The 57465-nt window shown below is 70.1% G+C and carries 47 protein-coding genes, 2 pseudogenes and 1 riboswitch (1 of these 50 only partly in view); of the genes and pseudogenes, 21 read left to right on the plus strand and 28 right to left on the minus strand.

Annotation, left to right across the window (positions count from 1 at the left end; genetic code table 11):
• On the plus strand, window positions 1-64 hold the end of the coding sequence (locus tag OOK38_RS29535; RefSeq protein ID WP_266755589.1) for a GNAT family N-acetyltransferase. 650 nt of this gene lie to the left of the window's left edge; the window shows 64 of its 714 coding nt (coding positions 651-714); its start codon lies beyond the left edge, outside the window; it ends in the stop codon at window positions 62-64.
• 59 nt (window positions 65-123) lie between these two features.
• On the opposite strand, the gene OOK38_RS29540 is transcribed toward OOK38_RS29535, so the two are convergent.
• Window positions 124-624, minus strand: a complete 501-nt coding sequence (locus OOK38_RS29540) for a MarR family winged helix-turn-helix transcriptional regulator (RefSeq protein ID WP_266755587.1) — start codon at window positions 622-624, stop codon at window positions 124-126.
• 384 nt (window positions 625-1008) lie between these two features.
• On the opposite strand from OOK38_RS29540, the gene OOK38_RS29545 reads away from it, so the two are divergent.
• From OOK38_RS29545 to OOK38_RS29560, 4 genes are all read left to right on the plus strand, one after another.
• Window positions 1009-1803, plus strand: coding sequence for a putative protein N(5)-glutamine methyltransferase (locus OOK38_RS29545; protein WP_266755585.1), 795 nt, complete (start codon window positions 1009-1011; stop codon window positions 1801-1803).
• A gap of 114 nt (window positions 1804-1917) precedes the next feature.
• On the plus strand, window positions 1918-2721 hold the full coding sequence (locus OOK38_RS29550) for an alpha/beta fold hydrolase (RefSeq protein ID WP_266755584.1): 804 nt from the start codon (window positions 1918-1920) through the stop codon (window positions 2719-2721).
• A 107-nt stretch (window positions 2722-2828) separates the two neighbouring features.
• On the plus strand, window positions 2829-4844 hold the full coding sequence (locus tag OOK38_RS29555) for an NADPH-dependent 2,4-dienoyl-CoA reductase (RefSeq protein WP_266755583.1): 2016 nt from the start codon (window positions 2829-2831) through the stop codon (window positions 4842-4844).
• A gap of 97 nt (window positions 4845-4941) precedes the next feature.
• Complete coding sequence (locus OOK38_RS29560; RefSeq protein WP_266755581.1) at window positions 4942-5487, plus strand: PadR family transcriptional regulator; 546 nt, start codon at window positions 4942-4944, stop codon at window positions 5485-5487.
• 57 nt (window positions 5488-5544) lie between these two features.
• On the opposite strand, the gene OOK38_RS29565 is transcribed toward OOK38_RS29560, so the two are convergent.
• The 3 genes from OOK38_RS29565 to OOK38_RS29575 all read right to left on the minus strand — a co-directional run bounded on the left by OOK38_RS29565 (window position 5545) and on the right by OOK38_RS29575 (window position 8461).
• Window positions 5545-6123: a hypothetical protein gene (locus OOK38_RS29565; protein WP_266755579.1), complete on the minus strand. Its 579-nt coding sequence runs from the start codon at window positions 6121-6123 to the stop codon at window positions 5545-5547.
• Window positions 6124-6450: 327 nt separating this feature from the next.
• On the minus strand, window positions 6451-7380 hold the full coding sequence (locus OOK38_RS29570) for a LysR family transcriptional regulator (protein WP_266755578.1): 930 nt from the start codon (window positions 7378-7380) through the stop codon (window positions 6451-6453).
• A 94-nt stretch (window positions 7381-7474) separates the two neighbouring features.
• The gene (locus OOK38_RS29575) at window positions 7475-8461 is read right to left on the minus strand and encodes a fibronectin type III domain-containing protein (RefSeq protein ID WP_266755576.1); all 987 of its coding nucleotides are present in this window, start codon (window positions 8459-8461) and stop codon (window positions 7475-7477) included.
• A 367-nt stretch (window positions 8462-8828) separates the two neighbouring features.
• On the opposite strand from OOK38_RS29575, the gene OOK38_RS29580 reads away from it, so the two are divergent.
• Complete coding sequence (locus OOK38_RS29580) at window positions 8829-9557, plus strand: glycoside hydrolase family 75 protein (protein ID WP_266765559.1); 729 nt, start codon at window positions 8829-8831, stop codon at window positions 9555-9557.
• Between the two features lie 142 nt (window positions 9558-9699).
• On the opposite strand, the pseudogene OOK38_RS29585 reads toward OOK38_RS29580, so the two are convergent.
• The 14 genes and pseudogenes from OOK38_RS29585 to OOK38_RS29650 form a co-directional block, all read right to left on the minus strand.
• Window positions 9700-9804 (minus strand): annotated as a pseudogene (locus OOK38_RS29585) (3-ketoacyl-ACP reductase); the annotation flags it as partial.
• A 59-nt stretch (window positions 9805-9863) separates the two neighbouring features.
• On the minus strand, window positions 9864-10280 hold the full coding sequence (locus OOK38_RS29590) for a PTS-dependent dihydroxyacetone kinase phosphotransferase subunit DhaM (protein ID WP_266755574.1): 417 nt from the start codon (window positions 10278-10280) through the stop codon (window positions 9864-9866).
• Entirely contained in the window at window positions 10273-10872 is a 600-nt protein-coding gene (gene dhaL, locus OOK38_RS29595; protein ID WP_266755572.1) for a dihydroxyacetone kinase subunit DhaL, read from the minus strand. Before dhaL ends, OOK38_RS29590 begins: the two co-directional genes overlap by 8 nt.
• Before the next feature lie 102 nt (window positions 10873-10974).
• Entirely contained in the window at window positions 10975-11967 is a 993-nt protein-coding gene (dhaK, locus tag OOK38_RS29600) for a dihydroxyacetone kinase subunit DhaK (RefSeq protein ID WP_266755571.1), read from the minus strand.
• Between the two features lie 1376 nt (window positions 11968-13343).
• Window positions 13344-13709, minus strand: a complete 366-nt coding sequence (locus OOK38_RS29605) for an alpha/beta hydrolase fold domain-containing protein (protein ID WP_266849386.1) — start codon at window positions 13707-13709, stop codon at window positions 13344-13346.
• Window positions 13686-13817: pseudogene (locus tag OOK38_RS29610) on the minus strand (IS5/IS1182 family transposase); the annotation flags it as partial. The gene OOK38_RS29605 and the pseudogene OOK38_RS29610, both read right to left, overlap by 24 nt.
• Before the next feature lie 255 nt (window positions 13818-14072).
• Window positions 14073-16364, minus strand: a complete 2292-nt coding sequence (locus OOK38_RS29615) for an ATP-binding protein (RefSeq protein ID WP_266765557.1) — start codon at window positions 16362-16364, stop codon at window positions 14073-14075.
• A gap of 2 nt (window positions 16365-16366) precedes the next feature.
• Complete coding sequence (locus OOK38_RS29620) at window positions 16367-19558, minus strand: hypothetical protein (protein ID WP_266755569.1); 3192 nt, start codon at window positions 19556-19558, stop codon at window positions 16367-16369.
• Complete coding sequence (locus OOK38_RS29625; protein ID WP_266848945.1) at window positions 19555-22905, minus strand: AAA domain-containing protein; 3351 nt, start codon at window positions 22903-22905, stop codon at window positions 19555-19557. Before OOK38_RS29625 ends, OOK38_RS29620 begins: the two co-directional genes overlap by 4 nt.
• Window positions 22906-23275: 370 nt before the next feature.
• Entirely contained in the window at window positions 23276-27529 is a 4254-nt protein-coding gene (locus OOK38_RS29630) for an NACHT and WD repeat domain-containing protein (RefSeq protein WP_266848947.1), read from the minus strand.
• An 11-nt stretch (window positions 27530-27540) separates the two neighbouring features.
• The gene (locus OOK38_RS29635) at window positions 27541-28950 is read right to left on the minus strand and encodes a triacylglycerol lipase (protein ID WP_266755563.1); all 1410 of its coding nucleotides are present in this window, start codon (window positions 28948-28950) and stop codon (window positions 27541-27543) included.
• Window positions 28951-30577: 1627 nt separating this feature from the next.
• Window positions 30578-31282 carry an IS3 family transposase gene (locus OOK38_RS29640; RefSeq protein ID WP_266755561.1) on the minus strand — a complete coding sequence of 235 codons (705 nt, stop codon included), beginning with the start codon at window positions 31280-31282 and terminating at the stop codon, window positions 30578-30580.
• 115 nt (window positions 31283-31397) lie between these two features.
• A complete protein-coding gene (locus OOK38_RS29645) occupies window positions 31398-31688 on the minus strand; it encodes a transposase (protein ID WP_266755559.1) in 291 nt (96 codons plus the stop codon).
• A 248-nt stretch (window positions 31689-31936) separates the two neighbouring features.
• Complete coding sequence (locus OOK38_RS29650; protein ID WP_266755557.1) at window positions 31937-33118, minus strand: acyl-CoA dehydrogenase family protein; 1182 nt, start codon at window positions 33116-33118, stop codon at window positions 31937-31939.
• Between the two features lie 276 nt (window positions 33119-33394).
• Here OOK38_RS29650 and OOK38_RS34640 point away from each other — a divergent pair, with 276 nt between their 5' ends.
• On the plus strand, window positions 33395-33883 hold the full coding sequence (locus OOK38_RS34640) for a CoA transferase (RefSeq protein ID WP_354006129.1): 489 nt from the start codon (window positions 33395-33397) through the stop codon (window positions 33881-33883).
• On the opposite strand, the gene OOK38_RS29660 is transcribed toward OOK38_RS34640, so the two are convergent.
• The 5 genes from OOK38_RS29660 to OOK38_RS29680 all read right to left on the minus strand — a co-directional run bounded on the left by OOK38_RS29660 (window position 33858) and on the right by OOK38_RS29680 (window position 38819).
• Complete coding sequence (locus tag OOK38_RS29660; protein WP_266755556.1) at window positions 33858-34430, minus strand: TetR/AcrR family transcriptional regulator; 573 nt, start codon at window positions 34428-34430, stop codon at window positions 33858-33860. The genes OOK38_RS34640 and OOK38_RS29660 overlap by 26 nt on opposite strands.
• 298 nt (window positions 34431-34728) lie before the next feature.
• On the minus strand, window positions 34729-35748 hold the full coding sequence (locus tag OOK38_RS29665; protein WP_266848951.1) for a Gfo/Idh/MocA family protein: 1020 nt from the start codon (window positions 35746-35748) through the stop codon (window positions 34729-34731).
• A 46-nt stretch (window positions 35749-35794) separates the two neighbouring features.
• Window positions 35795-36715 carry an ATP-binding cassette domain-containing protein gene (locus tag OOK38_RS29670; protein ID WP_266755553.1) on the minus strand — a complete coding sequence of 307 codons (921 nt, stop codon included), beginning with the start codon at window positions 36713-36715 and terminating at the stop codon, window positions 35795-35797.
• Window positions 36716-36723: 8 nt separating this feature from the next.
• Entirely contained in the window at window positions 36724-37800 is a 1077-nt protein-coding gene (locus OOK38_RS29675; RefSeq protein WP_266755551.1) for an ABC transporter permease, read from the minus strand.
• Complete coding sequence (locus OOK38_RS29680; RefSeq protein WP_266755549.1) at window positions 37800-38819, minus strand: substrate-binding domain-containing protein; 1020 nt, start codon at window positions 38817-38819, stop codon at window positions 37800-37802. Before OOK38_RS29680 ends, OOK38_RS29675 begins: the two co-directional genes overlap by 1 nt.
• 292 nt (window positions 38820-39111) lie before the next feature.
• Here OOK38_RS29680 and iolC point away from each other — a divergent pair, with 292 nt between their 5' ends.
• From iolC to OOK38_RS29705, 5 genes are all read left to right on the plus strand, one after another.
• Window positions 39112-40104: a 5-dehydro-2-deoxygluconokinase gene (iolC, locus tag OOK38_RS29685; RefSeq protein ID WP_266848952.1), complete on the plus strand. Its 993-nt coding sequence runs from the start codon at window positions 39112-39114 to the stop codon at window positions 40102-40104.
• Between the two features lie 37 nt (window positions 40105-40141).
• Window positions 40142-41026: a deoxyribose-phosphate aldolase gene (locus tag OOK38_RS29690; protein WP_266755546.1), complete on the plus strand. Its 885-nt coding sequence runs from the start codon at window positions 40142-40144 to the stop codon at window positions 41024-41026.
• A gap of 537 nt (window positions 41027-41563) precedes the next feature.
• Window positions 41564-42448: a 5-deoxy-glucuronate isomerase gene (gene iolB, locus OOK38_RS29695; protein ID WP_266848954.1), complete on the plus strand. Its 885-nt coding sequence runs from the start codon at window positions 41564-41566 to the stop codon at window positions 42446-42448.
• Window positions 42448-44319: a 3D-(3,5/4)-trihydroxycyclohexane-1,2-dione acylhydrolase (decyclizing) gene (gene iolD / locus OOK38_RS29700; protein ID WP_266765556.1), complete on the plus strand. Its 1872-nt coding sequence runs from the start codon at window positions 42448-42450 to the stop codon at window positions 44317-44319. Before iolB ends, iolD begins: the two co-directional genes overlap by 1 nt.
• 91 nt (window positions 44320-44410) lie before the next feature.
• The gene (locus OOK38_RS29705) at window positions 44411-45214 is read left to right on the plus strand and encodes a GntR family transcriptional regulator (protein WP_266755542.1); all 804 of its coding nucleotides are present in this window, start codon (window positions 44411-44413) and stop codon (window positions 45212-45214) included.
• Window positions 45215-45514: 300 nt separating this feature from the next.
• On the opposite strand, the gene OOK38_RS29710 is transcribed toward OOK38_RS29705, so the two are convergent.
• Window positions 45515-46675: a Gfo/Idh/MocA family protein gene (locus tag OOK38_RS29710; protein WP_266755540.1), complete on the minus strand. Its 1161-nt coding sequence runs from the start codon at window positions 46673-46675 to the stop codon at window positions 45515-45517.
• Window positions 46676-46802: 127 nt separating this feature from the next.
• Here OOK38_RS29710 and OOK38_RS29715 point away from each other — a divergent pair, with 127 nt between their 5' ends.
• Window positions 46803-47804, plus strand: coding sequence for a LacI family DNA-binding transcriptional regulator (locus OOK38_RS29715; RefSeq protein WP_266755538.1), 1002 nt, complete (start codon window positions 46803-46805; stop codon window positions 47802-47804).
• A 191-nt stretch (window positions 47805-47995) separates the two neighbouring features.
• Here OOK38_RS29715 and OOK38_RS29720 read toward each other — a convergent pair whose 3' ends face one another.
• Both OOK38_RS29720 and OOK38_RS29725 read right to left on the minus strand, forming a co-directional pair.
• The gene (locus OOK38_RS29720) at window positions 47996-48676 is read right to left on the minus strand and encodes a TetR/AcrR family transcriptional regulator (protein WP_266755536.1); all 681 of its coding nucleotides are present in this window, start codon (window positions 48674-48676) and stop codon (window positions 47996-47998) included.
• Between the two features lie 43 nt (window positions 48677-48719).
• The gene (locus OOK38_RS29725; RefSeq protein WP_266755535.1) at window positions 48720-49415 is read right to left on the minus strand and encodes a type 1 glutamine amidotransferase domain-containing protein; all 696 of its coding nucleotides are present in this window, start codon (window positions 49413-49415) and stop codon (window positions 48720-48722) included.
• Window positions 49416-49771: 356 nt separating this feature from the next.
• Here OOK38_RS29725 and OOK38_RS29730 point away from each other — a divergent pair, with 356 nt between their 5' ends.
• From OOK38_RS29730 to OOK38_RS29740, 3 genes are all read left to right on the plus strand, one after another.
• The gene (locus tag OOK38_RS29730) at window positions 49772-50281 is read left to right on the plus strand and encodes a helix-turn-helix domain-containing protein (RefSeq protein WP_266755533.1); all 510 of its coding nucleotides are present in this window, start codon (window positions 49772-49774) and stop codon (window positions 50279-50281) included.
• Window positions 50282-50496: 215 nt separating this feature from the next.
• Complete coding sequence (locus OOK38_RS29735; RefSeq protein WP_266755531.1) at window positions 50497-51432, plus strand: GNAT family N-acetyltransferase; 936 nt, start codon at window positions 50497-50499, stop codon at window positions 51430-51432.
• A 284-nt stretch (window positions 51433-51716) separates the two neighbouring features.
• Window positions 51717-52682: a WGR domain-containing protein gene (locus OOK38_RS29740; RefSeq protein ID WP_266755529.1), complete on the plus strand. Its 966-nt coding sequence runs from the start codon at window positions 51717-51719 to the stop codon at window positions 52680-52682.
• A gap of 96 nt (window positions 52683-52778) precedes the next feature.
• Here OOK38_RS29740 and OOK38_RS29745 read toward each other — a convergent pair whose 3' ends face one another.
• Window positions 52779-53342: a PadR family transcriptional regulator gene (locus OOK38_RS29745; RefSeq protein ID WP_266755527.1), complete on the minus strand. Its 564-nt coding sequence runs from the start codon at window positions 53340-53342 to the stop codon at window positions 52779-52781.
• Between the two features lie 82 nt (window positions 53343-53424).
• On the opposite strand from OOK38_RS29745, the gene OOK38_RS29750 reads away from it, so the two are divergent.
• Window positions 53425-53817, plus strand: a complete 393-nt coding sequence (locus OOK38_RS29750) for a nuclear transport factor 2 family protein (protein ID WP_266755525.1) — start codon at window positions 53425-53427, stop codon at window positions 53815-53817.
• Window positions 53818-53868: 51 nt separating this feature from the next.
• Window positions 53869-54243 (plus strand): ferredoxin, encoded by a 375-nt coding sequence (locus tag OOK38_RS29755; RefSeq protein ID WP_266755523.1) that lies wholly within the window; start codon window positions 53869-53871, stop codon window positions 54241-54243.
• Window positions 54244-54305: 62 nt separating this feature from the next.
• Here OOK38_RS29755 and OOK38_RS29760 read toward each other — a convergent pair whose 3' ends face one another.
• The gene (locus OOK38_RS29760) at window positions 54306-54881 is read right to left on the minus strand and encodes a histidine phosphatase family protein (RefSeq protein ID WP_266755521.1); all 576 of its coding nucleotides are present in this window, start codon (window positions 54879-54881) and stop codon (window positions 54306-54308) included.
• A 169-nt stretch (window positions 54882-55050) separates the two neighbouring features.
• A riboswitch (cobalamin riboswitch) is annotated at window positions 55051-55141 on the plus strand.
• A gap of 62 nt (window positions 55142-55203) precedes the next feature.
• On the opposite strand from OOK38_RS29760, the gene OOK38_RS29765 reads away from it, so the two are divergent.
• The 3 genes from OOK38_RS29765 to OOK38_RS29775 all read left to right on the plus strand — a co-directional run bounded on the left by OOK38_RS29765 (window position 55204) and on the right by OOK38_RS29775 (window position 57162).
• Complete coding sequence (locus OOK38_RS29765; RefSeq protein WP_266755520.1) at window positions 55204-55425, plus strand: CbtB-domain containing protein; 222 nt, start codon at window positions 55204-55206, stop codon at window positions 55423-55425.
• Between the two features lie 127 nt (window positions 55426-55552).
• Window positions 55553-55885: a hypothetical protein gene (locus OOK38_RS29770; protein WP_266755519.1), complete on the plus strand. Its 333-nt coding sequence runs from the start codon at window positions 55553-55555 to the stop codon at window positions 55883-55885.
• Between the two features lie 86 nt (window positions 55886-55971).
• Window positions 55972-57162: an acyl-CoA dehydrogenase family protein gene (locus OOK38_RS29775; RefSeq protein ID WP_266755517.1), complete on the plus strand. Its 1191-nt coding sequence runs from the start codon at window positions 55972-55974 to the stop codon at window positions 57160-57162.
• Window positions 57163-57465: the final 303 nt, after the last annotated feature.

Consider the following 57465-nt stretch of genomic DNA (forward strand, 5'->3'; position numbering starts at 1 on the left):
CCGCTTCATGGCCGCGCGGGTGCCCGAGCACCTGGGTGACGAGCGGACCGTGGGTGTGGGATGAGACCGCGCAGCTGAGCTCGCGGCCGGCCGCGGGGATGTTCCTGCCGCGGGGATGTTCCTTCAGTCCCTCGGCGACCTGCCGTCCGGAGTCACCGCGGTGGTGCCCGTGGCGTTGTAGCGCATGAGATACGAGGCGAAGCGGGCGAGGTCCTCCTCGGACCAGCCCGTGAGCCGCTCGCGGAACGCCACACGGCGGCTGCGGGTCACCTGGGCGAGGATCTCCGTGCCCGCCTCCGTCAGATGCAGCACCTGGACGCGGTGGTCCTCTGGGTCCATCCGGCGTTCGATCAGTCCGGCCCGCTCCAGCGCCGCCACCTGACGGCTCACCGTGGACTTGTCCAGCGCGTAGTGCGCGGCGAGGTCCGTGGCGCGGCAGCCGCCCTTCTCCTCCAGATGGCCGAGGAGCGTGTACGAGACCAGGGACAGCTCGGGATGCATGCGTCCCGCCGAGGCGCGGGCCCGCCGCGCGAACACCGTCATCTCCCGCTGGATGGTCTCCACGGAGGCGTCGGCCGTCGTGCCGTCCGCCGTTCCGGCCTCACCGGCCCCTTCGGACGTCATCGCGGGACCTCCCTTCGCCACCCTGGTTGCATAATACAACTCGCCGGCGCGGGGAGAGTCGCGCATGCCGGCCGAGGGGGACGCGACGATCACCGGCCCCGGGCTCACCGGCCCCGGGCTCACCCGCGCGCGCGACGGCCCGCGCGCCGGGGCCTCGCGCCGCGCATCGGCTCCCGCGACGGAGGCCGCGGCGGCCCGTCGCCGACTGATCGTTCCTGTAAAGTGGCCGTCCCGGCCGTGGACTGTCTCGGCCGATGAGTTGCCGAGGAGGTGAGACCCATTACCGCTGTGTCAGGTCGGGTGCTCTCCTTTCCAGGCAACGCGGTCACCGTCTCCCGGTGACCGTGGGAGCGCCCTTCGGCTCTTCGAAAGGCTCTCGGCTTCATGCCTCCCTTTTCTCCTGATGTCCCTGATTCCACAGACCCCGTGGTCGCCGCGCTCCGCTCCGCCGGTTGCGTCTTCGCCGAGGACGAGGCGGAGTTGATCCTCTCCGCCGCCCGCACTCCGGACGAGGCCGCCGCGATGGTGGACCGGCGCGTCGCCGGACTGCCCCTCGAACACGTCCTCGGCTGGGCGGAGTTCCACGGACTGCGCATCACCGTCGAACCCGGGGTCTTCGTGCCGCGCCGCCGCACCGAGTTCCTCGTCGACCAGGCTGTCGCGCTCGCGCGGGGCGCGTCCCTCGTCGTGGACCTGTGCTGCGGCTCGGGCGCGGTCGGCGCCGCGCTCGCCGCGTCCCTCGGCGGGCCCGAACTGCACGCCGTCGACATCGACCCGGCCGCGGTGCGCTGCGCCCGCCGCAATGTCGCGCCGTACGCCGGCCAGGTCCACGAGGGCGACCTCTTCACCGCGCTGCCCGACACCCTCCGGGGCCGTGTGGACGTCCTGGCCGCCAACGTGCCGTACGTCCCCACCGACGAGGTCGGCCTGCTGCCGTCGGAGGCCCGTGACCACGAACCTCTGATCGCCCTCGACGGAGGCACGGACGGACTCGACCTCGTGCGCCGGGTCGCCGCCGAGGCGCCGCAGTGGCTGGCCCGCGGCGGCTGCCTCCTCGTGGAGACGAGCGAACACCAGGCGCCCCTGGCCGTCGAGGTGTTCGCCCGCTGCGGCCTGATCGCCCGGCTGGCCGTCTCGGAGGAGTGGTACGCCAACGTGGTGATCGGCGTGAAGCCCTGACCCCGGGGGCGGGGCGACACGGCCGACATGCCGCGTTCGGGTCCTGATCTGCTGATTGTCCCGCCCCGCGCGCCACACTCTGGCTGACCGCAGACGCCGGAGGAAGGCCCGAACGTGAGCAGTGCCCCCGAGAAGTTCGACGCATGGGACATCAAGGAGTCGGGGCCCGCCGATGCGGGCACGAAGGTGCTGCTGCTGCCCGGCGCCATGTGCAGCACCGCCTTCTACGACGACCTGGCCGCCGCACCGCCGCTCGCCTCCGCGCCGGTGCGGCTGGTGGCCGCAACCCTTCCGGGCCACGCGGGCACCACACCGCCGCACGATCTCGGCATGGAGAATTACGCGGCGCTGGCCGGAGCCCTGGCCGCCGAGCGGGGCTGCTCTGTCGTGGTCGGCCACAGCATCGGCGCCAACATCGCCCTGGAGATGGCGGCCGGCGGGCACTTCACCGGTCCCGTCGTCCTGCTCGCCCCGGCGTTCTCGGCATCCGACGAGGACAAGGCGCTCGTGATCGCCAACACTCTCGGGCGGGTGCCCGGCATCGGGGCGCTGACCTGGTCCGGCCTGGTCAAACTGACGCCCCGCGTCATGGTGAGCGAACTGCCCCCGGCCCGCCGCGAGGCGCTGACCGCCGAGTTCGCGAAGAACGATCCGGCGTTCTGCCGTGCGGCGATGCGGCACTACTTCGACTATCTGGACCGGTACGGATCCCTCGTCTCCCGGCTCCGGGACTCGGGCGTGCCCGCCTGGGTTGTGCGCGGCGACCACGACGACGTCGGACTGGCGGACGAGGAGCGGGCCGGGCTCGAGGCCAGCCCCAACGTGACCATGGTCGCGGTCCCCGACGCGGGGCATCTGGTGATGGTCGACCAGCCCGTCGTGGTCGCGGAACTCGTGGCCCGGGTGGCGCTCGGCTGAGTGGACCTCCGGCCCGGGGCGAGTGATCCTCGTCATTGTGCAACTAGTTGCATAAAGCGTGGCGTGTCGTCTACAACAGTCGTACGACACCGCGCACGGAGGGCCAGATGAGCCGTTACCCGCACCTGCTGAACCCGCTCGACCTGGGCTTCACCACCCTGCCCAACCGCGTGCTCATGGGCTCCATGCACGTGGGTCTGGAGGAGGCCGAGCGCGGCTTCGAGCGCATGGCGGAGTTCTACGCCGCCCGCGCGCGAGGCGGCGTCGGCCTGATCGTCACCGGCGGCATCGCGCCCAACGACGCGGGCCGGCCCTACGAGGGCGGCGCCAAGCTGACCACCGAGGCCGAGGCCGAGAAGCATGCCGGGATCACCGCCGCGGTGCACCGCGAGGGCGGGAAGATCGCGATGCAGATCCTGCACTTCGGGCGGTACGCCTACCACCAGGACCTGGTCGCCCCCAGCGCGCTGCAGGCCCCGATCAGCCCCTTCCCGCCGCACGAGCTCAGCGACGCCGAGGTCGAGCAGACCATCGACGACTACGCGCGCGCCGCCAGGCTCGCGCGGCAGGCGGGCTACGACGGCGTCGAGATCATGGGCTCCGAGGGCTACCTCATCAACGAGTTCATCGCCCTGCAGACCAACCGGCGCGAGGACCGCTGGGGCGGCTCGTACGAGAACCGGATGCGCTTCCCCGTCGAGATCGTCCGCCGTGTACGCGAGGCCGTCGGCGACGACTTCATCATCATCTACCGCCTGTCGATGCTCGACCTGGTGCCCGGCGGCTCCTCGCTCGACGAGGTCATCACGCTCGCCCGCGCCGTCGAGGCCGCCGGGGCGACGATCATCAACACCGGCATCGGCTGGCACGAGGCCCGCATCCCCACCATCGCGACCTCGGTGCCGCGCGGCGCGTACGCCTGGGTGACCAAGAAGGTCATGGGCTCCGTCTCGATCCCGCTGGTGACCACCAACCGCATCAACACCCCCGAGATCGCCGAGCAGTTGCTCGCCGACGGCCACGCCGACATGGTCTCGCTCGCCCGGCCGATGCTCGCCGACCCCGACTTCGTCGCCAAGGCCGAGGCCGGACGCCCGGAGGCCATCAACACCTGCATCGGGTGCAACCAGGCCTGCCTCGACCACACCTTCAGCGGCAAGATCACCTCCTGCCTGGTCAACCCGCGCGCCTGCCACGAGACCGAGCTCGTCCTCGCGCCGACCCGGCTGCGCAAGACCGTCGCCGTCGTGGGCGCCGGGCCCGCCGGACTCGCCTGCGCCGTCAGCGCCGCCGAACGCGGCCACGACGTCACCCTCTTCGACGCCGCGGGCGAGATCGGCGGCCAGCTCAACGTGGCCCGCAAGGTCCCCGGCAAGCAGGAGTTCGACGAGACCATCCGCTACTTCCGCACCCAGCTCGAACAGCACGGCGTGGACGTCCGGTTGAACACCCGCGCCACGGTGGACACCCTGGAGGCGTACGACGAGGTCGTCGTCGCCACCGGCGTCAGCCCGCGCACCCCGGAGATCCCGGGCGTCGACCACCCGAGCGTCGTCGGCTACCTCGACGTCCTGCGCGACGGAGCCCCCGTCGGTGACCGTGTCGCCATCCTCGGAGCCGGCGGCATCGGCTTCGACGTCGCCGAGTACCTCACCGACAGCGGCGACAAGGCGAGCGAGGACCCGTCGACGTACTTCCGGAGCTGGGGTGTCGACATGGACTACCGGGCGCCGGGCGGTCTCGCCGCCCCCGAACGGCCCGCCCCGCCGCGCACCGTGCACCTCCTGCAGCGCAAGGCGTCCAAGGTCGGAGCCGGACTCGGCAAGACCACCGGCTGGATCCACCGCACCGAACTCAAGCACCGGGGCGTCACCATGGTCCCGGGCGTCCAGTACGACCGGATCGACGACGCCGGACTGCACGTCACCGTCGACGGGCACAGCCAGGTCCTGGAGGTCGACACGATCGTCCTGTGCACCGGACAGGAACCGCGCCGGGACCTGTACGAGGCGCTGCGCGCCACCGGCCGAGGCGTCCACCTCATCGGCGGCGCCGACGTGGCCGCCGAACTGGACGCCAAGCGGGCCATCAAGCAGGGCACCGAACTGGCGGCGGCGCTCTAAGGCGCCGGAAGCAACGTTCACGGAAGGGCTGTCGCGGTGTCCGGCGGACCACGGCCGGGCACCGGGCGGCACTTCAGGCCCTCCCTAGGATGACCCCATGTCACTCCCGCACGCGATTCTCACCGCCCTGCTCGAGAAGCCCTCGTCGGGCCTCGGACTGACCCGGCGGTTCGACAAGTCGATCGGCTACTTCTGGTCGGCGACGCATCAGCAGATCTATCGCGAGCTGGGAAAACTGGAAGCCGAGGGGTACATCCGGGCCCTGGCGCCGCAGCAGCCCGCCCGGGGCCAGAAGAAGAGCTACGAAGTCCTGCCCGCGGGCCGTGCCGAACTCGCCCGCTGGACCGCCGCCTCCCAGGACCCGAAGCCGCTGCGCGACACGATGCTGCTGCGCCTGCGCGCCGCCGCGGTCGTCGGCACCGAGGGCGTCGAGGCGGACCTTCGTCGCCATCTCGACCTGCACCGGCGCCAGTTGGCCGAGTACCAGGAGATCCAGGAGCGGGACTTCCCGCCGGGAAAGGACACCCCGGAGGACCGTCTGCGGCACCTCGTCCTGCGGGCCGGCATCGACCTGGAGACCTTCTGGACCCAGTGGCTCACCCATGCCCTGGCGGAGTTCGAAGCACTGCCGGGGCGTGACTAGGCGGCCCTCCCGCGACCGGAATCGACGGAACGGCCGCCCGACGTGACGGACTTCGGCTCAGAGCCGGTGCGGCTTGGACCGGCGGCGCAGGAACCACGCCGCCGCCACCGTGCCGGTCACGACCAGAGCCCCGCCGCCCACGACGGTGGCGGTGCCGTAGTCCTTCACGGCCCCGCCGAGCCCGCCCATGACGCCGCGCGACGGGGAGGCCGTCGCCGTTGCCGTCGCCGTTGCCGTCGGCGTGGTCGTGGCCGAGATCGTGGGGGTCGCCGCGGGGGCCGAGACGATGATCGACTGGGTGCCGGCCGTCGAGCCGTCCTGGCAGACCACGATGACCGTGTAGGTGCCGGGGCCCACGCCCGTCCAGGACGCCGACTGACTGGTGCTCGTCCCGGTGAGCGACATCTGGCGCCCCTGGGCGAAGTTCGCCTGCCCGTTGGACAGCAGCGACGCGTCGCCGAAGCTGCTCCCGTTGCTCGGGCAGGCACTGGTGGTGACCGAGACCGTGGTGCCGCTGGTGCTCACGGAGATCCCGGAACCCCAGGCGACGGCCGCCGGGGCGGCCAGGGCGAGCGGAAGCGCAGCGGCGGCGGCCACGGTCAGGCCGGATCGGAGAAGTGTCTGAGTGGTACGCATAGGAACTGCCCTCCAGCGGCACGGTTGGCGGTACATCCCATGCGCCGCCGAGGATTGGAAAGGCCCGTGCTGCCTCAGAGCGAGCCAATGTGCACCGGGCCCGGCCCGCATGCGGACGGGGACCGGGCAGGTGACGAATTCCATCGTCCGGCGCACTGCCGGCGGATGCGGCGGGCCTGATGGCGCGGTGTGCCGGTGGATCCGCCGCCGACGGATCCGGGTCGCGTGCGCCGCGGCGGTCACCGGATGAGGGCCGTCCCCGTGAGGAGCCACCCGGCGGGGCGGCTCGCGGCGGAAGTCACCGGGTCCGGGCCGCCCCGGCCGTGGTCACCAGGTGCGGGCCACGCGCAGCAGCCGGTCCCGGACCAGGGCGACGTGCGGATTGTCCGAGGGCCCGGGGCGCTGGGCGAGATAGCCGGTGTTGATCGGCGGATCCTCGGGCGTCAGCAGCGCGACCAGGGCGCCGGAGGCCAGCTCGGCCTCGCACAGATAGCGGGGGAGCACGGTGATCCCCGCACCGGCGACGACCGCCGTCAGGACGCCGCGCAGATCGGGCACCGTGATCGCGGCCTGCCCGGACAGCCGTACCCCGAAGACATGCCGCCAGTAGCGGCGGGCGATGGGCAGATCCTCGGCGTACGTGACCAGGGGCAGCCCGTGCAATGCCGCGGCCCCCTCGGCCGCCACCCGGTCGGGGCCGATGCGCTCGGCCCAGTCGGGGGAGGCGACGAGCACGAACTCCTCGTCCATCAGCGGCACCGACGCGAGGGTGCGCCCGCGCGGCCGGCTCGTGGCGATCACCAGATCGAAGCGGCCGCCGCGCAGGCCCTCCAGGAGTTCGTCGGTCAGCCCGGTGCTGATCCGCAGCCGTACACCCCGGGCCGTCAGCGGCGCCAGCGCGGGCAGCACCCGCGCGCACAGCAGCTCGGCCGGGCCGGCCACCTGGACCGGGTCCGGCGGCTGGCCGGCGCTGGGACCGCCGCGGTCCGCCACCGTCGCCAGTGCGTCCAGCGGCGCCGCCACCTGCGCGGCCAGCTCGTCCGCCACGGACGTGGGAAGCACACCCCGCGGCCCCCGCTCGAACAGCTCCCGGCCCAACTGCTCCTCCAGGGATCGCATCTGGGTGGTCACCGTCGGCTGGGAGAGCCCCAGGAGCCGCGCGGCCGCCGTGAACGAACCCGCCCGGTGCACCGCGAGGAACGTGCGCAGCAGAGTCAGGTCGAGCGGCGCGCCGGCATTGGATTCCCTATGGGCCATACGGACAACCCTATGCTGGCCTATGGCCGGGTCCGCCTGCCGGGCCGGTCGCCGTCGGTCCACCCGGCCCGTGGCCACCGGTCCGCCGCACCCCTCACCGTCGGCCCGTCGTCACGGAACGCTCCGCGGAGAACCCACCCCACGTCCCGTCGGGCAGCTTCGCCCGGATCCGCACCCGGTGTGCCGCGTCCGCCTCCCGGCCGACGTAGAAGCTGTAGGTGGAGGTGCCGCGGGGCGGGTCGGCGCCCCAGACGAGCGAGGTCGCGGGACGCCCGTCGAGATGGACCTGGTACTCCGTGATCACTCCGTCGACCTCGGGCGCGGTCCACTTCAGGTCGATGTAGTACGCGCCTTCGCTGCGGTGCGTCGTCGCCCGGAAATCGGTCGGCGCCGTGCCCCGGCCGTCGTCCGACCCCGGTGCCGTGGTGATCGGGACGGTGGCGCTCGGCGGAGAGAGGTTGTCCGCCGCGTCGCGGGCCCGCACGGTGAACGTGTACGCCGTGCCCGGGCGCAGCCCGGTGACGACGGTGGCCGTCTGCGCGCCGCCGACGCTGTGGATCTTCGAGGTGCCCTGGTAGATGTCGTACGACGCCACGCCCCGCGCGTCGGCCGACCTCGCCCACGACAGCTGGGCCGCCCGGCTGCCGACCGCCTTGCCGTGCGGGCTGCCGGGGCGCGTGGGCGGTGTGCGATCGGCCGTGACCGCCGCCGGGGTGGTGGCCCGTACCCGCTTGCTGAGCGGCCCCGGGACCCCGGCGGCGTTCCGGGCCCGGACCGTGAAGACGTAGGCGGTGGACGGTTCGAGCCTGGTGATGTCCACCATGTGCTCCGAACCGGGCACTTCCTTGATTTTGGTGGTGCCGCGATATACCTCGTAGCGGGTGACCTTCGGGTCCTCGGCGGCCAGGTTCCACATGACGTGCACGCTGGTCGCGCTGCCCGCGGCGGCGGTCACGCCCAGCGGCGCGGCGGGCTGCCGTTCGCCCTGGCCCGAGGTCGGCGCCCCCCATCCGCAGGACGCGAGCAGGAGCAGCGCGCCGCACACCGGCACGCGCAGGACGGTGGGGGGAACGCGTCGCACGGGTCTGCCTTCCCTCGGCGGGATTGGTCTGTACCTATAAGACACGGCTGACGCGGCCACATCAAGAGGAGAGGCGGGCTGTTGGCCGGGCGGTCTCCGAGGTACGTATGCTGATCCGTGACGCGGTGTGAACTCGCCCCGTTGTCAGGGGAGTTCGTGCCTACGGCGCGGACCGCTGTCGTCGCTGATCCCGCGCCGGCGCGTGCGGTCGAGTGGCCGGAGCCGGCTGTGGCTCGGGCCCTCGGCCGTACGGCGGCCGGGAAAGTGGCCGTGCACCGTCCGGCCCCCTCCCGGTGGACGCGCTCTCGGACGCCCACCAGATTTGGGCAAATGAGCGTCCATGTCCCCCAGGAGAGGGTCTCCCATCGTGCGTGTCCACTCGCTGACGGTGGCCGCTGCCGCTGCCGCTGCCGCCGCGGCCCTGCTCGTCCCGGCCCAGGCGTTGCTGTCCACCGCCCCCACCGCAGGCCGCCCCGGCAGCCATGGCACGGCCGCGCGGGAGGGCAGTGTCCGGGCCGCGGACCTGCTGGCGAAGGTGCGTGGCTGCGCCGTCGTCTCGAACGGGCGCTACCGCAGCGACGACGGCACCCGTGCCGACATCCCGGTCTGCGGCGCCGAGGGGGCCGTCTTCTGGAAGGCCGACATGGACATCGACTGCGACGGCAGACCGGGCCCCCTGTGCAACAGCCGCACCGATCCGCTCTTCTCCGACGCCACGGCCTTCCAGCAGTCCGACGGTCGATACCTGAGCGCCGAGACCCTGCCCTACATCGTAGTCCCGGCCCCCAGCGGCATCTGGAACTTCCGGGACCACGGCATCGGGGCGGGCTCGGTGGCGGCCGTGATCTACCAGGACCGAGTCCAGTACGCCGTCGTCGGTGACACCGGCCCGCAGGACATCATCGGCGAGGCCTCGTACGCGACGGCCAAGGTGCTCGGTATCCGCCCCGATCCGCGCGGCGGCGGCATCCCCTCCGGGGTCACCTACATCGTCTTCAAGAACTCCCGGGTGTCACCCATCGAGGATCACGCCGCCGCGGTGGCGGCGGGGGAGCGGCTGGCCCGGAAGTTCGTGAACGAGGTGAAGCAGCGCTGAGGCGCCGCGGCCCGCGGCCGGAAGCGCCGGGCCGCTGGGGCGCCGTACCGGCCGCCGGCTCCTGGCCCCGGCTCCTGGCTCTCGGCTCCTCCCCGGCTCCTGGTTTCCGGCTCCCGGCGCCCCGGCCTCCCCGGTCCATGCGTCAGACCGAGGCCCAGTCGTTGTCGACGGACAGGATCACGCCGTTGATGTTGCTCGCCGCGTCCGAGGCGAGGAGCACGATCGCGCCGCCCTGCTCCTCGCCCCGGCGGGCCGGCCCCCGTAGGCCCGCGCGATTCCGCCACGGCGGCGCTGTGGCCGCGGTTCTCACACCTTCCGGTACGTGTACGCCTCCGCTGCCGCCGCCTCCACCGCCGCGAGGTCGGCGCCCGCCGAGGCCGTGACGACCGCGGCCACCGTCCCCTCGACGAACGGGGCGTCCACCAGACGCGTGTTGTCGGGGAGTTCGTCACCCTCGGCGAGCAGCGTCTTGACGGTGAGCACGGCACTGCCCAGGTCGGTGAGCACGGCGACCCCGGCGCCGCGGTCCACGGAGGCCGCGGCGGCGGTGATCAGCTCGGCGCTGGTGCCCAGGCCCCCGTCCGCGGTGCCGCCCGCCGGGGCGACGGGAGCGGTCGTGCCGCCGCCGGCCAGACCCGTCGCCAGCTCAGCGACGGACGCCGCGACCGCGGCGCTGTGGGAGACCAGCACGATGCCGACGAGCCTGCCTTCGGTGTCACTCATCGGCCGCCTCCACGAGTGCCGCGATCAGCAGCGACGAGGACGTGGCGCCCGGGTCCTGGTGCCCGATGCTGCGTTCGCCCAGATAGCTCGCCCGGCCCTTGCGGGCCTGCAGGGGCGTCGTCGCGACGGCGCCCTCCTCGGCGGCGGACTTCGCCGCGGCGAACGACTCGGCCAGCGCGTCGACCGCGGGCACCAGGGCGTCGATCATGGTCTTGTCGCCGGGCGCGGCTCCGCCCAGCGCCATCACCGCGTCGACGCCCGTGCGCAGCGCGTCCGTGAACTGCTCCTCGGTGACCTCGGCTGCGTCCCCGAGCGCCTTGCCGGTCCGGCGCAGCAGGGTGCCGTACAGCGGCCCGGACGCGCCGCCGACCGTCGAGATCAGCTGCCTCCCGGCGAGCGTGAGCACGGCGCCGGGGGTCTCCGGGGCCTCCTTCTCCAGCGTGGCGGTCACGGCGGTGAATCCGCGCTGCAGATTGCTGCCGTGGTCGGCGTCACCGATCGGCGAGTCCAGGTCGGTGAGCCACTGTGCCTCGCGGTTCACCGACGCGGCGGTCACCGTCATCCAACGGCGGAAGAAATCGGCGTCGAGCACAGAATCTCCTTGCGTGGTACGGACGTTGCCCTGGTGCCGGTTGAAGCCGGCCGGTTGAAGCCGGTTGACGCCGGGCGGCAGCCGGACTCGCGTTGACCGGGTTCACACGCCCCAGCGCAGCCCCGGTGTCTTCACCGGCGCGTCCCACAGGCGCAGGAGATCCTCGTCCACCTCGCAGAGGGTCACCGACGCACCGGCCATGTCGAGGGAGGTGACGTAGTTGCCGACCAGGGTGCGCGCCACGGGGACACCGCGCTCGGTCAGCACCCGCTGCACCTCCGCGTTGAAGCCGTACAGCTCCAGCAGCGGGGTCGCGCCCATCCCGTTGACGAGGACCAGCACCGGATTACGCGGTACGAGGTCTTCCAGGACGGCGTGCACGGAGAAGTCGGCGATCTCGCGCGAAGTCATCATCGCGCGCCGTTCCCGGCCCGGCTCGCCGTGGATGCCGACGCCCAGCTCCAGCTCCCCGGGCGGCAGATCGAACGTCGGGCTGCCCTTGGCCGGTGTCGTGCAGGCGCTGAGCGCGACGCCGAAACTGCGGGAGTTGTCGTTGACCTTCCGGGCCAGTGTCTCGACCGCCTCCAGGGGAGCGCCCTCCTCGGCGGCGGCGCCCGCGATCTTCTCCACGAACAGCGTCGCGCCCGTTCCACGCCGCCCGGCCGTGTAGAGACTGTCGGTGACGGCCACGTCGTCGTTGACGAGGACCTTGGCGATCCGGATGCCCTCGTCCTCGGCCAGCTCCGCCGCCATGTCGAAGTTGAGGACGTCGCCGGTGTAGTTCTTCACGATGAACAGCACGCCCGCGCCGCTGTCCACGGCGGCCGCCGCCCGCAGCATCTGGTCCGGCACCGGTGAGGTGAAGACCTCGCCGGGGCAGGCCGCCGACAGCATGCCGGGGCCCACGAATCCGCCGTGCAGCGGCTCGTGCCCGGACCCGCCGCCGGATACGAGGCCCACCCTTCCCGCGACCGGGGCGTCCCTGCGTACGATCACGCGGTTCTCGACGTCCACCGTCAGCTCCGGATGGGCTGCCGCCATGCCCCGCAGCGCGTCCGCGACCACCGTCTCCGCCACGTTGATGAGCATCTTCATGGGTACCTCCCGGTGAGATTGACAGACGAGTTCCTGACCTGCGTTTCCCCTGGTCAAACCTGGTGCGGATAGTTCTTGATCTTGGCGCTTCGCGGCGCTCGTCGCCGGACTGTGGCGGTTCTAATGCTGACCTGCTGACTTTCGTGATGGCCTGTCAGTTGTGCGGAGCTTTGGATCCGGGTCGGCGGGAGTGCTGTCATTCGAAGTATCGACCTTGCGGCAGCGAAGGTCACGCGCGCGGACGCTCGGGTAGGTGCGCGCATGCCTGAACCGCTCTGCTGTCTGTGTCTGGGGGCCGGTCGCAATGAGGGGTGATGCGTGCTCATGGTCGACCTGGCAGTGGCGGGGAGAGGGCTTCGGCGTGAAGTTCAGCCAGAGGGCGCTCGAATCTCTTGGCGACCTGGTTTGTGGAAATCTCGGCTCTGGCGATCTTGGTAGCTTGTCGGAGTCGAGGGGATTTCCTTACCGCTCCAGCATATACATCGCCGAGTTCTTCGCTGGGCCTGCACGGACCGGGCGCACGGCGGTTCCAACCGGAGCCGCTGGGTGGCAGAAGTTCTTGGAGCAATGCCGGCCGAGCCGCACGACGGCCCTGCTCAGCCCCCGGAAGCTTTCGTCAGGCTGATCGGCCATCTGATGAGCCCCGCCGATGCTCTCAATGAGGGGCCTGATCGTTCGAACGCGCTTGACCGGCTCAAGCAGGTGCTGGTGCAGGAGGGCCTCGAAGCCCCCAATGTCGACGAGGGGCACTGCTATGTCCTCCATATCGGGGCGTCTACCGTATCGGCCCTTGCGGGGCGAACCCCACTGCCTTTTCCTGGCCGCAGAGGTGCGACGCCGCGCCAACCCTGCCGGGTTCCTCGACAAGTGCGGTGAGGACTGGCTCATCGAGGGAGTGCTGCTTCCGTTGTTCCTGCGACTCGGTTTCCACCGGGCAGTGCAGCCCGGTGCAGAGATATGCTGCTGGAGTACGGCAAGGGCATCTGGATGCGTTTCCATGCTGCCCACGCGGCGCTTGCTTCGTTTCGGAATTCAGGTGAGGCGGGGGAATTAATCCTGACGCTGCGGGGGTGGTGAGAGTTGGCAAAGCCACATCCCGGAGCATCACGATCAAGCGCTCGTAATGCTTGCCCACGAGATCATCGATCCCGAGAGCAACAGGAGAGTTCTCGTCGGCCATCTTTTCATTGTTCCGGCGGTGAGATCACCAGGCTGCACGGAATTGAATGGGCAATGCTTTGGGTGTGTCAAAAAGCAGCCAGATCATTTTAATGGATCGGGGCGGCATTATAAACTAGTGAACTTGAACCCGTGATGTCGGCGATGGTGCTGCCGCGAGCGTCGCCGGCATCACGTGGAGGCCGCCGGGGCCGGCGTCAGTGGGCCCGCTCGGGACGGTCGGCGCCCGGGTGCCCGGCGCCCAGGTGGGCGGTGAGGAAGCGGGTGGCGCGGTCGAGTGCGGCGTCCGCCTCGTCGAGGTGCTCGTAGTGGTGCTGGAAGACGTGGGGGGGGCCGGGCCCGACTTCGAGGGTGACCTCGACGTCGTCGGCGCCCGCGCGGCCGGCCAGCCGGACCGCGTCGTCGAGCAGCACCTCGTTCGCCCCGACCTGCACGAGCAGTGGGGGCAGTCCGGTGAGGTCGGCGAACACCGGGCTGGCCAGGGGATGCGCCCGGTCGCCCGTGCCGGCGTAGAGATCGGCGTAGGCCGCGCAGGTCATCGGGTTGATGCCACGCTTCCACAGCGGGCGACGGTACTTGTCGAAGCCGTAGCCCCGGTCGGCGTACAGGCGTCGGGGCTTGCGGCGGGGCCGTCCCCGCAGGTCCCGGATCGGCGGGACCGCGTCCAACAGGCGAGTGGCGCCCGGTCAGGAACACGCAGCCGCCCTGGATAGCGGTGGCGTCGCTCGGGAGCGGGCGGTAGTAGCGGAGCAAGCCGTTCCCACAGGCCCGTCCGGAACAAGACCGGCACGCACGCGGACACCCTGCCGATCAAGATCGCCGAGCGCGAGACCCGCAGCTCAACTCATTGTGAAACCATCAGTTGCACCACTGGCTGTACAGACCCTGGCTCCCCCTCCGAAGAGGGAAGGCGCCAAGGAGTGGCTTCAAGCTGGTACGCGAGGCAGTGCCAGGCGAAAACGTGCCCCACGTAGCGAGTGACTGCGATCCGGCGTGGTCAGGACGAGTTGGGCGTCGATGTGGCGTGTGAGTTCCGCGGCGTCGGACAGTCCGCGTCCTCGTGAGGGGCCGCGGGTGCTGCGCCCCCGTCGAAAAGCGGCGTGAGGGTTGGCGAAGCTCACGCCGTTACCGTCATCGGCGATGTCGATGATGATGTCGTCGGGGTCGCTGTGGACGGTGATCTGTACTCGGTCGTGCTGGGCTTCGGCGAGTTCGTCGACCGCATTCTGCAGAAGCTCGGCCAGAATTGTGCGAACGGCGTTCTCCGGCGCCGCGGCGGGCGCGTGCGCGGGCAGGTCGAGGTTGACTTGCAGGGTCGGGAACGCCTTGCGGTAGTCCGCCACGACCGCTTCGATCGTTGGGATCATGTCGTGCGGCGCGGGTGCTGGGGCGGTCGATGCTATGGCTTGGGCTCGGCTCTCCAGTGCCGATTCGAGCGTGTGATCGCCGATACCTCCGGGCAGCAGTGCCCAGCGGTGCTCGCTCCACGCCTGGATGTCATGTGACGGGCTTACGGCGGCGAGCGCCTCGATCAACAGGCGTGGTGCTTCTTGCCGCATCCGTGTCAGCACGGTGCAGTGGCGCAGCAGGATTTCGGGGTCGGATTCGAGTGTTGTCCCGATGTCGGCCAACGGGTGCCGGGCCAGTGCGTGCAGCCCCTTTGTCAGCAGGTCTTCCGATACGTCGCCGCCCTCGATGGCGACCGACAGTTGCAGGTCGGGCACCTGCAAGGGGGTGTCGAATCCGTCGGCGGCGAGGGCGGCCAGGAATGCCACTCGACCGGCGGGCCCGGGCACCGGCGAGGGCAGAACGGCGGCACCGAGTTGGCTGGTCATGTCCATCGTCGCCCATCGCTCCCGACGAGAGTCCCGTGTTCGGTCGCTGCCCGCACGCAGCAGACTTTCGATCAGGACGTGCAAGCCGTTCGGGTGGAGGGCTACTTGGTCGGTCAGCTCTCGGGCCAGCTCGGTCCCGCCCAGGTCGAGGACATCGAGGAGCCAGGACAATCGGCCCCATGCAACCGGTTCGGGATGGTCGACGAGGAGAAGTTCGAGTGCACCCGTGTTTCCGATACCGAGGGCGTGCGAGGTCCAGTTGCGGCCGAGCAGACGCAGCAGATGGAGTGCCTGGTGTTGTGTGGTGGTGCTCAGTCGGATGAGATCGCTTGGCGAGAGGACGGCCACGTTCGAGCGGCCGGGCAGGCGCTCCGTCCCGGCGCCGCAGTCGATGACGACGAGCCGTGCCTCGGACGCCTTGCCCGACAAGGGCTGATCATCCGTCGTATGGAGAATGATCTTGATGTCTGTGAGCCAGGGCAGCGGTAGGGCCTGGGCCGCCGGCGAGAGATCGAAGCGGAACGAGTACCCGCCGCGGCAGGGAATCGGCGGTCGTACCTTCGTCCCGCCGACGAACTCGGCCAGCACGGCGCTGAAGGCCGCCGCGTCCCGATCCGTTCTGTGGGTTCGGAGCTCGGCGTAAGTTCCCAGCAGGAGCTGTCCCTCGGGACCAGGCATCCAGTCGCCTCTGTACGACCGTTGATTCATGCGTTCCAGTGCGACATGCGCGTCTACGGTCGGATCCCAGGGGCGGATCCGTGCCACCGCGTCGGGTGGCAGGGCCGTCTCACTGTCGCCCATGGCCAGCAAGCGTTCTGCCGCTACGAGTTGTCCCCGATCGACGCGCTGGTTCCAGGCGTCGAGGAGTGCCTTCGATACGCGGGCCCTTCGGTTTCGGAGCGTCATGCGACGCTTCGCTTCCTTCTGCGCGTTCTCGATGTCCGTGTCCAGCGCCGCGGCAAGCGAAGTCAACCGCTGCTGGAGTCGGGGCAGACGCAGATCCTCGGTGTCGATCGCAAGATCGGGGACACCGGTCGGCGTGGGCAGACCGGCGGCTTCTGCCCGGCTCGACAAGTGTGCGATGTCGGCGTTGAGTTGTGCCCGCACTTCGACCTCTCGCCGGCTCAGTCGTTCTTGGGCGTCTTGAAGCAGCTCCAGGTCGGTGGCCACTGCGGGCGACTCGGTGATGAGCGTTGCCGCACTGGGGAGTTCTCCTTGTTCCAGGAGCCAGGCGAGGGCGGCTGTGTCGTCGAGATCCGCTGCCAGGTCCCGGAGCAGTGCGGTCGTGATTCGTTCCTCGTCGAGGTCTCCGTTCGAGAGTTCGACGCAGACGCGGGGTAGACGCAGTCTGCCGATCCAGCCGTTCAGATAGGGCACTGGCATTGTCACGGCTGCGTCTCCTGCCATGATACGAGGGGTCGGAAGTGATCCAGCAGCGCCAGGAGCGGAAGATGGTGAGGAGGGGTCAGGTCATGGGCCTGACTTCTCAATTCATCCCATGCTTCGCTGAGCCAGCTCGCCGTGGTCAGGTCGGCCGGACGCAGCAGGATCGGTTCGGCGGTGCTCGGGGTGTGCGAGGCTGTTGCCGCGCGAGCTGTCCGGAAGACCTGCTCGACTTTTTCGAGGAAGTTGCGATGTCGACGCCATGCGATGTCCGGTTCGCCTTCCTGCTTGACGATGTCATCGAAGTAGGGGGTGACTCTTGTCGGCAGTTCGGCGATCGTCGTGCGACGCAGTTGCGGGTCGTCGGACTTCGCGGCGTGCAGAAGGCGGGTCAGGATGCCGTCGTCGGCAGTGATGCGTCGGTACAGCACCTTGCCGGACCGGAAGTTGAACCGGGTGTGCAGCGCGATCAGCTTCTCGGTCTTCGTCGCCACCGCTTCCCACTGGGCACGGGGCGTGGCGATGCCGGTGCTCTGATCGAGGAGGGACGCGATGTCGGCCACTGGCAACGGCTCCTTGATCTCCCCGTACAGCTGCACGACGGTCGACGCCAGGTCCTGCCAGATCGGTGGCAGGGACGTTGCCAGAAGGCTGATGCAGCCTGCTGCGGCGGCATGTCCGCCCAGAAGGTAGTCGGCCAGGAGGCCGGCGGCGCCCGTTGACCGTCCTGGGATCGTGTGGGTCCATGCGTCGTTCCGTTCGGCCAGCTTGATGGTGACCAGGTCCAGATCCGACTGGAGCGGTGCGTGCTCGATCGCTGCGGCCAGTAGGCAGGCGGTTGCGGGCACGGCCTGCGGGCAGTCCGGGATCGAGGTGCTCAGAAGTGCGGCGGACACGAACGATCCGCGTTCCCACAGGTGGCCGATGAGCCAGTTGGTCCACTTCGTTCTCTGTTGCTCGGATGTGCCCCGGCGTTGCAGAATCGTGGCGACCACGGAAGCGAGCAACCGTGGGTCAACACCGGTCTCCCGCAACCGTTCCATGGTCGGCCAAGGATCCTCCTGGCCGTCGAGTTCACGGTGGAGATAGTCGTCGAGCGGTAGCTGGTCACGGCGGACCAATTGTGCGCCCTGGGCAAGTGTGAGTGCGTCCCGTGCTCCCTTGCGGCCCGCCCCGGCCTGACCTTCGATCGCGTCGTCGCCGGGCGCTGAGACCCCGAGCCAGTCCGCCATCTCGTCGGACAGGATGCGGCTGTGAATCCGCAGAGCGACCTGACTGCGGCGGGCGGCGGCTTGGTTGAGGGGTCCGGTCAACGGTCTCGCGGATCCCAGAATGATCTGGTGGTCCGCCATCACCACACGACCGCGGGGCGGTCCGAGCACTTGAAAACCGTTCGGGATCCTGTCGAACAGGGGGTCGGCGCGGTCCTCGGGCGGCGGAGGACAGTCCACCCGGACTGTCACACCGTCCGTCCGCTTGTTGTCCATGTCGGCAAGGAGCTTGTGCTGCAACGGCAGAGTGTCGGTGCTGTCATCAGCGATGGCCAGCCGTCGGGTGGAGTCGTTCACTGCGTCGGCGATGGCCTCGCCGATTTCGCCGTCCAGGAGCAGTTCGACGACGGGCACCCCTTCCGGGATTGCCCGGACCGCTTCGGTCAGCATGTTCCGGTACTCCACCCAGCTGTCGCGCCACATGGGCATGAGGGCGGCGTCGGCGTTCTCGGGGATGGTCGGGAAGCTCAAGTCACGGCTGGCCGTCGCCGCGTCGCGAGGGCGGTCGCCGAGTTCGGTCGCGGTGAGGATGGTCCTGCCGAGCACCCAGTCCGGGCAGCGGCTGCGGGTCCAGGCGAGCAGCTCCAGAATGGCCTGCGGGGGTCGGGCCGTCCGTCCGGCTTCCGTGGCGCGGATCCAGGCCGCTGCGAGGGCAGAGTCACGGGAGTCCAGCAGGTTGTGGGAGCCCACGAGCGCCCCCTGATCGTCGGCGATCACCAGGTTCGCCGAAACCTGGGCGGCGGACTGAGGAACGGTCAACTGTCCGGGGAAGCGATTGCGCCATGCCGCCAGCTGGGCGGCCACCGGTGCCGGCAGGTTGCCGCCACCGGTCGGACCCCAGAGCAGTACCAGTTGAACGTTCCGCTCCAGGGCCCGCTCCACTCCTGAATTGATCAACGCTTCCAGGCTTGCGGGGCGTACCGTCGGACAAACGACGATCAGCTGCTGTTTGGCCTGCCCGATCACGGAGTGCAAGGCGGCGAGCCGGGCCGGTGCGTTGGTGAGCAGATCCACTCGCGCGCGCAACCGGGACAGCATGTCAAGATGCTGGCTCACACCGCGGGCGCTTGCCGCGAGACTGTTCTGACGGTCCCGCCACGCTGCGATCTTGTCCTGTTTGAGGGGTCGCTCGAGGTCTTGGGTGAGCCTGTCGAGGAGGCGTGGTACTCCGGGGAACCGCTCGAGTTGCTCGGTGGCACGGCTGCGCAGCTGGGTGCTGAACCGGCTCTGTGGCCAGCGTTCGACATAGTCGGCGAGCCGGCTGCTGAGCCTGGCGACGGCCTGGACCGGCCAGGTGGAGGTGGGATCGACGGCCTGGACGAAGAGTCGGCCGGTGTTCTCGTTCGTCGCCACGCCGACCTTCAACGACACCCATCGCAGGCTCGCGTCCTGCCGCTCGCCCAGTCCGGCCGGCAGAACCGACAGCACCACGCTGTCCGAGGCTGTTTTCTGCTCTTCGAGCATCAGGCGCTGCACCGCGCCGCGCAGTTCCGCCGGCGCGGTATCCGCCAGTGTCAGGCTCACCTCGGCGTCGGCCGGTACTTCCAGTTGGTCACGGTGCGGTCGTCGGGCGCCTTCGCGGTGGGAGAAGACCAGTTGGGAGAGAGGTTCGTACAGGTACTCCCGGCGTTCGGTCCGCGCTCCCGGGTCGCTCGCCGGATCCAAGGAGCGTTCCCGTTCCGTCAGGCCTATCCGTCCGGTGTCGAAGTCGATCCAGATCCAACCGCCGTTCCAGAGACTGTGCACGACATCGCCGATGACCGGTTCGGGGAGGGCGAAGAAGTCCGCCAGACTCTGCGTGGTGCAGCGCCCCAGTTTGATCGCCTCGGACACCAGGGCTTCCAGAGTCGTTCCACCCTTCGCCGGGCCCAGTTGTACGTTGAGGGTGATCACCCGGCAGGGCAGGCTCAGATGCAGGCTCACCCCGTCACCCCTTCGTCGGTCAGTTCCTTGGCCGCCACCACTGTGCCGAATTGCTCCACGCCTTGGATGACCTGCCGCCAGGTGTCCGTGCCATGGTTTCGGAAATGTTCGAGGTCGCCCACGATGACCAGAAGGCGCCTGGCTCGCGAAAGCATGACGTTCACCAATCGGCCCTCGCCGATGAAGCCGATGTTCGACCGACTCGAGCTGCCGCGCTGTTTTTGCCGTACGAGGGAGACCAGAACCTGGTCCGCCTCTCGTCCCTGGAAGGAGTGAACCGTGTGCAGGCGGCCGGCCCGCTCGAGTTCGGGCGCTATTCTCCCGATCTCTTTGAGCTGCTTGCGGTAGGGCGAGAGCACCGCGAGGCTTCCTGGCCCTTCCGACGCGTCGACCCACCGGGGACGCAACTGTCGTGCCACCCTCACGACCAATTTGGCCTCGCCACCGTTGACCCAGCTCGGCTCGTCTCCGCAGCCGCTCAGGCCGCCGGTGTCGAGCCAGATCAGTGCCCTTCCCACCAGGAACGACGGCTCGGTGAGGTCGTGGTCGAGATCCGTGGCGTAACGGGAGTCGAGGATGGTGGGCGGAAGTCCGGCGAAACGTCGTTCGCGCGGCCTTTCCAGGGGCTCCTCCCTGTTCGCGGCAGGCTCGTCCTTCGGGTAGAAGACTCGGCCCACGACCTCCGCGATGCTCCTGTGCATACGGAACTGATAGACCAGCCGTCCGATGGGACCGGAGGCAGCGTTGCCGGTGTCGGACATGCCGGATGCCACCGCGTCCCCGGTCTCCTCCGACTCACCGGACGGCGGGAGGAACATCGACCCGAACATGTTGAGGTAACGCAGATGCTGTGTCTTGAGGCCGGCGTGCAGCTGCGCGACCTCCGCCGTCTGATCGGTGAGGTGATCGAGGAAGCGCTCGAGTTCCTCGCCGCGAAACGCGCCGAGCTGCCGGTGGTCGCCGATCAACGTCCAGCGCAGCCCTTGAACCAAGGGGATGAGCAGTTCGTTGGGCCACGCCTTGGCCGCCTCTTCCACGAGCACCCAGTCGAAGACAGCGGCTCCGTCGCGCGAGTAGTCCAAGACCTGCGCTGAGACGGAGCAGGTTGCCACGGTGATCTGTGCGGCTCGGCGCAGCCGCTCGCCGAGTTCGACCGCATTGCCGTCGACACGTTCCATCCAGCGCTTGAGCAGGGCGTCTTCGGGTGACTCGCGCACCAGGTCGTCGGCGCTGTCGCGGGCCAGTCGCGCCCGGACCGACTTTTTGATGAGCTTTTGATAGCGCTCCTGAACCTTGGCCAGCGTGTAGCCGGCCACGACCTTGTCGTCGACCTCCCCGCGCTGCGACGTGGCCCGGATGACCACGATTTCGTTCGGGTCCACACTCTTGACGATTTTGGCGGCCAGGCTGTCCAGCGCGAAGTTCGACTGTGCGCTCACGAGCAGACGCGTATAGGGGTGGTGGCGTAGGTACTCGACGATCGCCCGGGTGGCCACCGTCGACTTGCCCGTTCCCGGTGGGCCCTGCAGGGCGTAGAGCGGCTCGACCGTACAGATGTCGCGGATGATCGCCGGAGCGGTACCGTCCAGCCCGTCCCCCGCCGAGCCGTCGATGAACTGAACCGCGGTGTCGACCGCCTTCGGACTGATCAACTGCTCGATGAGTCCCGGACGCTCATCGAGCAGGCGGCGGGCCCGTGACTGCCGGTCCATCTGAACGTCTGTGCCCCCGTCGTCCGGTGAGCGCAGCCAGCCCTTGAGCGGTATCGCTACGCCCGACTCCGATTGGACCCGGACGACGTTCGGGTCTGCGGTGCTGATCGCGGACACCTTGACGGCATCGTGGAAGCTGGGTCTGCCGTCTCGATCGGAGCCGAGCATGACCGTGGCCGGCTCGCCGTCGAGTTCGAAGCCGTCCACGAAATCACCCAGGGTCGGCCGGGCCCGTGGCAGGCCGAGATACGCCGCCAGCAGCGGGTTGCGCCGGGCGCGGTCGCGATCGCGGCCATGGTCGTGACGGATGACGATGCCGTCCTCGGTGGACTGCCTCTCGTACGGATACCAGCGGGAGCGACGTTGCACCTCCTGGTATTCCTGCAGGAAGTCGATGGACTGCAGGAGCTCGCGGCCCTCGGTCTTCTCACGTCTGCGCAGCGGGTCCGTCAAGGGCCGCCACGACGGATGCATGGTGACGTCGACGCCGAGGGGATGCCCCGGCTTGTAGGGGATCAACCGGACTCGCGTGATCTCACGGCGTGGGAGGGAACGTAACAGCGATGCCGCGGCCCATGACTCCTTCTCGAGCATGAACCGAATGACGAGGACTCGCGGGTCGGGTGGGTCGTCGTGCCGCGGCTCGCGGAGGTAACTGGCGAACCAAAGTGCTCGCTCACCGATCAGCACCCATTCGGCCTGTCGCTTGATCTCCGCGCTGCGACCGCCGGAGACAAGGCCGTCCGCGCCCCGCGGCGAATGGACCAGTTCCGCGCGGCGCAGATCGCGTTCCAGCAGTTCGACGAGCTCACCGCGGCCGCGTTCGCTGTCCGGGTCGTGGGAGATCCACTCGAAGTGGCGCCACAGGGTCGGCCCGAACTGCTTGGCCATATAGGCCAGAAGCAGCGTGCCTTCTGCTTCCCGCTTCTCGAAGGCGGCGCGCACCGGCGACCAGCAGGCAGTCAGGGCTGCGGTCGCCTCGTAGGGGGTGGAGCGAGCCGCCGGATTCTGATCGATCATTTCCCGGAGCAGATGGGCGAGTTGTTTGGGGATCGACGCCCGGGTCAAGTGACGGCGCATCTCCTGCTGGAGGTCCTCGACGGCCGTCCGCAAGTTGTCGGCCCCGGCCGTGGCGAGGCGCTCGTAGTGCTCCGGGAGGATCTCTGCCACCGGGCCGCAGAACCACTCCCATCCGATGATGCCGAGCCCGAAGACGTCCGTGGTGGCTCTGTCCGTGCGCAGCGTGGGGGTGTTCCCGAACAGATAGGGGAGCAGTTCGGGAGCCAGTCCTGCAAGGTGCCGAGCCCGGTCCACGCCGTCGGGTGGACGCAGTGTGAGTTCGCGCAAGCCACTGTGCGTGTCCGGTGCGGCCGGGTCGGGGCGCATCCCCATGAGTCCTCGAACCAGGCCGCTGACCTCGAATCGGCTGAGTTGGCAGCGGTATCGGTCGTCCAGTTCCTCGTCGCGGAAGACGCGGACCGCGCCGAGGTGGATATTGCGATGGTGGATGCCAACGCTGTGAAGCTGGCTGAGCCCGTCGAGGAGTGTGGCGAACTGCTCGACCGCCTGGAGCCGCTCGTCCTCCCGCCAGCGATGCCGCGCCTCGGCCAGACTGCGGCCCTGAACGGTGGTCACCGCGTAGGCGACCCGCTCGTCCGGGGCGTGCCGGCCCGCGTGCAGGATCGGCAGGCCCGGATGCCCGAGTGCGCGTAACCGGAGCAGGCAGCGTAGTTGGCGGTTCCACATGGGCGCGGCGCCCGGACCGATCCCTTTGAACAGGACCGCTTCGAAGAGTTGGGAGGGATCGTCGGCCGAACTCAGTTCGACCCTGGCAAGTCGGCCGGGCAACAGGACGACCGGCTCCGAGCGCTGGTCGTACAGCCTGCCGGCGTTCGGGCTCTGCGAGAACAGCCGGTTGACCAACTGGTCCCAGTACTCCTGCTCGCCGTGAGTCACCGTCCACCGTCCCCGCTGTCGCCGTGACGGTGTCCGTTCACGGATCCGCTCACCCTGATACCTCCACCTCGTCGTTGAGATCGATGGCGACCGCGCCCTCCCGTGCACCTACCACCAAGGACCGTCGACCCTCGAAGACCGTGGTGGTGAGGCAGTTGATGCCGAGGCCGGTCGGGATGGTCCTGGTGAGCCGGCCGCCGGCCCCGTCGAACAGCGAGATCTGTCCGGTTCGGCCGCCCACGGCCAGGCGGATCCGCCCGTTGCCGTCGCGCCAGGCGCACGCGCCGCGCGGCTCCGGCCCGGGTTCGTTGCTGCGCCAGACAATGCCTTCCGCACCGGCCGCGCACAGGATCTGGTCCGTGGTGACCACGAAGAGCCGACCGGGATCGCCGTGCTCGTCGCCACTGACCGCACCGAGGACGAGCGGCAGTTTCACGCAGTTCACTTCTGGCAGGCGCGTCCACATCGGAGCCCCCTGAGCCCGACATTGCCAACGCTGCACGATGCCTTCGCCGCCGACCGCGACCACGATGCGGTCTTCGTCCCGGTAGCCGACCAGCCCGACCGCGTTGGCGATGAGGGTCTCCGCGGTCTGATCCTCCGGTCTCCCGCGGCGTACGTCCCAGCGCCGCAGCACACCGTCGACATCCAGGCTTATGAGGAGATCAGCCTGCTCGGGCACTCCGGCCACGGCCCTGACCGGCTCGGGGTGCGGCCAGCCCCGCTCGTCCGAGAGATCGTGGGCTCGCCAGATCCGCAGTCGTGTCCGGGTCGCCGCGACGATCAGAGGATCGCTGCCGACGACGGTCGTCAAGCCCGCGACCCGTTCGGGCTCGCACGGAGCCGTCTTCGGGACTCCTTTGCACACGTCCACGAACGTGAGCTCCGTGCGGCCGGCCAGGACGGCAAGCGGACCTGCGACCGCAGCAATCGTGACCTGCCTCTCGCCCGGTGGACCCGTCGGCAGTTCGAGTGCCGACAGGGGCCAGACCCGTGCAACGCTTGCGCCCTTGGCGATGGTCGCCAGCGCCCAGCCGGAACCGCCCGCCGGCTCGCCGGCGACCAGCGCGTCCACCGGGTCGCGGTGTGACTGCCAGCCCGCGATCGCGTCCCCCGGCTGATCCGGGTCCCAGAGCTTGACCCTGCCGTTCTCATCGGCGACGGCGAGCAGCCGTCCGCCGTCCGCCTTGTGCAGCGTGATGATCCGATGGGCCTGTTCGGATCGTGCCAGGACATCCTGTTCGCCGAGGTGCACGGTCTCCGGGGCGTCCGCCTGCAGACGACATCGGTAGCAGGTGCCGGTGCTGTCGAGCACGGCAAGGGTGATGTCTGCAGCCCCGACCTCGAGGACCGTCATGCTCACCCCGGCTCTGGTGATGCGTGCACCTCTGCTCCAGGCACGACCGGTGCTCGCATTCCATGTCGAAATCGCACCGGACTGGGTAAGGGTCGCGATGACGACCGTACCGGCGCATTCGACGGCAAGGACCGTACTGATGGGGCCGTCCGTACCGAGCGACAGTCCTTCGAGTCGGCCGGTCATCGGATCAAGCCGTTCCACCTTGCCGCGGGCTCGGGCGAGGACCAGCCGCGCACTGCCGTCCGGCGCGCAGTAGGCGGCGATCCCGTCCACGGTGGCACCGGAGGGGATCGAAGTCGGTTCGCGTCGGCCGGTGAATGGATCCCAGACGACCACCTGTCCGCCCATGGGGACGCCGGCGAGTAGTTTCCTGCCTCGATGTTCAAGGACTGCGAGCGCTGCGACACCGTAGCCGAACGGTGGCAGTGGTTGGCCGGACCTCAGGTCGAAGGAGGCACCGGCGGGCTGGCCGGTGACCGGATCCCAGATCCGCACCGTAGTGTCCCCGGCGGCCACAGCGAGGACACCGTGAGCCTCATCCCGTGGCACAAGTACCAGAGCGCGAGCCCCAGGCAGATCCTGGCCGGCCTCACCGACGGGCAGGTGCACGGGCCGCCGTGCCAGCAACGACCAGCGCACGGACCACCTGCCCGGCACCGCTGTCTGCGATCGGCGCGTCCCGCCGAAGACCAACCCTTCACCGAGCATACGCAGGCCGGGACGATCGTCCTCGTCTCCCTGGCGAACCAGATGTGCGGTGGTGATCGTGCCGAGTACCGTCCCTGGCAGCCGATCCGCATGTCCCGCCCGCAGAGCGTCGCTCGCCACCGCATAGGGATCCAGCCGGTCCAGGACGTCAGGCCGCCCGCCCAGCTCCTCCCAGGCTGCGGACGGCGCGTGTGCGGCATGGGTGGACAGACGGACCCGCAGATAGGGATTGAGCTCCTGGTCCGGGCGGACGTGGGCGAGGAACTGCCGGAAGACATAGAGCCGCTTGTCGGGGAGGTCCTTCGCCTCTTCCAGCAGTTGTTCCTGCAGCACGCGGTGGGCCAGGCGATACACCCCTTGGCCGTGTTCGTGGTCGAGCATGATGTAGGCCCCGGCCGCGTCGAGTACATGATTGAGGTCGGTCAGGGTGACGGGCTCGTGGGGCGAGGAGAGCGCGCTCGCCGCCTCTTCCCAGATGCGGTCCTGACGCGGAAGTCCGCGGCCGTGGGCAAGGGCGAGGGCGAGCAGGGCCGTGCGGGTCACGCCGGAGTCTTTGTCCAGCCGTTCGAGGGCGAGGCGGAACAGACCGCGATGGTCGGTGTCCAGGAGCCGATGGAGCAGCTCCGGGGATCGGCGCAGTTCGGTTGAGCGTGCGTTGACCTCTTCCGCCGCCATGGCCGCCCACAAGAACTGATGACTTGGCGTGCCGTCCGGTCGATCCGTCTCGACCGACCGACGGACGGGCAATCTCCTGATCAGGTCTCGTAGCTGCTCGTCCTGTACCCGCACCGCCAAGGACTCGACCACGTCGTCCGGCGACGGTTCGAGCCGCAAGGTGGTGCGCCCGATCGCTCCCTGGCTGGTCAAAACGGCTGTCAGGTCGGTGTGACTGCCGACGGAGTGCGTGCGGGTACCTATGAGCATGTGGATGCCGGGGGCCTTCAGCAGCTCATCGAAGAAGTGTGCCAAGGCGATGGGTTCCTCGGCCTCGTCGAGTGCGTCGGCCATGAGGAGCAGCGGCTCCTGACGTGCTCCGGCATGGCGGTAGACCTCGGCGACAGGATTGGCGAGGTCTGCGTTGCCGTTGCCGTTGCGGAGCTGGTCGAGGATCTGCGTGGCGACTCCCCGCACGGTGGCCCCGGTCAGGTGCAGGATCAGATCGAAGGCCGGGAGAGGGGCTCCGGGCGCCTCGGTGCTGCGCTTGCCGATGACTGTCTCGAGTCCGCTTGCCAGGTCCGGGTGGCAGTCGATGAGGACGTTGCCCAAAAGCGCAGACTTGCCCGACCCTGGTGGTCCGCTGACGACGAGCAGCGTGGTGTCCCGCTGTTGCTCGATCAGGCGCAACCAGCGGAAAATCTCTCGCCGTTCGCGTACGCGTCCGACGAAGTGCCAGGCGAACTCGCCCAGATCGGTGCCCGTCCCCTTGGTCGCGAAGTGGATGAGCGCCTGGTAGCCGTCGGTGTCCGCGGAGACGCTGTCGAGCGCCTGCCGTAGCTCCTTGTAGTCGTTCCACACAGCGGCGACCGGACCGGGTATGGCACGCCGGAATCGGCTGTCGGCGAGATCATGGCCGCTGACGGAGTAACGCTGACGGCCGTCGGCGTCGGTGATGTACATCAGCAGCGAGGCGAGATGGCCGAGAGTCAGAACGTCCTCGGTCACCTGGCTCAGGACGGCTTCCAGATCGGTCGCCAGTGTGTTCGGGAACTGCGAAGCGTTCCTTCGGCCTGAGCCGATGACCAGGGTGCGTCGGCCCCACTCGTGCTGCTTCAGCGTGATGTCGACCTCGTCGGCAAAGCGGGCGCCGCCGCAGGCTTCGACGACCACGATCGTCCATGTCTCGCTGGAACTTCGTTCCCCCATATGATCGTTGATCGTTTCGGCGAGCCAGTCGGCATCGACTGTGTCGTCGCGGTTCGTGTCCGGCTCACCGCGAACGAACAGTCGAGATTTCTGGTTACTCAGACTGGTCTCACCGTGGCCCACCCAGACGAGGACGGTGTCCGCGAATCGTCCACGCTCATGCCAGTGTCTCAGCCGGGCGCTGGTCTGCCCGCGAGTCCGTGGCGTGTTCCCGGAGGCCCACGCATCGAGCCGGCCGCCCCACGGACGCAGCAGTTCGGCGATCGACGCCGCGGCGACGTCGGCGGGAATGGCGGGCCGAACAGGATCCTCGTACTCCGGATGCGGACATGCGATGATCTCGAACGCAGGTGACCGCGCGGGCTCAGCCATCACGAAACCGCCTACAGCGCCGCACGGTCAGCGGCGTCGAAGGCCACCACGGTGTCCCGGATCGGCTCCACGCCGTTGGACACCTCCAACACATGGATGCCCGGCCTGTCGAGCGTGATGTCGAGCACGTACTCGTCCCCGTCACGGCGTACGGAGGGATATTCGAGAACCACGTCGTCGAGACCCTTCACCACGCAGCTGAAGTCACCTGCGGCGCGCGCCCCGCTGACGCGAGCGGTCGTCACCGTCCCCGCGGGCGCGTATTCGGGCAGCTCCACGCCGATCCCGGCCCGCCCACCAAGCCCTTCACCAAGTGCGCGGCCCTCGATCTGCGCTTGGACGTTCCGGATCAGACTCGTGGTGGCCTGGAGCGCTCCGTGCTTCTGGACGTAGCCGGTTGCGTCGCCCAGCCTCGCTGACTGCCACTGCACAGTGCCGTCGCCGTGCAGCTTCATCGGGATGAACCCACCGGTGACGGCGTCGCGCACGAGCTTGCCTGTCTCGTCTCGCTCGTACCCGTGTCGCTTCGCGTGAAGCACACCGGCGTCCACGCGGAAGCAGACATCGGTGGGTTGGTGCGTTCCGGCCAGATTGATCAGGCCGGGAAGGCGCACCGCCGCGAGCCGGGCGTGCCGCGCGAAGGACTCTCGGGCCAGCTCACCGTCTCCGCCCAGCGCCGCCACCGTTTCAGGATCGAGTGCGACAAGGTCGTCACCTGTGAACAGACATCGATATGTCGGCAGGAGATCGTGCAGTCCCGGGAGCGTGACCGCGAGTTCGCGAGCGTGCCCGACCGGCAGCCCGACGCTGCTGCGACCGCTGTTGAGCATCGTCACCGCATCGACCGAGCCGCGGAACGGCGTGCCGATCGTGATCACCCTGGACACGGCGTCAAGCGCGCCGGCCTGCAGCCCCGCGGCCTGGGCGACCAGACCTCCCATGGAATGGGCGACGAGGACCACTCGGGGTTCGGCGGTGTCGTGCCGTGCCCGTCGCCACTCGGCCAGCGCGGGGTGCTGACGCCACGCGGCGAGATGCCGGTCGATCGCTTCGGCCAGCAGTCGCCCGTTGTGCTCGACCGACAGCCGCCAGTCGTATCCGAACTCCAGTAGCGCATCCGGGTGCAGGACCAACCTGCCGAGCTCATCGGCCAGCTGTCGGTAGCCGAAGTTCATCCGGAAGGTCGGGCCCCAGGCCGGTTCCTTGATCAAGCCGTCCGGTGCGAGCCGCTTCGCGCCGCCGTCCCTTTCTTCGTCGGTCACCGCTAGATCGGCCAGTCGCCCCGCCGCCCACTTGTCTAACACGTTGCCGGCCGTCTTGAGTGCGCCGATCCGTCTCGCCCCCCACACGTTCTTGCGCGTTGTGGTGTCGATGAGCCGGCTTCCCATGATCCCCGGAATGATCACGATCGTGTCGATCACTGCGTTACCCCTCCCGACGGGATTGCAAAAATTAGCAGCGGTGGAACTGATTCATCGCCGAGGCTCCCATGCTCGAACGCCCCTTCGTGACCTGCCGACCCTTGATCTGCTGAGGCAGAACCTGTGGATTGCGGCAGCCGAGCCCAATGGTCCATCGAGCTCCTGGCGGCACGAGGGACCGTTCTCGGAACGAGATAAACGGCCTTCACTGCTCGAGCCCATCGGGACGTGCTCCTCCTCGGCGACTCGTGACGCCGGCCGATGGGCCGAAACGCGGCAGATGAAAGGGCATCGACAGAGTATCCCGAGCAGGGCGGAGCACGGGCCCGGAGTGCTCAGCCGAGGTGCGCCGACCCGTCTCCGACGGCGCGAGACGGGGCGAGCGGCCCTTCGTCTAGGGAAAGGAATCGAGAGCCAGTGCGACGATGTCGCGGAATATCGATGTCGGCGCGATGGTGCCGGATCGGGCGCTGATACTGAAGAACAGAGCAAGGGTTGTCTCCGCTCCACCGGGCGCGCATCTGCAAATGGCGATTTATGACAGATCCGTTGCGCAACTGATCGATAGTGCAACGTGCTTCGGAGCCGAAGCAGCGAACTGGACAAGCAACCAACCGGAGTCAGCCGAGGCGCCTGCCGCGCTCTTTTCCGCGTGGGCCTCCGGCTCTCGAACACACCGGTTGCTGTCGGTGGGGTCCTGTAGCGTGAGGTCCATGGTCGGTACGGGCGAGAACTCCACCGGGCCCGGGCCTTCGGCGACCGGCGCTTCGGCTGCGGGCGTCCAGCCCTACTACGCGTTCGACGCCGCGCCCCTCGGGCGGGTGGTATGGGAGCGTCTCCTTCGAGGGCGTGCACGGCGGGGTGTTGGATCTTCTACCGTCGGTTCCGGCGAAGGTGTAGGACGTCGGTGCCGGCACCGGGCGGGACGCTGCGGCACTGGATACGCGCAGAGTTTGGCGGAACTCGCAGGGTAGGCATCGGCCCGTCCTGCCCCCGCCCGCCGCTCGGACTCATCGAACGCCGTCTCTGTCCGGTTGAGCACCAGCACGTACAGGGTTATCCGGCTGCTTGCCCGGACCTACCAGGAACTGTCGGTTGGCGAGCGCTTCCCGTATCGGCTTCAGGGGCACCGAGCGGTACCGCGCTACGCAGTGCCGCTTCCGGCACCGGCCGGACGGTCATCCCAGGGATCCTGGACCAGCCCACCGCTTAGCGATGCGCCCGTCTTCGACGCCGAGCAGGGAGCACAAGTGCCCGTACTACCCGACGAGGCCGGCTTTCCCGACCGTGAGGCGGTCCTCGGTCAGGCGATCCCTTCCGACCGGGCCCGCTGGACCTCCCGGCTCCCGGACTCCACCTGATGGCCGGCCGCGCTCGACGAGTGCTCGCAGACGAGCCGCCAGCCCCGTGTGGACCGGCGGACCGTGTTCGGTATCGCCCGCCGGGCTGACGCGGCAGAAGGCCGCCGCCACCTCCTGGTCGCCACCCTGTCAATCCCCAGATTTCGTATGGACGTTGGTTAAACGGCCCGGTCTTGTTGATTGGGCCGAGCTCGCGCTTGTTGGATGATCCGTTCGAACTCGACGGGTGGTTGCCCGCTGGCCGCGCTGTGGCGTCGTTCGGTGTCCTAGAAGTCCGCGATCCAGGTGGCGATCTTCAGCCGCGCCTCGGCGCGGGTGGCGAAACGGTGTCGGTGGACGTATTCGACCTTGAGGACCGAGTGGAACGACTCCGCGGCGGCGTTGTCCAGGGCGGAGCCGACACGGCCCATCGACTGCACCACGCCCCACCTGCCACAAAGCTGCCTGAACGCCTCGGAGTTGTACTCCGATACGCGGTCGGTGTGGAAAATGACGCCGTCCTCTTGGCCGCCTCTGGTCGCGATCGCCATCTGCAGGGCGGCACTGACCAGCGTCGTGTCGGGCCGCTCGCCCATCGCGTAGCCCAGGGCCCGGCGGGAGAACGCGTCGTGCACGCTCGCGAGGTAGAGCTTGCCCTCGTCGGTGTCGAACTCGGTCATGTCGCCCCACCACAAGATGTTCGGCGCGATCGCGTCGAACCTGCGCAGCACCAGGTCACGTGCCGTCTTCCGCTTCCCGGGACGGGTCAGCGAACGCCGGCGGCGTGGTGGCTTGCGGCCCTGCAGACCGAGCCCGGCCATGATGTCGGCGACGGTGTTCTGCGACGCCTGCCAGCCCTCCTCCCACAAGTCCAGCGTGATCCTCGGCGAGCCGTAGGTGCGGTCCGATCGGTCGAAGAAGTACGAGATCCGCTCGGCCAGCAGTGCCCGTCCGACTTCGCGTTCGTCGGCTCGGACGGTCTGCGCCGCCACTTGTAGAACCACGCCTCCGACACCCCCAGGGCTCGACAGGAGGTGCGATGCGGAATCTTGAAATCGGTCCTCTGGTCGCTGATCACCCCGACGAGCGCCGCCGGGTCCGCAACAGCTACTTCACCCACAGGACCATGCAGCGTTTGAGGACATCACGCTCCATGACCAGCTCCTTGTTGCCCCGCTTGAGCTGGGCATTCTCCCGTCGCAACCGCGCAAGTTCCTCGCTCTCACCCGTCGGACCGGCCTTGCCGGCCGCCCGTGCCCTCGACACCCAGGTGGCCAGCGTCGTCTCGTTGATCCCGAGGTCCTTCGCGACCTGTGGGATCGGCTTGCCGGTCTCCGCCACGATCCGCACAGCCCCCTCACGGAACTCCACGTCGAACTTCCGCCTCTTGCCCGCCATGCCCCTTAACTTCCCCTGCAGTCACGGTCTCTACGCTACGAGGGGAAGGTCACTGCCTGGCCGGCGAGCGGATCGGCGGTGCGAGGAACTCGCTCTGGGACGCTTCGACGCTCGGGCGGCGTGGTCACGTGCGCAGACGTTCTTCGGTGGAGGACGCGTCTCGGGAGGACGCGTCTCGGGAGGACGCGTCTCGGTGAGTGCGCACTCACCGAGACGCGCACTCACCGGTCCCACGAGCTTCGGGCGTCCTAGTTGCCCGTCTTCCGCACCCGGAGGGTGCCGCGCTCGTCCTCCTTCAGCGCGCGGCCGATGATCAGGCGCTGAATCTGGTTGGTGCCCTCGAAGATCTGCATGACCTTGGCCTCGCGCATGTAGCGCTCGACCGGGAAATCGCGGGTGTAGCCGGCGCCGCCCAGTACCTGCACCGCGTCGGTGGTGACCTTCATGGCGTTGTCGGTGGCGATCAGCTTGGCGATCGAGGCCTCGGACTGGAAGGGAAGCCCCTCGTCCTTGAGGCGGGCGGCGGCGAGCGTGGTGGCCCGGGAGACCTGCACCGCCGCGGCCATGTCGGCGAGGACGAAGGCCAGGCCCTGGTGCTCGATGATGGGGCGGCCGAAGGTCTCGCGCTCCCGGGAGTAGCGCAGCGCGTGGTCCAGCGCCCCCTGGGAGAGGCCGGTGGCCACCGCCGCGATGCCGAGCCGTCCGCAGTCCAGCCCGGCGAAGGCGATGCGGAGCCCGTCGCCCTCCTCGCCGATCCGGCGGTGGGCGGGAACGCGGACGTTCTCCAGACGCACGGTGGCGGTGGCGGACCCGGTCAGGCCCATCTTGTGCTCCGGGGGGTCGGCCACCACGCCCGGGGTGTCGGCCGGGACGAGGAAGCAGGAGATGGCGCGCGAGCCCGTGTCGGACGTACGGGCCATGACCGTGTAGAAGTCCGCGTGCCCACCGTGCGTGGTCCAGGCCTTGGCGCCGTTGAGCACGTAGTCGTCGCCGTCCCGGACGGCCCGTGTGCGCATCGCGCCCGGGTCGGAACCGGCATGGGCCTCGGACAGGCAGTAGGCGCCGAGCAGCTCGCCGCCGAGCATGTCCGGGAGCCATTCCTTCTTCTGCTCCTCGGTGCCGAACGAGGCGAGCGCGAAGCAGGACAGCGCGTGCACCGAGACGCCCACCGCGACGCTCGCCCACACGGCGGCGATCTCCTCGATGACCTGGAGGTAGACCTCGTAGGGCTGGTCGCCGCCGCCCTGCTCCTCGGGGTAGGGCAGGCTCAGCAGCCCGGCCCGTCCGAGCGTGCGGAAGACCTCGCGCGGGAACCGCTCCTCGGCCTCCGCCTCGGAGACGCGCGGGGCGAGCTCCTTCTCGGCGAGCTCGCGGGTCAGGGCGATCAGGTCGACGGCTTCCGACGTGGGGAGCGTGCGGGTCGCGGGCATGGCGTGTCCTCGGGGGTGGCGGGTCGCGGCCCTGACGATTTTGATACGCCAGGCGATACAACAGTATCGTTTTTGGTACCGCCGGGCCATGGCGTCCCCCGATGGATCCACCGGCCCTCTGGCCACGTCACCTGTTCTGGACTCGCGGGGCTCCGGTCGGCTCCGCACGCGGCCAGGTGCCGGCCCGAGCCTCGGCGCCGAGGTGGTGCGCGTCGAGCGCCCGCCCGGCCGGGCGCTCGACGCTCGGCCCCGACAGCACGACCGACGTCGTCCGGCGTGACCGACGTCGTTCGGTGCGGCCGCCGGCCGGTCCTCGCCGATCTCAAGCAGCCCGCGGGGCGCTCGCCGGTCAGGGAACTGGTTCCCGCGGCCGACATCCTGGGTGAAGGGACTGCGCCCCGGTGTCGCCGAACGGCTCGGCGACGGACCCGACGACTGCGGAGAGCGGAATCCCGGGCTCGTCCACGCCCGGGTCACCGGCTGGGGCAGGAGGGTCCGCTCGCCCGGACGCCCGGCCACGACCTGAACCACATCGGCCTCACCGGCGCCCTTCACGCGATGGGCCGGGGCGGCGCCCCGCCGCCCGGCCGACGGCAAGCAGGTCGCGGTGGCCGCGTCGGAGCGGCGCTTCCTCGCCGCCCTGCTCGACGACCTCGACCCCGCCCGGCTGCTCGCCCAGGACGGACGTGGCTGTGCTGGGGGACCGGGGTGTCGGCCGGGAGGCCGTCTGTGCCCGAGGTCAGGGTGAAACGGCGTGGACGATGAGTGATGCCAGCTCGGCGTAGGCCTCGGCGTCGCTCAGTCCGGTGCGGGCGGCGACCTCGCCCCGCTGGATCTCCTGCATGGTGGCGGCCACGACCTCGCCCACGAACGCGGCATGCACGTCACGGAACGCTCCCGCGGCCACTCCGTCCGCGATCAAGTGTCTGATCCTGCCCGCGGCGAGGCGCGTGTTGGCCTCGTACACCTCGCGGGCCGGCTCGAACTGTGCCATGTCGTCGAGGAACTGCCGGGACAGCGGTCTCAACTGATGGGCGACCGCGTTCAGGTAGACCACTACCCGCTCGGAGGGCGCCGAGGTGTCGGCCACCTGCTTCTCGACGGCCTGGGCGGCCTCGCGGAAGTAGTGCTTCACCGCTTCCCGGACCAACTCCTGCTTGCTGCCCGCGAGCTGGTACAACGTCGTCTTCGAGCAGTGGAGCCGCTCGGTCAGCTCGTCGAGGGTGAACGCTGCGAAACCCTCCGCCACCAGCAACGCGACCAGCCGCTCGAGCAGGTCGGTCTGGCGCGCTGTACGACGTGTGGACGGCATGATCTCAGCGTAACCGTTCCTACTCGGCCGTAACCGTCCCCCTCGGGAGCTGTGATCTGGGGCGGGAGGCGCCGCCCGGTGGTAGCCCCGGACGGACCCGCCTGGCTCGCCGCGTACGACGCCGGGGCAAGGGCCTCATCGTGTACGCGCCCGACGCGGCGGCCGGGCGGAGCGGCCGGCCCACCCCGGCCGACCGGTGCGGGGCGGGGCCGCGTGGTCGAGTGCGCCGACGGTGTTCGTCCGGGCGAGCGGACCGCCGGCGCACTCGATGACGTCCCCGCGGACAGGGCGGCCCGGCTCAGCGGTAGAAGGCGGGCCGCTCGATCAGGTCGACCTCCGTGCGGCGGCCCTCGGCCTGCGCGCGGACGCCCGCCTCGCAGACGGCCGCCGCCGCGTACCCGTCCCAGCAGCTGGGCCCGGTGACCTCGCCGCGCAGCGTGGCGTCGACCCACGCCTGCACCTCGCGGTCGTACGCCTCGGCGAACCGCTCCACGAAGTCCGGCGCGATCGAACCTCCCCACCGTGCGCCCGAGTTGACCAGCATTCCGTGGTCCTCGCCGATCTGTGCCGTGCCGTTCTCGCAGACGGCCTCGGCCTGCACCTGGTACCCGAAACGGCAGTTGACGTAGATCTCCACGTCGACGAGCACACCTCCGTCCGTCTCCAGGACGACGAACTGCGGGTCCGAGAGTCCCTCGGGCGCGTTGCCGGAGGGCCGTGGCTTCAGCACCGTGACCGCGGTGATCTCCTGCCCGAGCAGCCAGCGGGCGGCATCCATCTCGTGCACGACGGAGTCGTTGATGAGCATCTGTTCGGTGAAGTACGGCAGGACATCGGCGTTGCGATGCCGGTTGTGCAGCATCAGAGGGCGGCCCAACCCGCCCCCGTCCAGGAGCGACTTGAGCCTCAGATACTCGGCGTCGTAGCGCCGCATGAACCCGACCTGGACCCGCCGGTGCCCGAGTGCGCGCTCCGCCTCCATCACCCGCAGCGCGGAGGCCGCGTCCGGGGTGAGCGGCTTCTCGCACAGGACCGGCAGGTCGTGCTCGAACGCGGTGAGCAGCGCCGCCTCGTGAGCGGGGCCGGGGGAGGCGATGACCACGGCGTCGACATCGTCCGCCGCCAGCGCCGAGGCCGTGTCCGTGTACGCGGCGCAGCCGTCGATGCCGTCGGCGAGCCCTTTGGCCCGCTCGGCGTCGATGTCCACGACCGCGCTCACCCGCGCCCCGCTGATGACCTCGGTGATCCGGCGGACATGGTCGGCCCCCATCCGGCCGGTGCCGATGACGGCGACCCCGAGTGTTCCGTGCTGGGTCATGTGGTCGGTGGTCCCTTCGATGGATCGGGCGGCGCAGGAGCGGAGGTCAGGAGGTTCCTTCGGGGGAGGCCGGGGCCGGTGCCGGGGCCCGGAGGTCCTCCGCCTCGGGAAGCTCCTCGACGTCGACCCCGTGCACTTGAGCCAACTCGTGTTTGAGCGCCGCGAGTTCGGCGCCGCCCGCCATGTGGTTGGTGAGTTCCTCCAGGCCGACCTCGCTGCGGTCGGCGCTGAGTTCGAGCGTGCCGAGCCGCAGCACGCTGAAGTGGTCGCCGACCATGTAGGCGTGGTGCGGGTTGTGGGTGATGAAGATGACGCCGAGACCGCGGTCGCGGGCGGCGGCGATGTACTTCAGGACGACACCGGACTGTTTGACGCCGAGCGCGGCGGTCGGTTCGTCGAGGATGAGGACGCGGGCGCCGAAGTGGACCGCGCGGGCGATGGCCACGGACTGGCGCTGGCCGCCGGAGAGCGTGCCGATCGGCTGGTCGAGGTCGTCGAGGACGATGCCCATGTTGCGCAGTTCCTCGTCGGCGGTCCGCTTCATCCGCGCGATGTCGAGACGGCGTACGGGCCAGGGGCCCTTGGTCATCTCGGAGCCGAGGAAGAAGTTCCGCCACACCGGCATCAGCGGCACGGTCGCGAGGTCCTGGTAGACGGTGGCGATCCCCTTGGCGAGCGCCTCGCGCGGGGTGCCGAAGCGCACCGCCGTGCCGTCCACGAGGAACTCGCCCTCGCTGTGCCGGTGCAGCCCCGAGATGATTTTGATGAGGGTGGACTTGCCGGCGCCGTTGTCGCCGAGGACGCAGGTCACCCGGCCGGGGCGGACGGCCAGCGAGACGCCGTGCAGGGCGCGGATGTTGCCGTACGACTTGCCCGCGCCGCGCAGTTCCACGATGGCCGCGGTGCCGTCCCCGGGCGGGGTGTCCGGGAGAACGGCGCCCGCGGTTCCGGATCCGTTGGTTGTCATGGGTCGGTTCACCTCCGGGTCGCCGTGCGGCGGACCCACAGATTGATGAGCGTGGCGCCGAGCAGCATCACGCCGAGGAACGCCTTGAACCAGTCGGGGTTCCAGCCGGCGTAGACGATGCCCTGGTTCACCATGCCGAACATGAAGGCGCCGAAGACCGGGCCGATCGCGGAGCCGTAGCCGCCGGTGAGCAGACAGCCGCCGATCACCGCCGCGGCGATGTAGATCAGCTCCTGGCCGACGCCCTCGCCCGACTGCACCGTGTTGAACGAGAACAGCTGGTGCATGCCGACGAACCAGGCGCCGAAGCCGACCGTCATGAACAGCGTGATCTTGGTGAAGGTCACCGGGACGCCGACCGCGCGGGCGCTGTCCTGGTTGCCGCCGACCGCGAAGACCCAGTTGCCGTACTTGGTGCGCAGCAGCACCCAGGTGGCCAGTGCCGCGAAGACCAGCCACCACACGATGGTGATCTTCACCTGGACGCCGCCGACGTCGAACGACGAGGCGAAGACCTTCTTGGCCTGGCCGAAACCGTCCATGTCGCTGATGTCGTCGGTGGCGACGTTGCCGGTGACCAGCTTGGTGACGGCGAGGTTCACGCCCTGCAGGATCAGGAAGGTCCCGAGGGTCACCAGGAAGCTGGGCAGCCCGGTGCGGACCATCATCCAGCCGTTGAACGCCCCGATCGCGAGGGAGACGACGAGCGCGACGATCACACCCGCCCAGACGTTCATGCTGAGTTGGTAGCTGAGCATGCTCGCCGTCAGCGCCGAGGTGATCACCGCGACACCGGCGGACAGGTCGAACTCGCCGCCGATCATCAGCAGTGCCACGGGCAGCGCCATGATGCCGATCGTCGACGACTGGTAGAGCACGGTCGCCATCGAGCTGCCGGAGCGGACCGACGGCGCCGCGATCAGGAAGAAGACGAACACGGCGACGGCGCCGAGGAACACCCCGACCTCGGGCCGGGCGAGCAGCCGCAGCGCCAGGGAGCGCCGCGCCGTCCGCCCGTCGGTCTTCCGGGGGCCGAGGGCCGGCGGTGCGGTCACCGCCGGATCGGCCTGCTGGGCCATGCCCATCACCGGGTGCCCTTCGAGGCGAACTTGGCGACGGTGTCGACGTTGCTCTTGTCGACGAAGGCCGGACCGGTCAGGACCGGCTGCTCCCCGCCGCCGCTGTAGTTGCCGTTGTTCTTGTAGAGCCACAGCGAGTCGATCGCCAAGTAGCCCTGCAGGTAGGGCTGCTGGTCGACGGCGAACTCGATGGTCCCCTTGCTGATGGCGCCGGTGAGGTCCTTGTTGAGGTCGAACGTGGCGATCTTCGCCTTGCTCCCGGCGTCACCGATCGACTGCACCGAGGTCAGGGCGTACGGGGCGCCGAGCGTGACGACGTAGTCGATCGCCTTGTCCTGCTTGAGCTTCGCGGTGATCGTGGACTTCACGGACGGCATGTCGGTGCCGTTGACGTACAGGTTCTCGGTGGAGCCGCTGAAGGTCTTCTTCACGCCGTCGCAGCGTTGGGTGAGGCCGATGTTGCCCTGTTCCTGGACCACGCAGACGACCTTCTTGGCGCCTTCCGAGTTGAGCCGCTTGCCGAGCGCCTCGCCCGCGACCGTCTCGTCCTGGCCGAAGAACTCCGTCAGGCCCAGCTTCTTCCAGTCGCTGAGACCCGAGTTGAGACCCACGACGGGTATCCCGGCCGAAGTCGCCTTGGCCACCACGTCCTTCATTGCGTCCGGCTTGGCCAGGGTGATCGCGATGCCGTCGACCTTCTGGTCGATCGCGTTCTGGACCAGGTTGGCCTGAGTGCCCGCGCTGGGGTCGGCGGAGTAGACGAGCCTGATGTTGTCCTTGGCGGCGGCGGCATCGGCGCCCTTGCGGACGATGTCCCAGAACGTGTCGCCGGGCGCCTGGTGGGTCACCAGGGCGACCGTCATCCGGGGTGTGTTCGCCTTGCCCGCGGCGGCACCGTCCCCGTCGTCCTCGGACTTCTTGCCGCCCGAGCTGCTGGAGCAGCCGGCGGCGAGCAGTGCGGACGCCGCGGCCAGGGCCACGAGGGGGGCGATTCTCCGGGAACGGGGGTGGAACGTGCGATCCATCTTTCCAGCACCTCACTGTGCGACCGGGGGAAAGGGAACGGGACGGCGCGGGGCGCGGGGCCCGTGCGGAACCCGGACGGCAGGTCCGGGCGTGATCCGTCGAAGCGGCGGTTTCGTTGGGACGGGATACAAGTCCCTGTCGCACCCCCGTGTCAATACTTTGTTAAGACATCATTTCAGGAGCAGGTCCGAATGTCCGTACAAAGTCTTGACAGAGAGGAGCCGGGAGTCCTACACCTAAGGGGCACCGGGCGCCCCGTTGCCCACATCCCCCGCATCAGGAGCGTCACGCATGCCTGAGTCCGCTGTACCCCGGGTCGCCGCCGCCGACTCCGCCGAGGCCTTCGACCTCATCACCATGGGACGGATCGGCGTCGACCTCTATCCGCTGCAGACGGGTGTGCCGCTCGCCCGGGTCGACTCCTTCGGAAAGTTCCTCGGCGGCTCGGCCGCCAACGTCGCCGTGGCCGCCGCCCGCCTGGGCCGGTCCACCGCGGTGATCACCCGGACCGGACAGGACCCCTTCGGCACCTATCTCCACGAGGAACTCAAGGAGTTCGGCGTCGACGACCGCTGGGTCACCCCCGTCGCCGCGTACCCGACACCGGTCACGTTCTGCGAGATCTTCCCGCCGGACGACTTCCCGCTGTACTTCTACCGGCAGCCCAAGGCGCCCGATCTGGAGATCCGCACCGACGAACTCGACTACTTCGCCATCCGCGCGGCCCGGATCTTCTGGATCACCGGGACCGGCCTGAGCAAGGAACCCAGCCGCTCGGCCACCCTCGCCGCCCTCAAAGCCCGGGCCAGGACCGGCACCACGGTCTTCGACCTCGACTGGCGCCCGATGTTCTGGAACAGCCGCGGAGCGGAGACGGCCCGGCCGTACTACGCCGAGGCCCTGCGCCACGCCACGGTCGCCGTCGGCAACCTCGACGAGTGCGAGATCGCCACCGGAGTACGCGAACCACGGGCCTGCGCCGAGGCCCTGCTCGACGCGGGAGTCGAACTCGCCGTCGTGAAACAGGGCCCCAGGGGTGTGCTGGCCGTGCACCGCGACGGCACCGAGGCCGAGGTCCCGCCGGTGCCGGTGGACGTCGTCAACGGCCTCGGCGCGGGCGACGCGTTCGGCGGGTCCCTCTGCCACGGCCTGCTGTCCGGCTGGGAGCTGGAGCGGACCGTCCGGTACGCCAACGCCGCCGGCGCGCTCGTCGCCTCCCGCCTCGCCTGCTCCTCCGCGATGCCGACCGGGTCCGAGGTCGAGAACCTCCTCGCGCGCGCTTGACCGGGCCGACCGACGCCACCCCTGAACGGAGCCTGACTTGAGTATCAGCATCCCCGACCTCGTCGCGGTGCGCGCCCGGCACCCGGAGGCCATCGCCGAAGCGGCCGCCCGCCGGGTCCGCCGCCCGCTGATCGGCGACACCGGCCGCCTGATGATCGTGGCCGCCGACCACCCGGCCCGCGGCGCCCTCGGAGTCGGCGACCACCGGCTCGCCATGGCCAACCGCGCCGACCTCCTCGAACGGCTCTGCGTGGCACTGTCCCGGCCCGGCGTCGACGGGGTGCTCGCGACCGCCGACATCCTGGAGGACCTGCTGCTCCTCGGCGTCCTGGAGGGCAAGGTCGTGATGGGCTCCATGAACCGCGGCGGACTCGCCGGCGCCTCCTTCGAGATGGACGACCGCTTCACCGGCCACCGCGCCGAGGACATCGACCGGCTCCGCTTCGACGCCGGAAAGGTCCTGCTGCGCATCGACTACGACGACCCCGGCTCCCTGAAGACCCTGGAGACCACCGCCCGCGCCGTCGACGCCATGGCGGCACACCGACTGCCGCTGTTCGTCGAGCCGTTCATATCGGCCCGAGACAAGGGAACGGGGACGGTCCGCAACGACCTGAGCGCCGAGGCCGTCACCCGGTCCATCGCCATCGCCTCCGGCCTCGGCGGAACGTCCGCGTACACCTGGCTCAAACTGCCCGTCACCAGCGACCCCGACGACATGGCCGAGGTACTGGAAGCCTCCACGCTCCCCGCCGTGCTGCTCGGCGGGGAGGTCGGCACGGACCAGGAAGGGGCGTACGAGAGATGGCGCAAGGCGCTGCGACTGCCCACCGTGCAGGGCATGGTCGTGGGCCGCTCCCTGCTCTACCCCGTCGAAGGCGACGTGGAAACCGCGGTGGACACCGCGGTCGGCCTCCTCTGACCCCCGCCGTTCAGCCGAACGCACGGGAGCGCCGCCTCCCCGCCCCTCGAATCACCCGGGCCCCGACCCCGCCGATTGCCCCGCTCCCGGGTCTCCCGAACCCCCGAACCCCCGAACCCCGGACCTCCGAACCCCCGGACCCCGGACCTCCGAACCCCACAAGCTTCTTTCGCCCCCTCCGCCCCTACCCTTCCCGTCCCTGGGGCTCCGCCCCAGACCCCGCTCCTCAAACGCCGGAGGGGCTGAATCTTGCACCCGCGCCCGAAAGTGCGGGGAAGGGCCGCCCCAAGCACGACCCGCCCGCAGCCGGGATCCGGCGGGAGGGGCCGTGCCGGTACATCCCTATGTCCGTCGCTTACGTTCGGATCGAGCAGCGGTTCGCACAGGTAGCCCACGTCTGATCCAGCGGCGACGGACTGGGATGTACCGGCACGGCCCCGACCCACCACGCACCCGCACCACGCACCCGCACCAAGCACCCGCACCACGCATTCGCACCCGCATCCGCCCCGCCCCGCCCCGCAGAGGAGCCAGCCGATGACCACCACGCACCACCTGCCCGCCGGCAAGGCCCGCACCGACGTCTACGCCGTCGACGTCACCCCCGCGACGGCAGGCTGGGGCCACGCAGGCCTGCGGGTGCTGGAGCTGCCGCCCGGCGGGAGGCACGTCCTCGACACCGGCGACAGCGAGTGGATCGTGCTCCCGCTGGCGGGCGGCTGCACCGTCGCCGTCGACGGCGAGACCTTCCGACTGGCCGGCCGGGCGAGCGTGTTCGCCGGGGTCACCGACTTCGCGTACGTCCCCCGCGACGCCGAGGTCGCGATCACCACCCGCGACGGCGGCAGGTTCGCGCTCACCGGCGCCCGCTGCACCCGCAGGCTGCCCGCCCGCCACGCGCCCGCCTCCTCCGTACCGGTCGAGCTGCGCGGCACCGGCACCTGCTCGCGCCAGGTCAACAACTTCGGCGCGGCAGGAGTCTTCGACTGCGAGAACCTCATCGCCGTCGAGGTGATCACACCCGCCGGCAACTGGTCCTCCTTCCCGCCGCACAAGCACGACGAGCACCACCCCGGCGAGGAGTCCGAACTGGAGGAGATCTACTACTTCGAGTTCACCGCCCACGAGGGCACCCCCGGCCTCGGCTACCAGCGCGTCTCGCCCTCCGGGCACGGCACCGGCACGGACGTCCTCGCCGAGGTGCGCGACGGCGACGTCGTCCTCATCCCGGACGGCTGGCACGGCCCCTCCATGGCCGTGCCGGGCCACGACATGTACTACCTCAACGTCATGGGGGGCCCCGACCCCGACCGCGCCTGGCTGATCCGCGACCACCCGGACCACGCCTGGATCCGCACCACATGGCCCGAGCAGCCCGTCGACCCCCGACTGCCCCTCTACACCGCCCCCGAGAGGTCATGATGAGCGCGACCACCCGCCGTCTGACGACAGCCCAGGCCCTGGTGCGCTTCCTGTCGGCGCAGTACAGCGAGCGCGACGGCGTACGCCACCGGCTGATCACCGGTACCTGGGGGATCTTCGGCCACGGCAACGTGGCGGGGATCGGCCAGGCGCTCCTGGAGGCCGGTGAGGACGCCATGCCGTTCCACCAGGGCCGCAACGAACAGGCCATGGTGCACGCGGCGGTCGGCCACGCCCGCCACCTCAACCGCCTCTCCGCCCAGGCCGTCACCACGTCCATCGGCCCCGGCGCCACCAACCTCGTCACCGGCGCGGCTCTCGCGACGATCAACCGCCTCCCCGTACTCCTGCTGCCCGGCGACTACTTCGCGACGCGCCCCGCCGACCCGCTGCTCCAGCAACTGGAACACGCTGTGGAGGCCGACGTCTCCGTCAACGACACCCTGCGCCCCGTGTCGAGGTACTTCGACCGTGTCACGCGCCCGGAGATGCTGATCCCGTCCGCGCTGAACGCGATGCGGGTCCTCGCCGATCCGGCCGAGACCGGCGCGGTCACCCTCGCCCTGCCGCAGGACGTGCAGGCAGAGGCGTACGACTGGCCCGAGGAGTTCTTCGCCGAACGCGTCTGGCCCGTACGCCGTCCCGCGCCGGACCCGGTCGAACTCGCCGCGGCCGTCCGGGCGATCCGCGCCGCGCGGCGCCCACTGATCGTCGCCGGAGGGGGAGTTCACCACAGCGAGGCGGAGGAAGCGCTCAAGGCGCTGGTGGACACCACCGGCATCCCGGTCGCCTCGACCCAGGCCGGCAAGGGATCGCTGCGCCATGACCACCCGGCCGACCTCGGCGGCATCGGTCACACGGGGACCGCCGTCAGTGACGACATGGCCCGTACCGCCGACCTGATCATCGGCGTCGGCACCAGGTACAGCGACTTCACCACCGCCTCCAGCACGCTGTTCCAGAGGCCGGACGTCCGGTTCGTCAACCTCAACATCGCCGCCTTCGACGCCCACAAGCTGGCCGCCCGCACCCTGGTCGCGGACGCCCGGACCGGCCTCAGGGCCCTCACGGAGGGGCTGTCCGGTCATCGCGTCGACCCGGCCTACGAGGCCGAGTACCGTGCGGGCGGGGCGCGTTGGGAGGCGGTGGTCGAGGCGGCCTTCGCGGCGGACGACTCCGCGGTGCCCACCCAGACCCAGGTACTCGGCGCTCTCGACGCGGTCGTCGGCGACGACGACGTGATCATCAACGCGGCCGGGTCGCTCCCGGGCGACCTGCACAAACTGTGGCGGGCGCGCGGTCCGCGCCAGTACCACCTGGAGTACGGCTACTCCTGCATGGGCTACGAGATCCCGGCCGGCATCGGCGTCCAACTGGCCGCCCCGGGCACGCCGGTCTGGTCGCTCGTCGGCGACGGCACGTATCTGATGATGCCGACCGAGATCGTCACCGCCGTCCAGGAAGGCCTGCCCGTCAACCTGGTCCTGATCCAGAACCACGGATACGCCTCCATCGGCGGCCTGTCCGAGGAGACCGGCGGTGAACGCTTCGGCACCGCCTACCGCTACCGGGCCCCCGACGGGACCTTCACCGGAGACCCGCTCCCCGTCGACCTCGCCGCCAACGCCGCCAGCCTCGGGATGGACGTCATCCGCGCCAAGACCGTACGGGAACTGCGCGACGCGCTCGCCGCGGCGCGTGCCTCGGACCGGCCGACCTGCGTCCATGTCGAGACCGACCCGGCGCCCACCTCGCCGCCCGCCGCGGCCTGGTGGGACGTCCCGGTCGCCGAAGTCGCCTCCCGCGAGGCCGCGTCGGACGCCCGTGAACGGTACGACGGCCATGCCGCCGACCGCCGGCGCCACCTCTGACCTCTCCCGCCGCCCAGGAACGGCGGTCGGCGCGGGGACTCCCTGGCCTCCCGCGCCGACCGTCTCCGGGGCCGACCGTCAGGACGATGCGATGGCAAGGGTTCCCGACCGCCGGAGCGCCCGATCGGCAGGGGTGCCGGCCACCCCGCCCGAGGGCCTCGACCTCGACCTCGTGCTCGACCGCAGCAGCCCCGTCCCGCTCTACTACCAGCTGGCACGGCAGTTGGAGACCGCCATCGAGCGCGGCGCGCTCGCCTCCGGGAGTCTGCTGGGCAACGAGGCGAAGCTCGCGGCCCGGCTCGGGCTGTCCCGGCCCACGGTCCGCCAGGCCATCCAGACCCTCGTCGACAAGGGGCTCCTGGTCCGCCGCCGCGGCGTGGGTACCCAGATCGTGCACAGCAGGTTCAAACGCCCACTGGAACTGAGCAGCCTCTACGACGACTTGGAGAAGGCGGGACAGAGCCCGACGACCCGTGTGCGGCACAACGCCCTCGAACCGGCGTCCCCCGAGGCCGCCGTCGCTCTCGGCATCGCGGAGGGCAGCGGTGTGCACCGCCTGGAGCGGCTGCGGCTCACCCACGGCCGGCCCGTGGCCGCCCTGCGCAACTACATCCCGGAGGGGCTTCTCGACGTCGACACCGTCCGACTGGAGTCGACCGGCCTCTACCGGATGCTGCGCGCCGCGGGTATCACGCTGCACAGCGCCCGCCAGTCCGTCGGCGCCCGCTCCGCCACAGCGCGGGAGGCCGACCTCCTCGACGAGCCCGTGGGCGCGGCCCTGCTCACCATGCGGCGCACGGCCTACGACGACACCGGCCGCGCCGTCGAGTACGGCACCCACATCTACCGCGCGACGCGCTACGCCTTCGAGTTCCAGCTGCTCGTCCGCCCATGAAGCATGCACCGACCGTGAAGCGGGTCCACCACGCACCCCGTGAACCCGCGCCACCGGGGGCCGAACCGGTCCGCCCCTCCGACGAGTTGGGCGACACGGGGCGGGGCCCGTCTGGCGCTCTGCCCCGCCGACCTCGGCCGCGAACGCCTGTGATCCCGGGCCCACAGGGCCCCAACTGGAGCTTCCCGGAGCGGACTTCCGGCTCGGAGCCTCCCGGAGTGGGGCTTCCGGGTCGGAGCCTCCCGGAGCTGACCCCGGGGCGGATCCCGCGGATCCCGCAGACTCCGCAGCCCCCGCGGATCACTCGACCCCGAGCGTCACCCAGCCCCCCGACTCCGCGGAGCGCGCCATCGCGTCCAGCGCGGTCGCGCTGCGGACCGCGTCGACCAGCGTCGCACCGTACGGCGTGTTGTCGGCGACGGACCGCAGGAAGATGTGCGCCTCGACGACCTTGAGATCGTCGTAGCCCATGCTGTTCGCCGCTCCCGGCTGGAAGGCGGCGTAGTCCCCGGCCCCCGGACCGACGTACACGGTGCTGACCGGCTGGTCCTGGTACGTCGTGCCCCGGCTGACCCCCAGCTCGCCCATGCGACGGAAGTCCCAGAACACGGCGCCCCTGGTGCCGTGGATCTCGAAGCCGTAATTGTTCTGCTCGCCCACCGAGACCCGGCACGCCTCCAGGACACCGCGCGCACCGGAGGCGAAGCGCAGCAGGCAGTTGACGTAGTCCTCGTTCTCCACGGGGGCCGGCTCGCCGCCCGTCGCGCGCGCGTGACCCGCGGTCGCGCCGGCCGGGCGGGCCCGCACGGGCAGGAAGACGGCCGTGTCCGCCGCGAGTGCGTCGATCTCGCCCAGAAGGAAGCGGGCGAGGTCGACGCCGTGGGAGGCCAGGTCGCCGAGGACTCCGCTGCCGCCACGCTCCCGCTCGTAGCGCCAGGTCAGCGCGCCCTCCGGATGCGCCGCGTAGTCGCTGAAGAGACGGACGCGCGCGTGGGTGACGTCGCCGATGCCGCCGGAGGCGATCAGTTCACGGGCGGCCACGACGGCGGGCGCGCACCGGTAGTTGAAGCCGACCGTGCCCCGGACACCGGCCTTGGCCACCGCGTCCGCCACGGCCCGGGCGTCGTCGGCGGTCAGGCCCACGGGCTTCTCGATCCAGATGTGCTTGCCGGCCTCGGCCATCGCCACACCGATCTCACGGTGCAGGAAGTTCGGCGCGGCGATGCTCACGGCCTCGACGCGCGGGTCGGCGGCGATCTCACGCCAGTCGCGCACGGCGGTGGCGAAGCCGTACCGCGCGGCGGCCTCCTCGGCCCGGCCCGGCACCTCGTCGGCGACGGCGACCAGTTCGGGCCGCAGCGCGAGGTCCGGGAAGTGGTGGGGCACGCGGGCGTACGCCTGGGTGTGCACCCGTCCCATCCAGCCGAACCCCACGACGGCAACGCCGAGCGTACGCACCATGACTGCCCTTCTTTGGACCGGTCCAACCACCTCCCGGCTCACATTGAAGCCCATATCAGGACGTGTCAACCCCTTTGACAGGCTCGCCCACCCTGTGGAACGGTCCAGAGATGGAACGGTCCAGGTCATGAGAGCCCCGACGATTCGCGACGTCGCGGAACGGGCCGGAGTGTCGAAGTCGCTCGTCTCGCTCGTCCTGCGCGGCTCGGACCAGGTCCGCGAAGAGAAGCGGCGGGCGGTGCTCGCCGCCGTCGAGGAACTCGGCTACCGGACCAACGCCGCGGCGCGCAGCCTCAGCGAGCGGCGCACCCGCACGGTCGGCGTGCTCCTCAACGACATGCGCAACCCCTGGTTCGTGGAACTGCTCGACGGGCTGAACTCCCGGCTGCACGACGCCGGTCTGCACATGCTGCTCGCCGACGGCCACCTCAACCGACGGCTCGGCGAGGACCTCACCCGGACCTTCCTGGACCTGCGCGTCGACGGTCTGATCGCCGTCGGCACCCTCCCGGCCTCCGAAGCGCTGCGTACGGCCGCCGGACGGATCCCGACCGTCGTCGCGGGCGCCCGGGAGCCCGAACTGCCCGGCGTCGACATCGTCGCGGGCGACGACGAACGCGGCGCCCGCCTCGCCACCGAACACCTCGTGGGCCTCGGCCACCGGCGCATCGCGCACATCGCGGGCCGGGGAAGGGCAGGCACGCTGCGCCGGCGCGGCTTCGAGGCGGTCATGCGCGAGCACGGACTGACCGGGACGGCCGTCGTCGAGCAGGGCGATCTGACCGAGGAGGGCGGCTACCGGGCGACGGTACGGCTGCTCAGCGCGCCCGAACGCCCCACAGCCGTCTTCGCGTTCAACGACATCGCCGCGATCGGCGCGCTCTCGGCCGCCGAGGAACTGGGCCACCGGGTGCCGCGCGACCTCTCCCTGGTCGGGTACGACAACACCTACCTCGCGCGCCTTCGCCATGTGTGGCTCACCACCGTGGACAACGCCGGCCAGGACATCGGCCGCCGCGCCGCGCGACGCCTGCTGGACCGCATCGAGGACCCGGCCCGCCCCGGCGAGATCGTCCTCACCGCTCCGGCCCTCGAAGTCCGCGGCACGACGAGACCGCCGGGTGCCTAAGGGCTGTCCCGTAATCCCCGGTGGATCAGCGCGCGGCGTCAGATGCGGTGCATCGCAAGGCGGAGGGTCGTCCTCATACTGGGTGTATTCGGGCGATCCGACAACGCGGCGTGGGGGTCCCCCCTGCTCGAAGAGCTTGGGGGAGTGCCGTAGCTGTCGTCGTGCGCCCGCCGGGGATTACGGGACAGCCCTTAGGGGCTGTCGATCGGATCAGGTCGCAGGACGCGGACGATGCCGCGGACGGGCGTGCCGGCCCCCGCGTCCGCGGCGTGGTCCGGACGGCAGCCCCCGGGTTCGCCGGCCGCATCCGCCGGTGTGCCCAGCAACCCCGTCAGCAGGGCGTCCGCCGCCGGAGCGAGCAGCCGCCCGCCGTCGGGCGCCGACTCCAGCCCGGCGACCAGCGCGAGACAGATGTCCGCGGCCTCGGCGGGCTCGACACCGGCCGGGGACCGGGCCCCCGCGTCCGCCGAGGTGAAGAGCGCGATCAGCAGCCGACGAAGATCACCGGTGAACGCGTGGCAGATGTCGCCGAACAACCGGGCCTTCTCGTCGAGGAGTTCGGCCGTGTGGGGGGAGTCCCCGGCAAGACCGCGCGCCAGGTCGAGCTTGGCGGCCAGGACGCCCCGGACGCGTTCGGCGTACGGGGCGTCCTCGGCGCCGGCCGCCCGGCGGGCCCGCAGGAGCGCCCGCTCGTGCAGTCGCCCGGCGAGGCGCCGGAAGGCGTCGTCCTTGCCGTGGACGTACTGGTAGACCGCCGACCGGGACACCCCCATGGCCGAGGCGATGTCGTCCATCGTCGTGCGCCGTACGCCGTACCGGGTCAGGCAGGCGTAGGCGGCGTCGAGGACCTCGTCCAGCCGGTCACCGGGCATCGCTGGGACCGGCCGGGCTTCGCGGGCCGGGGCGTGTCATCGCTCAGGCCAGCTTCTTCAGCAGTTCCGCGGCGAGCGGGGCGGAGGAGGCCGGGTTCTGGCCGGTGACGAGGTTGCGGTCGACGACCACCTTCGGGGCCCACGGCTCGCCCTCCTGGAAGTCGACGCCGGCCTCGACGAGCCGGTCCTGGAGCAGCCACTTGGCCCGGTCGGCGAGACCGGCCTGGGTCTCCTCGGTGTTCGTGAACCCCGAGACCCGGTAGCCCGCGAAGGAGTTGGAGCCGTCCTCCCGGGTGGCGGCCAGCAGTGCCGCCGGGCCGTGGCACACCACACCGAGCGGCTTGCCCGACTCCAGCACGAGAGTGAGCAGCCGGCCGGAGTCGGCGTCGACCGAGAGGTCCTCCATCGGGCCGTGGCCGCCCGGGTAGAAGACGGCGGCGTAGTCGTCGAGGTTCACCTCCGACAGCTTGAGCGGCCGCTGGAGCTCGGTCATGGACGCGAGGGTGCGGGCGACCTTGTCGGCGCCTTCCTGGCCACCGTTGTAGTCGGGAGCCAGGCTCCCCTTGTCCACGGTCGGCACGACGCCGCCCGGGGTGGCGACGACGACCTCGTGCCCGGCCGCCTTGAAGGCCTCGTACGGTGCGGCGGCCTCCTCGGCCCAGAAGCCGGACGGGTGCAGGGTGCCGTCGGCGAGCGTCCAGTGGTCGGCGCCGGTCAACACGAAAAGGATCTTCGACATGGTGCGTTTCTCCGAGGGTGCGGGCCCTGACGGACCTGGGAGGGATCTTGGTCGTACGCCCTGACGTTCTGTGCGCGGATCGTCAGGGCGGTGATGTCTTCGACCGTATGCGCACCGGACATAGGTGACCAATAGGGAACCCGCTCGCAGCCATAGGCCATCCGATGGGGCCGCGGGAATACCCGTTGGCGGGCGCGGCGGCCGGGGCCCGGACCGCCTGGACGAGTAAGTCCGAACCCCTCCTGAGCCGCGGTGCGTGTGCATCGCCACGATCGTTCCGTTTACAGAACGTTCTGTTTATGGAACGCTAGTCGCGTCACGACCATGCATCACCGGCGCGGTAGGGGCGGAAAGCTATGGAACTGGCCCAGGAGGTGGGCGAGCGGCTGCGCCGTCTGCGCCAGGACGGCGGCCTGTCGCTGTCGGAACTGGCCCGCCGCTCCGGCGTCGGCAAGGGCACGCTCTCGGAACTGGAGACCGGCCGGCGCAATCCGACCCTGGAGACGCTGTACGCGCTGACCACGGCCCTCGAGGCGCCGCTGAGCACGGTCGTCGGCCCCGCCCCGGTGCGGGGCGCGGCGGTGCACGCGGTGCTGACGGACCGCGTGCAGGACGCGGCTGCGGTGTCGGAGGTGTATCGCATCCGCATTCAGAGCGGCGCGGTGCAGCGCTCGGCCGCTCATGTGCCGGGCACGGAGGAGCACTTGCTGGTCTTCAGCGGCACGGCGCGGGTTGGTCCCGCCTCCGCCCCGTTCGAGGTGGGCCCGGGCGGCCACGCCCGGTGGGCGGCGGATGTACCGCATCAGTACGAGGCGGTGGGGAGGGATGTGGAGGGGGTGTTGGTGGTGCGCTACCCGGTGGAATGAGATGCCTACGCCGCACCGCCCCGCGCCAGGCCACGACCACCGCCGATCGGCCGTGGGATCCACCGCTGCGGCAGGAGGCCGACAATATCCAGTCCGTAGGACCGGGTCTGATGGTCGGTCTGACAAGGGCAGGAACAGCCAGGCCTGCCGGTGCCACTGGGTGGGATTTCATGCAAAGCCGGCTACGTCATCGAGAGACAGGATGATCCCAGTACATGCCTATACGTATAGCGCGCCCAGACGAACTACCTGCCCTCGTCCAGCACTCCGACCAGCCCGAGCGCAACGCCGGGACGGCCGCCTACCTCACCGACCTACTTGCCAAGAAGTGCACCCGGCCGGAGTGGTGCCTGGTCGCGGAGGACGAGGCCGGTCGGCCCACCGCGGCCACCGCGCTATGGACCCTCCCCGGGAACGACGTCCCGATGGCCCTGGTGCTCCTTGAGACACCGTGGGACGAACCCGGCCTGGCCACCGGCCAGGCGCTGCTGGCCGAGGCCGTCGCCCTGGCCGAATCGCTCGGCGCCACGGAGCTGGAGCACGTCACCGACTCGCCGACACAGCCGCCGCAGTATCAGGCGGAGCCGGAACGGCGCGCCGAGCTTCTCCGTCTGGCGGGCTTCGAGCGGGCCCGTGACGGTCGCCGCTTCCGCCGCCGCTCCGGGGGAGAACTCACTTCGCATGATGACCGATTGACCTGGCATTCCCTGCCCAGTCTGGGCCGTGAGCCGTTCATCGCTCTCCTCGCCGAGGCGCTGCCGACCAGCGCCGACGCCCAACTCGCCGCCAAGGTCGCCCGGCATGGCGCCCGGCGTGCCGCGGAGAGCCTCTTCGCGGACATGGAGGAGTTCTCGTACGAGCCCTCGTGGTGGGAACTCGGCTACGCTCCGGACGGCACGCCGGCCGCACTCAGCCTCCCCGCCCGAAACCCCTCGACCGCGGTGATCGGCCTGGTGGCGGTGTCTCCCGCCTGCCGCGGCAACGGCTACGCGACGGCGGTGGTGGCCCGCGGCACGCGGCTACTGGTCGAAGCGGGCGCCGAGGAGATCCGCGGCGACTGCGACGCGGCCAACACCGCCATGATCATGGCTTTCGAACGGGCAGGCTACGAGAACTTCGCCGACCGCCAGGAGTTCACCCGCCGGTTGTGAGCGGGGGCCGCTCCCGCGCCGTAACGAATGCTGAGCGGCCCCTCCCCACCCCGGTTGGTAGGGCTGGACGAGTAGGCCCGAAGTCCTGCGGGCGCAAAGGAGAAGGGTCTCGTTGATCGTTGTGTGACGAACGACTCCGCTGGGGCGGACGACCACTCCCTGCGGCGGCGTGAACGACGCCGGGAGTGGGGACCACCGGCTCAGTCACCGGATAGCGTGTCGGCCGGAGGACGGCCCCGGGTTGCACTGCGCCGCTCCCCTGTTCACATGCGCTGGAGGAACTGGTGACGGGCTGGCGGCGATTCGAGCTCCTGCAGGGGGCTAAGACCGAGTACCGGGAAATTCGCCAGGAAGGCATCCGCTGCTTCCTCCGCTGGGGCGCGACAGGCACCAGCGGCAAGGCGAGCACGTCGACGCTGGACGACGAACAGCATGCCGGCCGCCACGCCTCCCGCAAGATCAACGAATGGCTCCGCAAGGGCTTCGCCGAGGTTGAGCGGCCGTTTGACGTCGCCGAACTTGACCAGCAGACGCCCGTCCTCGACGTGATCAAGTCAAGCACCCGGCCGCATGCCCCGGTCGCCGAGTATCTGCCAATAGACGGCTTTGACGAGACGTACCACCGCAGCCATGCCCCGGATCACCCGATGGGATTCCACGAGTACTTCGTGCTGCGAGACCAGGGACGCAGCGCCGTTCGCTTCACCGTGCGCGGACAGTGCCATGACCCCGCGGCCGTGGCGTCCTTCCTGGCCGTCCTCGGCGCCGGGCGCGACCTGCCCTTCGACGGGCAATCCCACCACAAGGTGCCGCTGTCAATGCCGGTGGGACCCTTCAGTCACGCCTTGTTCTGCGCGCCGGCACTCGGGCAAGCCTGCATCGCGTATCCAGCCATCGCCGCTCGCGTCGCGACAGCCTTCCCAATCTTCGACTGCGAGATCGGCGACGCGGATCCGGAAGTCCTCATCGACGCGCGAATCCGCGGCCACGGTGCACTGCCCTACAGCGACTGGAGCCGGCAGCCACAGCCGGTCGTCGACCTCAGGTTCGATGTCCAGCCGTCCAACTACCGCCGGACGCGGACCTTCAAGGTCTTCAGATCCGCAGACCTCAAGGCGCTATTGGACGTGCTCCCGACTGCGGCAGCCCAGAGTTGGCTGGAGGTCCGCTCCTTCCGAGACGAGACCAAGCGTTTCACACCCGAGACCGCCACACCATTCTCCGAAGTCACCTCCTTCCTCCACGGCTGAGCCTGCTTGGAGCCTCGTCCGCGAGCGCACACGACGCAGCTCCGGCATGCCTCACAAAAGACAACGCCGACCCGGTGAACGTATGCGGTCAGGGCACTAGCGGGGCACGGACGCGCGCCGCTCCAGGACCCGCAGTGCCTGCTCGGCCCACTCGATGATCGCCTGCTCGAAGGCGCGTCCGCCCAGGAGAGTGAGATACGGGCCGACTCGCTCGGCCCCGGCGAGGTACTCCTCCTCGGTGCGGCCGTCGAGGAGACGGGCACCGATCCGGTCGTAGTGCGCCAGCTTGGCGCGCGCCGACTCCAGCCGCTCGGCGATCGCCGCCCGGACGGCGTCGGCGTCCCCCTCGTCGAGGGCGTACACCTTGACCATCAGCTCGTCGCGGATCGCGGTGGGCCTCGCGGGACCGGCGGTGAAGGCGGCCAAGGTGTCGAGGCCCGCCTCGGTCAGGGAGAAGACCCGTTTGTTGGGCCGGCGTTCCTGCCGCACGAGCCGGGCCTCGATGAGCCCGTCCGACTCCATGCGGTCGAGTTCCCGGTACAGCTGCTGCGGGGTCGCCATCCAGAAGTTGGCCACCGAGGCGTCGAACCCCTTGGCTAGGTCGTAGCCCGACGCCTCGCCCTCCAGGAGCGCGGCCAGAACCGCGTTGCGCAATGCCATCCTCCAAGGCTAGACGCCATGCACCCGCGCGACTAATCTGATCCGCACCTAATCAATTAGTTGAGTATGAGAGGTGGGCGCGATGAACTCCTTCCGCAAGGCCGTGGAGGCCGGAGACCTCGGCGCGGTCGAGGAGCTGCTGGCCGACGACGTCGTGTTCACCAGCCCTGTCGCCTTCAAGCCCTACCCGGGCAAGGCGATCACCGCGGCCATCCTGCGGGGCGTCTGGCGCGTCTTCACGGACTTCCGCTACGTCCGCGAGATCGCCGGCGCCGACGGCCGCGACCACGCGCTGGTCTTCACCGCCAAGGTGGGCGACAAGGAGATCAACGGCTGCGACTTCCTGCACTTCGACGAGGACGGACGCATCGACGAATTCACCGTGATGGTACGTCCGTTGACGGCCGCGCAGGCGCTCTCCGAGGCGATGGGAGCGCAGTTCGAGCAGATCTCCCGCGAAGCGGCCGGCGCGTGAGGTCTCTGCCCCGCGCTGTTTGAACCGACTCCCTCCGGCTACCCGGCCGTTGTGACGACGACGACTTCCCAGCAGGAGCTCTTCCGGTTCCTCGAGGACCGCTTCGCCTGCGCCCAGGCCTGCGCCGACTGCGCGCTGGCCTGTGCGCTGCGCGCGAGCCTCATGGATCCCGACGGGCCGAAGGAGCAGGACCTCGCGCGGCGCAAGGGCATCCAGTGCGCGGAGGTGTGCGAGGCGACCTGCCATGTCCTGTCCGGGCAGCCGGAGCAGAACGAGCGGAGTATCCGCGCCCAGTTGGAGTGGTGCCGTGACGTCTGCCTGGAATGCGCCGACGTCTTCGACAGGCACCCCGGCGCGGAGGTCGCGGCGAAGACCAGCCGCACGTGCGCCCAGGCGTGCGCGGACTTCATCGCCACGCTGCGCTGAGGGCGCAGGCCCCTCGGGTCGGGGCAGGTCGGCTCGGGCCGCCTAGGGCCGCCTAGGGTCGGCTAGGCGAGTGGGCGTCCGGCGCGGACGTTCCAGCGCCCCGCGCGCCCGCTGAACTCCGTGACGGTGAGCGGCGGCACGTCCACGCGCCAGAACGCCGACTCCGGCGCCCCCAGCACACGTACCACCAGGGCCCGTACGACCTCGGGCTCCACCACCGCGACGGTCCGGCCGTCGAACTCCGCGGCCGAGTCCAGACGTTCCGCGACCCGGTCGCAGAACGCCCGCACCGATTCCCCGTCGTGCGGCGCCGACGCCGGATCGGCGAGCCACCGGGCCACCGCCTCCGGCTCCTTCGCGCTCACCTCGGCCAGGGTCGCACCGCGCCAGCGGCTCACGTCCAGCCCGGCCAACTCCGGTGCGTCGACGCCGTCGTCGAGCCCGAGGGCCTCCGCGGTCTGCCGGCACCGCGGGGTGGGGGAGACCCACAGCCGGCCCCCGGCGGGCACGGCGCCCGCGGCGGCCGCCGTCCGGGCGGTCCGCAGGCCCGCGGCGTCCACCGGACTCCCGTCGTCGAAGCGGGCCTCGCGCAGCGCCTCGCTGATCGCCGCGGAGATCAAGATCACTCGGCTCGTCATGCCATCACTCTCATACGTTCTGGACCCGTGCCCGGAGGCAAATCCCTGATCCGGCAGGGCGGTTGCCGTGCTTCCCGGCGCACGGGGCGCACATGGTGCGGGGCGTACGCGCCCTTGGCCGGGACCCGGCTTCGCGGTACGGTCGCGTGGATATTGACGACGGTTCGGCGGAAGCCCGGTGGAAATCCGGCACGGTCGCGCCACTGTAAGCCCAGCACGCGTCGCTCCGGCCAGGGGCGGCGAGGCGGGCCAAGTCAGACCCGTGGCTGTCGTCCTGTGCACCACCGAGATGGGACGCGAGTTCCCCAGGAGGTTCTGCCCCATGGCGCAGTCCGTCGCTCAGCCGAGCGTCACCCCCACCGCCCTTCCCGCCAAGCTGCCGATCGGGGCGATCGTCCCCTGGGCGGCCTTCTTCGGCATCCTGATGCTGGTCCTGCTCTACTTCGTCGGCGCCGAACAGGGCGCCACCTCCCTCGTGTCGGGCGAGAACGTCCACGAGTGGGTCCACGACGCCCGCCACCTGCTCGGTTTCCCCTGCCACTGACGGCGACGAGGAACGCGCGGCCGGGCCGACGCCCGGACCGGCACCCGCCGGGCTCCGCCTCCCGCGGCGGCGCCCGGCCCCAGGCGCGCCATTGACGGACCGCGGGCGGGTTCGGACGATGGCGTCCATGCGCCTTCTGCGGCGTGTGCGGGCCGTTCTCTCCGCCGGGGAGAACCCGGAGATCTACGTCACGGCCCTGCTCTCCCTGACCTTGGCCGTGCTGGGCGCGCTCGATGCCGCGAGCGGCAAGACGCTCTCCGCCGCCACGCTCGCGACCCTCGCCCTGCTCGCCGGCGGCCTGCTGGGCAGTCGGCGGCAGGTCGGGGAGCCGACGGCGGAGGTACGGGCGCGCGCCGCCGGAGACGTCTCGGCGAAGGACTTCTTCGCCCACGACAAGCCCGAAGAGCGCGTCTGGGAGTACGGCCGCCCGGCCGGGCCCTCCGACGGGTTCCCGGGCTGAGCTTCCCCGTCATCTGCATTCCCAATTTCTGAAACACGTTCTACGGTGTGCGCCGTCAGGTCGGGCTCGGGGAGGCAGGAGGCGCCGTGCATCTCGAATACACGCCGGAGCAGCAGCGGTTGCGCACCGAACTGCGGATCTACTTCGCCGAGTTGGTACCGGACAACGCCTATGCGCGCTACGGCGATCCGGCGGCGCAGAAGCGGTTCTACCGCGAGACGATCCGCCGGCTCGGCGCGGACGGCTGGCTGGGGGTGGGCTGGCCCAAGGAGTACGGCGGGCGAGGTCTGAGCCCGATGGAGCAGTTCATCTTCTTCGACGAGGCGGCGCAGGCCGGGGTACCGCTGCCGCTGATGGCGCTCAACACCGTCGGGCCGACCATCATGCAGTTCGGCACGGAGGAGCAGAAGTCGTACTTCCTGCCGAAGATCCTCGCCGGCGAGATCGACTTCGCGATCGGCTACAGCGAGCCCGACGCCGGGACGGACCTCGCCGCGCTCCGGACGAAGGCCGTCCGGGAAGGCGACGAGGAGACCGGCCACTACACGGTCGACGGCCAGAAGATCTGGACCACCAACGGCGACACGGCCGACTGGGTGTGGCTCGCCGTCCGCACCGATCCGGACGCCCCGCCCCACAAGGGCATCACCATGCTCCTGGTACCGACCTCCGACCCCGGCTACTCGTGCACCATCATCAACACGCTCGCCTCGCACGACACCACCGCGAGCTACTACGAGAACATCCGGGTCCCCGTCACGCGCCGGGTCGGCGAGGAGAACAAGGGCTGGCGGCTGATCACCAACCAGCTGAACCACGAGCGCGTCACCCTCGCGGCGCACGGCACCATGGCCATCCGCGCCCTGCACGATGTCCAGCGCTGGGCGATGGAGACCAAACTCGCCGACGGCCGCCGCGTCGTCGACCTGCCCTGGGTACGCCGGCTCCTCGCCCGGACGCACACCAAACTGGACGCCCTGAAACTCCTCAACTGGCGGATGGTGAACGCTGTCCAGGAGGGCACGCTCACCCCGCAGGATGCCTCCGCCGTCAAGGTGTACGGCTCCGAGGCGCGCCGGGACGCCTACGCCTGGCTGATGGAGATCGTCGCGGCCCCCGGTGTCCTCAAGGAGGGCTCCGCCGGTGCCGTCCTGCACGGCGAACTCGAACGCGGCTACCGGTCGGCGGTGATCTTCACCTTCGGCGGCGGCAACAACGAGATCCAGCGGGAGATCATCTCGTGGATCGGACTGGGGATGCCCCGGGTGCGGCGCTAGCGCGATTGTGACGAGGCTTTTTAGTTGGCACAAAAGCGGGATAGTTGGCACCGTACACAGGGCGCGGACCTGAGGGTAGCGAGCCCGGCTTGCAGCCTGTCTGAGGCGGCTGACCTGTTGCTTCCTCAGGGCTGTTGAGGTTCCGGCGTGCTGCGCGTTCGTGTCAACTACTCGATGATTGTGCGTACGGAGACGCGGAGGTGCAGATTCTGGTCGCAGGGAGTCCCGAACCGTGTCGAGTCTCAGGTGTCCCTCGCCGTTCGCCCCGGGGCGTCGGCGGATGACCTGCCACCGAACCCTGGT

This window comes from Streptomyces sp. NBC_00568 (assembly GCF_026341855.1).
Taxonomy (GTDB): Bacteria; Actinomycetota; Actinomycetes; order Streptomycetales; family Streptomycetaceae; genus Streptomyces.

Coding starts and splice junctions, on each gene's coding strand:
- OOK38_RS29540 (WP_266755587.1), bottom strand. CDS start 624: ATGACGTCCGAAGGGGCCGGTGAGGCCGGAACGGCGGACGGCACGACG.
- OOK38_RS29545 (WP_266755585.1), top strand. CDS start 1,009: ATGCCTCCCTTTTCTCCTGATGTCCCTGATTCCACAGACCCCGTGGTC.
- OOK38_RS29555 (WP_266755583.1), top strand. CDS start 2,829: ATGAGCCGTTACCCGCACCTGCTGAACCCGCTCGACCTGGGCTTCACC.
- OOK38_RS29560 (WP_266755581.1), top strand. CDS start 4,942: ATGTCACTCCCGCACGCGATTCTCACCGCCCTGCTCGAGAAGCCCTCG.
- OOK38_RS29565 (WP_266755579.1), bottom strand. CDS start 6,123: ATGCGTACCACTCAGACACTTCTCCGATCCGGCCTGACCGTGGCCGCC.
- OOK38_RS29570 (WP_266755578.1), bottom strand. CDS start 7,380: ATGGCCCATAGGGAATCCAATGCCGGCGCGCCGCTCGACCTGACTCTG.
- OOK38_RS29590 (WP_266755574.1), bottom strand. CDS start 10,280: ATGAGTGACACCGAAGGCAGGCTCGTCGGCATCGTGCTGGTCTCCCAC.
- dhaK (WP_266755571.1), bottom strand. CDS start 11,967: ATGAAGATGCTCATCAACGTGGCGGAGACGGTGGTCGCGGACGCGCTG.
- OOK38_RS29615 (WP_266765557.1), bottom strand. CDS start 16,364: ATGCCAGTGCCCTATCTGAACGGCTGGATCGGCAGACTGCGTCTACCC.
- OOK38_RS29630 (WP_266848947.1), bottom strand. CDS start 27,529: ATGGCTGAGCCCGCGCGGTCACCTGCGTTCGAGATCATCGCATGTCCG.
- OOK38_RS29645 (WP_266755559.1), bottom strand. CDS start 31,688: ATGGCGGGCAAGAGGCGGAAGTTCGACGTGGAGTTCCGTGAGGGGGCT.
- OOK38_RS29650 (WP_266755557.1), bottom strand. CDS start 33,118: ATGCCCGCGACCCGCACGCTCCCCACGTCGGAAGCCGTCGACCTGATC.
- OOK38_RS29660 (WP_266755556.1), bottom strand. CDS start 34,430: ATGCCGTCCACACGTCGTACAGCGCGCCAGACCGACCTGCTCGAGCGG.
- OOK38_RS29665 (WP_266848951.1), bottom strand. CDS start 35,748: ATGACCCAGCACGGAACACTCGGGGTCGCCGTCATCGGCACCGGCCGG.
- OOK38_RS29670 (WP_266755553.1), bottom strand. CDS start 36,715: ATGACAACCAACGGATCCGGAACCGCGGGCGCCGTTCTCCCGGACACC.
- OOK38_RS29675 (WP_266755551.1), bottom strand. CDS start 37,800: ATGGGCATGGCCCAGCAGGCCGATCCGGCGGTGACCGCACCGCCGGCC.
- OOK38_RS29680 (WP_266755549.1), bottom strand. CDS start 38,819: ATGGATCGCACGTTCCACCCCCGTTCCCGGAGAATCGCCCCCCTCGTG.
- iolC (WP_266848952.1), top strand. CDS start 39,112: ATGCCTGAGTCCGCTGTACCCCGGGTCGCCGCCGCCGACTCCGCCGAG.
- iolB (WP_266848954.1), top strand. CDS start 41,564: ATGACCACCACGCACCACCTGCCCGCCGGCAAGGCCCGCACCGACGTC.
- iolD (WP_266765556.1), top strand. CDS start 42,448: ATGAGCGCGACCACCCGCCGTCTGACGACAGCCCAGGCCCTGGTGCGC.
- OOK38_RS29705 (WP_266755542.1), top strand. CDS start 44,411: ATGGCAAGGGTTCCCGACCGCCGGAGCGCCCGATCGGCAGGGGTGCCG.
- OOK38_RS29710 (WP_266755540.1), bottom strand. CDS start 46,675: ATGGTGCGTACGCTCGGCGTTGCCGTCGTGGGGTTCGGCTGGATGGGA.
- OOK38_RS29715 (WP_266755538.1), top strand. CDS start 46,803: ATGAGAGCCCCGACGATTCGCGACGTCGCGGAACGGGCCGGAGTGTCG.
- OOK38_RS29720 (WP_266755536.1), bottom strand. CDS start 48,676: ATGCCCGGTGACCGGCTGGACGAGGTCCTCGACGCCGCCTACGCCTGC.
- OOK38_RS29725 (WP_266755535.1), bottom strand. CDS start 49,415: ATGTCGAAGATCCTTTTCGTGTTGACCGGCGCCGACCACTGGACGCTC.
- OOK38_RS29730 (WP_266755533.1), top strand. CDS start 49,772: ATGGAACTGGCCCAGGAGGTGGGCGAGCGGCTGCGCCGTCTGCGCCAG.
- OOK38_RS29735 (WP_266755531.1), top strand. CDS start 50,497: ATGCCTATACGTATAGCGCGCCCAGACGAACTACCTGCCCTCGTCCAG.
- OOK38_RS29745 (WP_266755527.1), bottom strand. CDS start 53,342: ATGGCATTGCGCAACGCGGTTCTGGCCGCGCTCCTGGAGGGCGAGGCG.
- OOK38_RS29750 (WP_266755525.1), top strand. CDS start 53,425: ATGAACTCCTTCCGCAAGGCCGTGGAGGCCGGAGACCTCGGCGCGGTC.
- OOK38_RS29760 (WP_266755521.1), bottom strand. CDS start 54,881: ATGACGAGCCGAGTGATCTTGATCTCCGCGGCGATCAGCGAGGCGCTG.
- OOK38_RS29765 (WP_266755520.1), top strand. CDS start 55,204: ATGGCGCAGTCCGTCGCTCAGCCGAGCGTCACCCCCACCGCCCTTCCC.
- OOK38_RS29770 (WP_266755519.1), top strand. CDS start 55,553: ATGCGCCTTCTGCGGCGTGTGCGGGCCGTTCTCTCCGCCGGGGAGAAC.